At 34.4% G+C, this 57,671-nt stretch carries 47 protein-coding genes, 1 tRNA gene and 1 pseudogene (2 of these 49 cut by a window edge); 7 read left to right on the top strand and 42 right to left on the bottom strand.

What is annotated here, in order from left to right:
• The 19 genes from lon to accD form a co-directional block, all read right to left on the bottom strand.
• On the bottom strand, window positions 1-802 hold the beginning of the coding sequence (gene lon, locus A9G25_RS09145) for an endopeptidase La (RefSeq protein WP_065626666.1). 1,613 nt of this gene lie to the left of the window's left edge; 802 of the gene's 2,415 nt are visible here — the first part of the coding sequence; the start codon lies at window positions 800-802; its stop codon lies beyond the left edge, outside the window.
• Window positions 803-990: 188 nt separating this feature from the next.
• Complete coding sequence (clpX, locus tag A9G25_RS09140) at window positions 991-2,265, bottom strand: ATP-dependent protease ATP-binding subunit ClpX (RefSeq protein ID WP_065626665.1); 1,275 nt, start codon at window positions 2,263-2,265, stop codon at window positions 991-993.
• 10 nt (window positions 2,266-2,275) lie between these two features.
• Window positions 2,276-2,878 (bottom strand): ATP-dependent Clp endopeptidase proteolytic subunit ClpP, encoded by a 603-nt coding sequence (gene clpP / locus A9G25_RS09135; protein WP_034910250.1) that lies wholly within the window; start codon window positions 2,876-2,878, stop codon window positions 2,276-2,278.
• Window positions 2,879-2,971: 93 nt separating this feature from the next.
• Window positions 2,972-4,273, bottom strand: a complete 1,302-nt coding sequence (gene tig, locus A9G25_RS09130; RefSeq protein WP_065575084.1) for a trigger factor — start codon at window positions 4,271-4,273, stop codon at window positions 2,972-2,974.
• Window positions 4,274-4,379: 106 nt separating this feature from the next.
• Window positions 4,380-5,408, bottom strand: a complete 1,029-nt coding sequence (lpxD, locus tag A9G25_RS09125) for a UDP-3-O-(3-hydroxymyristoyl)glucosamine N-acyltransferase (protein ID WP_065626664.1) — start codon at window positions 5,406-5,408, stop codon at window positions 4,380-4,382.
• Complete coding sequence (locus tag A9G25_RS09120; protein ID WP_034910255.1) at window positions 5,408-5,896, bottom strand: OmpH family outer membrane protein; 489 nt, start codon at window positions 5,894-5,896, stop codon at window positions 5,408-5,410. Before A9G25_RS09120 ends, lpxD begins: the two co-directional genes overlap by 1 nt.
• Window positions 5,897-5,934: 38 nt before the next feature.
• The gene (bamA, locus tag A9G25_RS09115) at window positions 5,935-8,358 is read right to left on the bottom strand and encodes an outer membrane protein assembly factor BamA (RefSeq protein ID WP_065626663.1); all 2,424 of its coding nucleotides are present in this window, start codon (window positions 8,356-8,358) and stop codon (window positions 5,935-5,937) included.
• Between the two features lie 25 nt (window positions 8,359-8,383).
• Window positions 8,384-9,700, bottom strand: a complete 1,317-nt coding sequence (rseP, locus tag A9G25_RS09110; protein ID WP_255307109.1) for an RIP metalloprotease RseP — start codon at window positions 9,698-9,700, stop codon at window positions 8,384-8,386.
• Window positions 9,701-9,716: 16 nt separating this feature from the next.
• Window positions 9,717-10,559 carry a CDP-archaeol synthase gene (locus A9G25_RS09105; RefSeq protein WP_065626661.1) on the bottom strand — a complete coding sequence of 281 codons (843 nt, stop codon included), beginning with the start codon at window positions 10,557-10,559 and terminating at the stop codon, window positions 9,717-9,719.
• On the bottom strand, window positions 10,553-11,284 hold the full coding sequence (locus A9G25_RS09100) for an isoprenyl transferase (RefSeq protein WP_218057589.1): 732 nt from the start codon (window positions 11,282-11,284) through the stop codon (window positions 10,553-10,555). Before A9G25_RS09100 ends, A9G25_RS09105 begins: the two co-directional genes overlap by 7 nt.
• Window positions 11,285-11,336: 52 nt before the next feature.
• Complete coding sequence (gene crp / locus A9G25_RS09095; RefSeq protein WP_065575079.1) at window positions 11,337-11,966, bottom strand: cAMP-activated global transcriptional regulator CRP; 630 nt, start codon at window positions 11,964-11,966, stop codon at window positions 11,337-11,339.
• 85 nt (window positions 11,967-12,051) lie between these two features.
• On the bottom strand, window positions 12,052-12,258 hold the full coding sequence (locus A9G25_RS09090) for a YheU family protein (protein WP_065626659.1): 207 nt from the start codon (window positions 12,256-12,258) through the stop codon (window positions 12,052-12,054).
• Window positions 12,259-12,397: 139 nt separating this feature from the next.
• Window positions 12,398-13,438, bottom strand: a complete 1,041-nt coding sequence (locus A9G25_RS09085) for a hypothetical protein (RefSeq protein ID WP_065626658.1) — start codon at window positions 13,436-13,438, stop codon at window positions 12,398-12,400.
• A gap of 116 nt (window positions 13,439-13,554) precedes the next feature.
• Window positions 13,555-16,245 carry an inverse autotransporter beta domain-containing protein gene (locus tag A9G25_RS09080; protein WP_065626657.1) on the bottom strand — a complete coding sequence of 897 codons (2,691 nt, stop codon included), beginning with the start codon at window positions 16,243-16,245 and terminating at the stop codon, window positions 13,555-13,557.
• Between the two features lie 455 nt (window positions 16,246-16,700).
• Window positions 16,701-18,215 carry an amidophosphoribosyltransferase gene (purF, locus tag A9G25_RS09075; protein ID WP_065626656.1) on the bottom strand — a complete coding sequence of 505 codons (1,515 nt, stop codon included), beginning with the start codon at window positions 18,213-18,215 and terminating at the stop codon, window positions 16,701-16,703.
• Window positions 18,216-18,234: 19 nt separating this feature from the next.
• The gene (locus A9G25_RS09070) at window positions 18,235-18,720 is read right to left on the bottom strand and encodes a CvpA family protein (RefSeq protein ID WP_065626709.1); all 486 of its coding nucleotides are present in this window, start codon (window positions 18,718-18,720) and stop codon (window positions 18,235-18,237) included.
• Between the two features lie 67 nt (window positions 18,721-18,787).
• Window positions 18,788-19,363 carry an SPOR domain-containing protein gene (locus A9G25_RS09065; protein ID WP_065626655.1) on the bottom strand — a complete coding sequence of 192 codons (576 nt, stop codon included), beginning with the start codon at window positions 19,361-19,363 and terminating at the stop codon, window positions 18,788-18,790.
• 12 nt (window positions 19,364-19,375) lie between these two features.
• Entirely contained in the window at window positions 19,376-20,647 is a 1,272-nt protein-coding gene (gene folC, locus A9G25_RS09060; protein ID WP_065626654.1) for a bifunctional tetrahydrofolate synthase/dihydrofolate synthase, read from the bottom strand.
• Between the two features lie 6 nt (window positions 20,648-20,653).
• Window positions 20,654-21,544 carry an acetyl-CoA carboxylase, carboxyltransferase subunit beta gene (gene accD / locus A9G25_RS09055; RefSeq protein WP_065626653.1) on the bottom strand — a complete coding sequence of 297 codons (891 nt, stop codon included), beginning with the start codon at window positions 21,542-21,544 and terminating at the stop codon, window positions 20,654-20,656.
• A gap of 308 nt (window positions 21,545-21,852) precedes the next feature.
• Between accD and tmaR the strand changes: the two genes are divergently transcribed.
• Window positions 21,853-22,173: a PTS system regulator TmaR gene (tmaR, locus tag A9G25_RS09050; RefSeq protein WP_034910282.1), complete on the top strand. Its 321-nt coding sequence runs from the start codon at window positions 21,853-21,855 to the stop codon at window positions 22,171-22,173.
• Window positions 22,174-22,232: 59 nt separating this feature from the next.
• Here tmaR and yciH read toward each other — a convergent pair whose 3' ends face one another.
• From yciH to pcnB, 13 genes are all read right to left on the bottom strand, one after another.
• Window positions 22,233-22,553, bottom strand: a complete 321-nt coding sequence (gene yciH, locus A9G25_RS09045) for a stress response translation initiation inhibitor YciH (protein ID WP_065626652.1) — start codon at window positions 22,551-22,553, stop codon at window positions 22,233-22,235.
• Window positions 22,554-22,563: 10 nt separating this feature from the next.
• Complete coding sequence (pyrF, locus tag A9G25_RS09040) at window positions 22,564-23,268, bottom strand: orotidine-5'-phosphate decarboxylase (protein ID WP_065626651.1); 705 nt, start codon at window positions 23,266-23,268, stop codon at window positions 22,564-22,566.
• A gap of 29 nt (window positions 23,269-23,297) precedes the next feature.
• Window positions 23,298-24,473 (bottom strand): GDSL-type esterase/lipase family protein, encoded by a 1,176-nt coding sequence (locus A9G25_RS09035; RefSeq protein WP_065626650.1) that lies wholly within the window; start codon window positions 24,471-24,473, stop codon window positions 23,298-23,300.
• Window positions 24,466-25,710 carry an SGNH/GDSL hydrolase family protein gene (locus A9G25_RS09030; protein WP_176701107.1) on the bottom strand — a complete coding sequence of 415 codons (1,245 nt, stop codon included), beginning with the start codon at window positions 25,708-25,710 and terminating at the stop codon, window positions 24,466-24,468. Before A9G25_RS09030 ends, A9G25_RS09035 begins: the two co-directional genes overlap by 8 nt.
• A gap of 70 nt (window positions 25,711-25,780) precedes the next feature.
• On the bottom strand, window positions 25,781-27,181 hold the full coding sequence (locus A9G25_RS09025) for an MBOAT family O-acyltransferase (protein WP_065626648.1): 1,401 nt from the start codon (window positions 27,179-27,181) through the stop codon (window positions 25,781-25,783).
• A gap of 77 nt (window positions 27,182-27,258) precedes the next feature.
• Window positions 27,259-28,242 (bottom strand): DNA polymerase III subunit delta', encoded by a 984-nt coding sequence (gene holB / locus A9G25_RS09020; RefSeq protein ID WP_065626647.1) that lies wholly within the window; start codon window positions 28,240-28,242, stop codon window positions 27,259-27,261.
• Window positions 28,243-28,261: 19 nt separating this feature from the next.
• Entirely contained in the window at window positions 28,262-28,894 is a 633-nt protein-coding gene (gene tmk, locus A9G25_RS09015) for a dTMP kinase (protein ID WP_065626646.1), read from the bottom strand.
• A gap of 850 nt (window positions 28,895-29,744) precedes the next feature.
• Complete coding sequence (sppA, locus tag A9G25_RS09010) at window positions 29,745-31,577, bottom strand: signal peptide peptidase SppA (protein ID WP_065626645.1); 1,833 nt, start codon at window positions 31,575-31,577, stop codon at window positions 29,745-29,747.
• Window positions 31,578-31,607: 30 nt separating this feature from the next.
• The gene (apaH, locus tag A9G25_RS09005; RefSeq protein ID WP_065626644.1) at window positions 31,608-32,426 is read right to left on the bottom strand and encodes a bis(5'-nucleosyl)-tetraphosphatase (symmetrical) ApaH; all 819 of its coding nucleotides are present in this window, start codon (window positions 32,424-32,426) and stop codon (window positions 31,608-31,610) included.
• A 4-nt stretch (window positions 32,427-32,430) separates the two neighbouring features.
• Entirely contained in the window at window positions 32,431-33,228 is a 798-nt protein-coding gene (gene rsmA, locus A9G25_RS09000; protein ID WP_065626643.1) for a 16S rRNA (adenine(1518)-N(6)/adenine(1519)-N(6))-dimethyltransferase RsmA, read from the bottom strand.
• Entirely contained in the window at window positions 33,221-34,534 is a 1,314-nt protein-coding gene (gene surA / locus A9G25_RS08995) for a peptidylprolyl isomerase SurA (RefSeq protein ID WP_065626642.1), read from the bottom strand. The genes rsmA and surA overlap by 8 nt, the downstream gene beginning before the upstream one ends.
• Before the next feature lie 76 nt (window positions 34,535-34,610).
• Window positions 34,611-36,977, bottom strand: a complete 2,367-nt coding sequence (gene lptD / locus A9G25_RS08990) for an LPS assembly protein LptD (RefSeq protein ID WP_065626641.1) — start codon at window positions 36,975-36,977, stop codon at window positions 34,611-34,613.
• A gap of 75 nt (window positions 36,978-37,052) precedes the next feature.
• Window positions 37,053-38,417, bottom strand: a complete 1,365-nt coding sequence (pcnB, locus tag A9G25_RS08985) for a polynucleotide adenylyltransferase PcnB (protein WP_065626640.1) — start codon at window positions 38,415-38,417, stop codon at window positions 37,053-37,055.
• A 405-nt stretch (window positions 38,418-38,822) separates the two neighbouring features.
• Between pcnB and oxyR the strand changes: the two genes are divergently transcribed.
• A complete protein-coding gene (gene oxyR / locus A9G25_RS08980; protein WP_065626639.1) occupies window positions 38,823-39,749 on the top strand; it encodes a DNA-binding transcriptional regulator OxyR in 927 nt (308 codons plus the stop codon).
• 41 nt (window positions 39,750-39,790) lie between these two features.
• Window positions 39,791-40,435, top strand: a complete 645-nt coding sequence (gene fabR, locus A9G25_RS08975; protein WP_065626638.1) for an HTH-type transcriptional repressor FabR — start codon at window positions 39,791-39,793, stop codon at window positions 40,433-40,435.
• A 466-nt stretch (window positions 40,436-40,901) separates the two neighbouring features.
• On the opposite strand, the gene pntB is transcribed toward fabR, so the two are convergent.
• Window positions 40,902-42,293, bottom strand: a complete 1,392-nt coding sequence (gene pntB, locus A9G25_RS08970) for a Re/Si-specific NAD(P)(+) transhydrogenase subunit beta (RefSeq protein ID WP_065626637.1) — start codon at window positions 42,291-42,293, stop codon at window positions 40,902-40,904.
• A 15-nt stretch (window positions 42,294-42,308) separates the two neighbouring features.
• Window positions 42,309-43,841, bottom strand: coding sequence for a Re/Si-specific NAD(P)(+) transhydrogenase subunit alpha (gene pntA, locus A9G25_RS08965; protein ID WP_034913778.1), 1,533 nt, complete (start codon window positions 43,839-43,841; stop codon window positions 42,309-42,311).
• 317 nt (window positions 43,842-44,158) lie between these two features.
• On the opposite strand from pntA, the gene mukF reads away from it, so the two are divergent.
• The 3 genes from mukF to mukB are packed head-to-tail and all read left to right on the top strand — an operon-like array spanning window position 44,159 to window position 50,674.
• On the top strand, window positions 44,159-45,481 hold the full coding sequence (gene mukF, locus A9G25_RS08960; RefSeq protein ID WP_065626636.1) for a chromosome partition protein MukF: 1,323 nt from the start codon (window positions 44,159-44,161) through the stop codon (window positions 45,479-45,481).
• A 43-nt stretch (window positions 45,482-45,524) separates the two neighbouring features.
• On the top strand, window positions 45,525-46,253 hold the full coding sequence (gene mukE, locus A9G25_RS08955; RefSeq protein WP_080702356.1) for a chromosome partition protein MukE: 729 nt from the start codon (window positions 45,525-45,527) through the stop codon (window positions 46,251-46,253).
• Between the two features lie 2 nt (window positions 46,254-46,255).
• A complete protein-coding gene (gene mukB, locus A9G25_RS08950; RefSeq protein WP_065626635.1) occupies window positions 46,256-50,674 on the top strand; it encodes a chromosome partition protein MukB in 4,419 nt (1,472 codons plus the stop codon).
• 280 nt (window positions 50,675-50,954) lie between these two features.
• On the opposite strand, the gene A9G25_RS13210 is transcribed toward mukB, so the two are convergent.
• Window positions 50,955-51,077 carry a hypothetical protein gene (locus A9G25_RS13210; protein WP_255307107.1) on the bottom strand — a complete coding sequence of 41 codons (123 nt, stop codon included), beginning with the start codon at window positions 51,075-51,077 and terminating at the stop codon, window positions 50,955-50,957.
• 32 nt (window positions 51,078-51,109) lie between these two features.
• Window positions 51,110-51,196, bottom strand: a pseudogene (locus A9G25_RS13415) (ClbS/DfsB family four-helix bundle protein); the annotation flags it as partial.
• A gap of 235 nt (window positions 51,197-51,431) precedes the next feature.
• Here A9G25_RS13415 and A9G25_RS08935 point away from each other — a divergent pair.
• Window positions 51,432-52,555, top strand: a protein-coding gene (locus A9G25_RS08935) for an IS3 family transposase (protein ID WP_141675067.1) whose coding sequence is annotated in 2 segments (ribosomal slippage) — window positions 51,432-51,726 and window positions 51,726-52,555 — 1,125 coding nt in all. Because the reading frame shifts where the segments join, the coding sequence is not laid out codon by codon here.
• Here A9G25_RS08935 and A9G25_RS08930 read toward each other — a convergent pair.
• From A9G25_RS08930 to A9G25_RS08905, 6 genes are all read right to left on the bottom strand, one after another.
• Entirely contained in the window at window positions 52,514-53,572 is a 1,059-nt protein-coding gene (locus A9G25_RS08930; protein WP_065626633.1) for an integrase arm-type DNA-binding domain-containing protein, read from the bottom strand. The genes A9G25_RS08935 and A9G25_RS08930 overlap by 42 nt on opposite strands.
• A gap of 183 nt (window positions 53,573-53,755) precedes the next feature.
• Window positions 53,756-53,831: transfer RNA gene (locus A9G25_RS08925), tRNA-Ala, on the bottom strand.
• Window positions 53,832-53,956: 125 nt separating this feature from the next.
• Window positions 53,957-54,952, bottom strand: coding sequence for a protein translocase subunit SecF (gene secF / locus A9G25_RS08920; protein ID WP_065626708.1), 996 nt, complete (start codon window positions 54,950-54,952; stop codon window positions 53,957-53,959).
• A 15-nt stretch (window positions 54,953-54,967) separates the two neighbouring features.
• On the bottom strand, window positions 54,968-56,824 hold the full coding sequence (secD, locus tag A9G25_RS08915; protein ID WP_081297209.1) for a protein translocase subunit SecD: 1,857 nt from the start codon (window positions 56,822-56,824) through the stop codon (window positions 54,968-54,970).
• Between the two features lie 68 nt (window positions 56,825-56,892).
• On the bottom strand, window positions 56,893-57,225 hold the full coding sequence (gene yajC / locus A9G25_RS08910; protein WP_065626631.1) for a preprotein translocase subunit YajC: 333 nt from the start codon (window positions 57,223-57,225) through the stop codon (window positions 56,893-56,895).
• A gap of 186 nt (window positions 57,226-57,411) precedes the next feature.
• Window positions 57,412-57,671 carry the end of an NADH-quinone oxidoreductase subunit N gene (locus A9G25_RS08905; RefSeq protein ID WP_065626630.1) on the bottom strand. 1,477 nt of this gene lie beyond the right edge of the window, so the window shows 260 of its 1,737 coding nt (coding positions 1,478-1,737); its start codon lies off the right edge, out of view — the gene reads right to left on this strand; its stop codon occupies window positions 57,412-57,414.

The raw sequence follows: 57,671 nt of genomic DNA, 5'->3' as shown, positions 1-57,671 counted from the left end.
CTTTTGGCATTTTAGCTTTAGTAATTTTTTCTTTTAATTCTTCATATTCATCAGGTTTATTATCTATATCGCCTAACTCTTTATGAATAGCTTTAATTTGCTCATTGAGGTAATACTCCCTTTGAGCCTTTTCCATTTGTTGTTTAACTCGTTGTCGAATATTTTTTTCAACTTGTAGTAAATCAATTTCTGATTCCATCAATGAAATAAGCAATTCGAAACGCTTTATAAGATTAGCGGTTTCTAAAATCTCTTGTTTTTGTTCAACTTTCAAAAATAGAGTTGCAGCAATAGAGTCGGCTAAACGTGAAGGCTCTTTCAAAAAACGTATAGAATCAACAACTTCCTGAGTTATTTTTTTGTTTAGTTTTGAGTATTCATCAAAGTTAGATAAAGTTAAGCGTATCATAGCCTCACTTATATCCGCGGCTTTTTTTACTTCACTTAATGGTTTGACTTTTGCAATAAAAAAATCATAATCGTTGTTCTCAACAATGTCATTCATTTTAGCTCTTGCAATACCTTCAACAAGAACTTTTACTGTTCCATCTGGTAATTGAAGTAATTGTAAAACATTGGCCACAGTTCCGACATCATATAAATCATCTATATCGGGATCATCTTGAGAAGGATTTTTTTGGGTTACAAGAAAGACTTGCTTATCCATTTCCATTGCAGCTTCTAAGCAACGTATTGATTTACTTCTACCAACAAAGAGAGGAATTACCATATGTGGAAATACAACAACATCACGCAATGGTAAAATAGGCATAATCATTTGTTTAGTTCGTTTTATTTTCATTTTATTCTCTCTAGTAGTACAAATCTATTAGATAAATATTGGGGTCATTTTTAGATATTCAAGCCTATCTTTTTTGTTTTAACATACACTAATTCTAGAACATCTTGACAGTGTTTACGGAAATTCTGCTTTAATATTAATTTGAGGTATAGCTCTTGCCATCATATCTATGATGGCAAATATATATTTCAAGCCGAGATTTCAGCATCTTCACGATGGATTAATTTCGGTGCTAGAGATTGTTCAACTGTTTCTTTTTCAACAATTACTTTGTTAATAGTATCCATTGATGGTAAGTCATACATTGTATCTAATAATATATTTTCAACAATTGAACGCAAACCTCTCGCTCCTGTTTTTCTTTGCATCGCTTTTATAGCGATAGCATCCAAGGCTTCTCTCGTAAACTCAAGTTCAACACCATCTAACTCAAACAAAGTTTGAAATTGTTTAGTCAAGGCGTTTTTAGGTTCCGTCAGAATATTAATTAAAGCATTTTTATCTAATTCGGATAATGTTCCTATAACAGGTAATCTTCCGATAAACTCAGGAATTAAACCAAACTTAACTAAGTCTTCAGCCTCAATTTTAGCTAATAGCTCCGACTCAGAAAGTTTATTTTTAGTACTTGTTACCTCAGCACCAAAACCTATTCCTGTGTTAATTGATACACGATTTTCAATGACTTTATCCAAACCACTAAATGCACCACCGCAAATAAATAGAATTTTTGAAGTATCTACTTGCAAAAACTCCTGCTGAGGATGTTTACGTCCACCTTTTGGCGGAACAGAAGCGATAGTGCCTTCAATAATTTTCAATAAAGCCTGTTGAACTCCCTCACCAGAAACATCTCTAGTAATAGATGGGTTATCCGATTTTCGTGAAATTTTATCGATTTCATCAACGTAAATAATACCCCTCTGAGCTTTTTCAACATCATAATCACAATTCTGTAATAATTTTTGAATAATATTCTCTACATCTTCACCAACATAACCTGCTTCAGTTAATGTTGTTGCATCGGCCATAGCAAAAGGAACGTCTAAAAAACGAGCTAAAGTTTCAGCTAATAACGTTTTACCACTACCAGTAGGTCCTATAAGCAAAATATTACTTTTGCCTAATTCAACATCACTACGACTAGCATGGTTACGTAAGCGCTTGTAATGATTATAAACAGCGACAGACAAAACTTTTTTAGCTCTTTCTTGACCTATTACATATTCATCAAGATGCTCTCTAATTTCGTGTGGTGTTGGTAATGGTTTACTAATAAACTCTTCATGAGAAAGAAAACTTTTTTTCTCTTCTTTTAAAATATCATTACATAATCCTATACATTCATTACAAATATAAATAGATGCTGGACCAGCAATAAGTTTACGGACTTCATGCTCACTTTTACCACAAAAAGTACAATAGAGTAATTTTTTTGAACTTTCTTTATTCACGTTTACCACCTACCCAACATTAAGATCGTTTACTATATATGGCATCAACTAAACCATATTCAACTGCTTTATCCGCAGACATAAAATTATCACGGTCGGTATCTTTTTCAATCACACTAATATCTTGACCTGTGTGCATTGCTAAAATATTATTTAATCGGTTTTTTACCTGTAAAATCTCTTGTGCATGTATTTGGATATCAGAAGCCTGTCCTTGAAAACCACCTAATGGTTGGTGAATCATGACACGTGCATTTGGTAAGCAATAACGTTTACCTTTAGCTCCAGCTGTTAAAAGCAATGACCCCATTGAACAAGCCTGTCCCAAACAAATTGTACTAACATCTGGTTTTATAAATTGCATTGTATCATAAATAGCCATACCAGCTGTAACAACTCCACCAGGTGAATTGATATACAAATGGATATCTTTATCAGGATTCTCTGCTTCTAGAAACAACATTTGAGCAATAATAAGGTTTGCCATATTATCTTCAACTTGTCCCGTCAAAAATATAACTCGCTCTTTTAATAGCCGTGAGTAAATATCATAAGCTCGTTCACCCCGAGAGCTTTGTTCAACTACCATTGGAATAACACCCATATATGATTCTAAAGGCATTTTTATCTCCTAATTAACAAAATAGCCCAAACAGATAATACATATTTGGGCTTAAAAGTGAGCGGTTTTAAATTAAATGAAAAGGCTAATAGATTAAGCCATCTGCTGATTCATTAATTCAGAAAATGAATAATTTTTTTCTGTTACTTTCGCACTAGCTAACAACAGATCTACAACTTGATCTTCTAATGCAACAGCTCGAATATTCTCCATTGCTTTTTTATCTTTGTGATAATATTCTGAAACTTCCTTTGGATCTTCATATGCAGTCGCAATTTCATCAATTAATGCTTGAATGCGTGATTCGTCTGCAGTTAATTTATTACTTTCAATTATTTCACTAAATAATAAGCCTGTAGCAACACGTTTTTTAGCCTCAGCTTCAAATAATTCTTTCGGTAATTCCATACCTTGTTTGACATTACCACCAAAGCGAGATAAGGCTTGTTGACGTAACACATCAATTTCACGATCGATTAATGCCACTGGTATATCAATCTCATTATTTTTAACTAAACCATCAATAGCTTGTGTTTTTACTTTGTTACGAATTGTTGCGTTGAGTTCTCTTGTCATATTTTTACGAACTTCAGCTCGCAAACTTTCAACGGTACCATCTACAATACCAAAACGTTTAACAACATCTTCGGTTAGTTCAGGTAATTCAAGTTCTTCAACCTTCTTAAGTGTAGATGCGAATACGGCAGGTTTACCTTTTAGGTTTTCAGCATGATAGTCCTCAGGGAAAGTCACATTAATATCAAACTTATCACCTACTTTATGACCAATAATTGCATCTTCAAAACCTGGAATCATACGGCCTTGTCCTAATACTAATGCAAAATCATTAGCCTTACCACCTTCAAACTCGGCACCATCAACTTGACCGACAAAATCCAAAGTAACACGATATTGCTCTTCAGCCGCTTTTTCAACTTCTTTCCAAGTACCTTGTTGTTTGCGTAATGTTTCAATCATTGTTTCAACATCTGCATCAGCAACTTGTGCAACTGGTTTTTCAACTTCAATTTTATCTAAATTTTCAACTTTTATTTCTGGATAAACTTCAAATTCAACAGTAAATGTATAGTCTTCACCATTTTTATATTCTTGTGGAGTATAAGTCGGAGCTCCGGCTGGATTTAATTTTTCTTGAATAATAGCGTCAACAAAATTCCGTTGCATCAAATCGCCTAAAGCGTCTTGTAAAATAGAAGCACCATAACGTTGTTCAACAATTTTTAAAGGCACTTTTCCTTTACGAAAACCATCAATACGTACTTTTTTTGCTGTATTAATAAGCTCTTTATCAACTGCTTTTTTAATATCTTCAGCTTTAATTGTAATAGATAAACGTCGACCTAATCCTTGTGTTGTTTCTACCGAAACTTGCATGTTTATACCTCGAAATTATTGAATATTATTTGCTCATAATTATATAAAAACGATAATTGAGCTAAAAAATTAAAAAATAGGCATGCATTATACCGACCGTAATCGTCTACGTCGAGACATTTAATAGTTTCTTCTCAAGCGCTTTCAGGCGTTTATTCATTTCGTCAATATGTAAAACTAATGATGCCGTTTTTCGCCATACTTTGTTTTCTTGCAATGGGATACCTGATGAATAAACACCAGGCTGTGTAATTGGACGCATTACCATACCCATACCTGTTACTGTAACTTGATCACATATTTCCATATGTCCATTAATAACACTTGCACCACCGATTAAACAGTGTCGACCAATAGTTAAACTTCCAGCCATAATAACACCGCCAGCAACAGCCGTATGATCTCCAATTACATCGTTATGAGCAATCTGACATTGATTGTCAATAATAACACCATTTCCAATAATAGTATCATCAAGTGCACCGCGATCAATTGTCGTTGAGGCACCAATTTCAACGTTATTGCCAATAACGACTTTCCCTAATTGAGGAATTTTAACCCACTTCCCTTTATCATTAGCATAACCAAATCCATCTGCACCAATTACAGTCCCAGATTGAATCAGGCAATTTTCTCCAATAATACAATTATGATAAATAGAAACATTAGCCCATAATTTTGTACCTGCACCTATTGTTGTATTTTTTCCAACAAAACACCCTGCTCCAATGACACAATCATCTCCTAATATCACACCGCTTTCGATAACAGCATTAGCGCCAATAGAAACATTACTACCTAATTGAGCTGTCAAATCAATCACTGCTGATGTAGCTATATCCTTAGCTGGAGCTGGAGTAGTATCTAGGTATTGTGCTAATTTTGCATATGCAAGGTATGGATCTTTTACAATAAGGGCTGCACCATTCCAATGCTCAAGACTCTCTTCTGTCATTACCACAGCAGAAGCTTTGCATTCTAATAAATTCTTTTGTAATTTCTTATCAGATAAAAATGTAATTTGACCTGATATAGCACTATTCATTGATGCTATACCAGTGATGGCTAAATCACCATCACCATGTAACCTAGCATCAAGTTGCTTAGCTAATTGCTCTAAACGAAAGGAAAACATTATTTTTTAACCTTTTCCAACACTTTGTCTGAAATGTCAACCGCATCTGAAGCTGATAAGGTGGCTTCTGCTTTTAAAATAATATCGTATTTTTCTTTTGCGACTATATCTTTAATAGCTTCTTGGATTTTAATTAATAATTTCTCTGCTTCTTCTGTTTCACGCTTACGATAATCTGCAGAAAAAGCCTTAGCTTTATTTTCAAAATCAGAAATTGTTTTATTTAATTTCGTTTTTTCAGATGAAGATAATGTTAAACCATCTTTTTTTAATCGTGCAGCAGCTTCATTTGCTTTCTTTTCTTCAGCTTGTAATGATTTAGCTCTTGCTTCAAATTCACTATCCAATGCTTTACCAACCGATTCGCGTTGAGGCATGCGTTGTAATACTGACATAACATCGACTACACCAATTTTTACTTCAGCATTTACAAAGCCTGCAAAAAGTAACGCCGTACTAACACTAAGAAAATATATAATTTTTTTCACTTTAATCACCTATTTGTTTTCTATTTTATAACATGGAATTACCATGTAGAACCTATATTAAATTGAAACTGTTGAGTTGAATCGCCATCATATTTCTTAAACGGTTGAGCATAAGAAAAGACTAAAGGACCTAATGGAGACATCCATTGCACGGCAAGCCCAGCAGACATCCTAATATCCGATGGGGAACTATAATCAGGGATATTTTTTCCTTTTAAATTCCATTCAGTATCCCATACAGTACCTGCATCGAAAAATAGTGATGTTCTAATATTATCAGCATATTTTTCGCTAGCAAATGGCGTTGGAATAATTAGCTCTGTACTTGCAAAAGCTATAGCATTACCACCTACAGCATCTTTTGATTTTGTACATCCAGATGTATTATCTAAGCTATCACAAATTCCACTTTTATTAAGATATACCGCTTTAGGACCTACAGTATTTGATTTAAACCCACGTAGCACTGAAGCACCACCAGCATAGAAGTTTTCATAAAAAGGTAACTCTTTTCCACCTAAACCGCCACCGTAGCCTAATCGAGCACGAGTTAAAAAGATCCAGTTATGGTCATTGTCAATAGGATAATAGTAAGACGCATCTGAAACTAGTTTATAGAACCTATTTTCAAATAATGGTGCTGTGACTTTAGCATTAGCTGTTATTTTAAGTCCATCAGTAGGGAAAAATCCACGATCTAAAGAGTTATATGTCCAATAAGCATTTAACAATAAATCATTAGTATCAAATGAAATAGAACTTTTATTGTTCACTTTTTCACCCATAGAATTGAAATAACGCCACATTCCATATTGCGCTTGCATACCTGATAACTTATGGTTAGCAAATTCAGAACCAAAACGAACAAAATTATTTTCACTAATTGGGAATCCTAAATTAGCTGATGCGCCCCAAGTCTTACTTGAATATTCTGATTCATCATCTTTATCGTCATTTTTATAGGTATTATAATAAATACTACCCCCTAAACTTACACCATCAACGGTAAAATAAGGATCAACGATAGAAATAGATGCAGTTTTATCTGTATCAGTTGTGTTAACATCAAACGAGACACTGTTACCTGTTCCCAACCAGTTATCTTGAGAAATACCGGCATTGAAACTAACACCACTATCAGAACCAACACCAATACCAAATTTGATACTACCAGTATTACGTTCAGCAACTTTATAAATAATATCGACTTGATCATCAATACCAGGCACACGTTCAGTATTTGCTTCAACAGTATCAAAAAATCCAAGTCGGTTTAAACGTTCTTTACCCAATTCAACTAATCCATTACTTAACCAAGCCCCCTCCATTTGTCGAAGCTCACGGCGAATTACACTTTCGCTGGTTACAGTATTGCCAACTATTTTAATTTTACGAACATAAAAACGTTCACCCACATCAACAAGAACAACTAATTTAACCGTATGTGTGACATCATCCATTTCAGGCTGAATTGATACTCTAGGGTACGCATAACCGAAATTAGCAAGTAGACGCTTAACGCCATCTTCAATTTCAGTAATTTTTTTACCATTATAAAGTTCACCAACTTTTACTTTTTCATTAGCAATTTTGGAAATCTCGCCTTTATGACCAGCAAAATTACCCATAAATTCAAGTTGAGATAACTTATACTGTTCACCTTCATGAATATTAATTGTAACGTATATGCCTTTTTTGTCTGGCGTTAAACTAACTTGCGTTGACTCAATGTTAAAACGAGCATAACCACGATTTAAATAAAAACTTTGTAATTCATCTAAATCTGCTGCCAATTTTTGTTTTTGATATTTGCGATCTCCAAGCATATTCCACCAAGGTACTTCATCACGCAAAGTAAAACGCGAAATAAGTTCTTCAGATGAAAAAGCTTTAGCACCAACAATATTAATCTGATCAATTAGTGCCGATTTACCTTCAGCTACAACTAATTTTAAATCAACACGATTACGTGACAACGGAGTTACAACAGCTTTGATTTGAGCATTATATTTACCAACACTATAGTAAAAATCTTCTAAGCCTTTTTCTATACCAGAAAGCATAGTACGATCTAATGCTTCACCTTCACGGATACCCGAACTATCTAGATTTTTCTTCAGCATCTCATCTTTAACAGACTTATTACCAGAAAAAGTTATGCTAGCAATAGTAGGGCGTTCTTGAACATGAACAATTAACCTATCACCATCACGAGAAACGGTAATATTATCAAAGTTTCCACTGGAATATAGTGATTTGATGATACGGCCTAAATCAGCTTCATTAACATAATCACCGACTTGAATAGGCATTTCAAGTAATGCTGCTCCAACAGTAACACGTTGCAAACCTTCAAATTTGATGTCTTTTACTACAAAATCATCAACACAAAATGCATTGGAACTATATACTGCTGTAGTACTAAACAACAAAGATGCTATAAGTAATTTATTTATTTTCATCGTAAATGTTTATAACCTCATCCCATCACAATCGTAAAATATCATTAAATAGTGCAATTCCCATTATTACCATCAATAAAAAAAAGCCAATACGAGAAAATCGTTCTTGTACTTCATTTGATAAGGCTTTACCTTTTATCTTTTCAAATAATAAAAAAACAAGGTGCCCGCCATCTAACATAGGTAATGGAACAAGATTGATAACGCCCAAACTTATACTAATAAAAGCTAGAAAATATAAGTAAGAGGTAAAACCATAACTTGCTGTTTGCCCTGCGCTTTTTGCTATTGTTATTGGTCCAGACAAATGTTTTAGACCAATAACACCTGTTACTAATTGATAAAGCGAACGAATCGTTAACTTCGTGGTTAACACTGTTTGCGCCATACCTTTATTAAAACTCTCTAAAAAACCATACTGCATAACTCTTGCATCAGACTTGGGATACAAACCAGCGACACCTTTTCCATCTGCTCCAATAGTTGGCACGAGTTTAAGATAAATATCTATATTTTCTCGATTAACTTTTAACATCATTGCTTGAGCTGTTTTAATTGTATTGGAAAAATCATTCCAATCAACATATGAGTGATCATTATAACCAATAATTTTATCCCCAACACGCAAACCTGCTTTCTCAGCAGCCGAACCCGATACAATTTTACTCACAATTGGATAAAATTTCACCTTTTCAGGAACAAAACCAAATGCCGTAATTGTCGAATCCTTTTCTATATCAAAATGCCAATTACTGATATCTACATCTTTTTTAACTTCTTTCTGGTTATCATCACCAAAGTTATCGATATAAGAAAAAGACACATTAGCTTTTCCCATTGCCGCAATTAAGGCTAAATTTACATCATTCCATGTTTCTACTTTTAGATTATCAATAGTTTTCAATTCTGCACCAGCTGGAATTATTACTGTAGAAGCTGGTGTATTAGGTATAACTTCTTTTATTTTAACAGGGTAAACAACTACACCCATCAAAAAAATAACCCAATAAATAATTAAAGCTAATATAAAATTAGCAAACGGACCTGCAAAAATAATGGCAGTTCTTTGCCAAATTTTTTTTCTATCAAATGCAAAGTTTTCGTTATCGCTTGATAATGTTGTTGCTCTACCGTCGAGCATTTTAACATAACCACCAAGCGGAATCATAGCAATTACCAATTCGGTTCCGCTTAAAAATTTATGAGACCATATTTTTTTACCAAAACCAATTGAGAAACATTCAACTTGAACCTTGCACAAGCGAGCAACACAAAAATGTCCAAACTCATGAATAGTAACTAATATACTCATGGTAATAACAAACAATAACAGCGACCACAACAAAATCTATTACCTTTTATAATAAGTAAAAAGCTAATGTAGCAAAAACAGGAACGGCAGCAGTTAAGCTATCAATGCGATCTAAAATTCCACCATGACCAGGAATTAAGTGACCACTATCTTTAATATTTGCTTCACGCTTAAACATACTTTCAGTTAAATCACCTAAAACCGAAACTAAAATCGCTAACAAAGAGCTAATAAAAAATGTACTGAAAGTCATGTCAAACATGTTAAGCATGTAAGCAATTAAACTAATTGCAATTGCTACACTAATACCACCTATAAATCCTTCTATAGTTTTACCTGGGGATACTTTCGCGGCTAATTTTCGTTTACCAAATGATCGCCCAACAAAATAAGCTCCAGTATCTGTCGCCCATACTAGCACAAAGACATAAAGCAACCAAATTGCACCCGTATAAGAATTAGAATTGTAGTTAATTGCTCTTAATTCGACCATACTAATAAAAAACGGTGCTAGCGTAAAAAAAGCAAATAGTAACTTTATAAAGATTGAATTACACCAATACTTTGTAGTGGTTGGATAGCTACTTACTAAAAACAAAGCAGTTAACCACCATATGATTGATAAAAATAAAATTATACTATATAAATTCATTTTAAATTCAATAGAATCTGGAATCAAATAAAGTATGCCCAATAAAATAACTGTTGAAAAAGAAAAAATTAATTTTAAATATTTTTTTCTAATATGAAGAAACTGAGTCCACTCCCATGCGGCTAATCCACAAACCAGAATAATAGTGAAAGAAAACACGGGTAATGGAACAAAAAAAAGAACTGCTACCACAAGCGGAATAAGCACAACTGCAGCAAGTATGCGATGGATTAACATGAATGCTCCTTATTATGAATACCACCAAAGCGTCGTTCTCTGGCATTAAATGCATTGATTGCTTCATCAAATAAAGATTGATTAAAATCAGGCCATAGAGTATTGGTAAAATAGAGTTCAGAATAAGCAATTTGCCATAACAAAAAATTACTAATTCGATATTCTCCGCCAGTACGAATAACTAAATCCACTTCAGGAAATTCGCTCATACACATTGTTGAGCCAAAACGATCCTCAGTAATATCATCTAAACTGATTTCTCCATTAGTAACTTGCATAGCAATTTTTTTTGCTGACTGCAAAATATCCCAACGTCCGCCATAGTTAGCAGCAATATTTAGTACTAGTCCAGAATTGTTTTTCGTTAAATTTTGCGCATGAATAATCATATTTTGTAAATGTTCACTAAAGCGAGAAATATCACCAATAATATTCAAACGAACATTATTTTTATTTAAACTTTTTATCTCACGATTTAATGCATAAATAAAAAGGGAAATTAGGGCAGAAACTTCATTGTGTGGACGTTTCCAATTTTCACTACTAAAAGCATATAACGTAAGGACTTTTATCTTTATTTTTGCCGCATAAGCGACTATTTTTCGAACTGCTTTCAAGCCTGCTCGATGACCAATAGCTCGTAACTGGTTATGTTGCCGTGCCCAGCGACCATTACCATCCATAATTATAGCCACATGACTAGGAATAGATCTTTCTTGTGTCATGCAATATCTCATATTGTCGCAATCATTATATTAATTATATTATTTTGTCCAATTAACGCGTACCATAAACTACAATTGTTTTACCATGTGCAGAAATCAAGTGTTGATCTTCAAGCATTTTTAAAATTCGACCAACTGTTTCACGCGAACAACCTACAATTTGTCCTATTTCTTGACGCGTAATTTTGATTTGCATACCATCTGGGTGTGTCATTGCATCGGGTTGTTTGGCAAGATTTAGAAGTGTTTGTGCTATACGCCCTGCAACATCTAAAAATGCTAAATTACTAACTTTTTCAGATGTTACTTGTAATCGGCTAGCCATTTGACTGGCAAGGCGCATTAAAATATCAGGATTAACTTGAACGAGTTGCTTAAATTTTTTGTATGAAATTTCGGCTACTTCACAACTTGTTTTAGCTTTAACCCAAGCACTTCGCTCTGTGTCTTCTTCAAAAAGACCTAATTCACCTAAAAACTGATTTTGATTTAAATAAGACAAAATCATCTCGTTGCCTTCATCATCTTTAATCAATACCGCAACAGAGCCTTTCAAAATATAATAGAGGGTTTCTGCTTTTTCGCCTTGATGTATAAGGGTACTCTTAGCTGGATATCTATGAATATGGCAATGAGATAAAAACCATTCTAACGTTGTATCCGATTGTTGTTTACCAATCATTAATCCTACCTCTCCATTTTATTTACAACACTAACACTATAACAAAGTTACGCAATAAATCATATACAAACAATTATTTTAACTACTATTTAATTAGTTTAATATCAATTGTTTCATGTAATTGAGACCAAAAAAGTGCTACCGAACCATTCTCTAATTGAAGTTTAACATCATTAACTTTTTCTTGGAGTAATTTTTCTTGTAAACCGTAGTCAGTGCCTTCACGTAATACAAAATATTCAATTAGGTTATTTAATGTTTGTGGTTCAAGATTTTGCCAAGGAATAATCATATTTGATGATAGTAAATTAGATTTGTGCTTATTTTATAACAACACTTAAATAATATAAAGCATCATCAAGTTATGCATTTATTAAATAAAAAACCACTCCGAAGAGTGGTTTTCTACACTGATATAACCAAATTTAACATTAGTTAGTAGTAGCTGTAACTTTAAGGTTATAACCTTGACCACCAGCAGAGTAGTTCGGGGTACCTTTATTGTACATGGTATCACTATTAGTCGTAGCTAAGGTAATAGTATCACCACTTGCTATTTCTTCTGTATTTGCTGGCTTGTTGTCATATGAACCAGCTAGTGTCCACACAAAAGAATAACCAGTTAATTCAATTGCGCCAGAATCCATTACACCATTACCAATAGTACTATCAGTCCACGCGATAGCTTGGAATGTCTGACCATATTTAGGTTCAGGAGCTCCAGGTGAGGCATAGTTAATATCTTTGTTTGTAACACCACCTTCAACTAGGAAAATACCAACTTCACCATCATCAGTTGTAATTGGACCTTTACCAATACCTGTATTATCACCACCTGGGCCACGATCTTCATTTGCGTGCGCATCATCAGAAATTGGGTTATCTTTATCCTTTTCATTAGAAGGAGGGGTTTCTGGGTGTTCAGGATCTGCTGGTTTAGCGGTATTAGGAGTACCTGTTGCCCAAATATCATTTACTTCTAACCAGGTATTGGTATAAGGAATACCAAAGTCAGTTCTTTCTAAAAGTTTAAAACCAATTTTTTCTGCGCCTATGAAATCACTAGTTATTTTAAAAGATATACGAGCTATTGCATTACTATGGTCTTCAGTCACAGTTGACTTAACATCCATTGACTTCCAACCATCAGCTTTTCTTGCAAAAACTTGTAATGTGTCTTTGATTTTTCCAGTATCATTATCGCCATCTGCATCTTCTAGATTAAATTGAATAACGACATAGTCACCTACTTTAGCTACTCGATCACCGATTGGTGTACTACCATCTTCATTTTGAGATACTACAACAGTCAAAGTATGATCTGCTCTTGTACCATTTACAGCTTTCAATACTGGTGCGTTACCGTTAATCACCTTATTAGTAGTTGCCTCTAAAGCAGCAAATGCACTGCTTGCTGAATAACCAGCTAAAAACAAGCCTAATGCAACTTTTTTAATTGTAAAATTTTTCATGTTTAACTTCCTATTTTTCTCTATAAATTAACATGTTGTATTTATATAAATACACCATTTTGTTGGTGTTCCCTTCTTGATTATCGACTTACGTCGATAATCTAAACTTTTATCTGTTATAAAACGGTCACTTGCAATTTAAATCCTTGATCGCCAGCACACGCAGAGGTAGAAGAGGGCTGTGGTGTTAAATCTAAATGATCCGGTGCATCACCAGCCGCTGGTATGCTTGTGCCAGATGAAGCATAACTATAATTGTCAGCCGTTTTACCTCTTATTTTATAGTGGGCATCTCGTCCCAAAGCAACGTTAAACCACGGTCCATTAGGATGACTCCTAGCGTCATTTGGTAATGAAGTCTCATTATTAGGACAAGCACTTGCATTTGAACCAACTAATGACCAAATTACATATGGATTAACAATTTGGGTACCATTTTCAGAGGTAAACGCTTTAACAAGATATTCATTACCAACACGCCATTCGTTTGGCCCTGCAGGGTCAAATTCAAGTACAGAACCTGAACTTTTAGCAACTAATGTTCCAGAATCATTCCAAACTTCTATATAACCCGATCTACCACCAGAGAAATCAACAGAGGTTTTATTGAATGACGTACCAAAACCATACTGATCTAACGAAATTGAAAAATCAATCAGTCCTTCAATATTTGAAGCTACATCTATTGCATAACTATCACCGATTACTTCTAAACCAGCCGCAGTTGAGGCACGGGATGATATTTTTTGACCTTTTGCAACTTTTTCAAATGATTTTACAATAACACAAGGTTTTTGCTCTGGACATTCATTTACATTACCTGATGTACCATTGATTAAAGCAATTTTTTCGCCATTACTAGTTGCAGTCCACAATCCGGCAAATTCGTTAAATGTTACGGGTATATTATCCATTAGTTCACTATCACTAAAACCATCTACATCTTGAAACGAGTTGATTGAACCATTATTTACCTTCGGTTTAACGAGAGTAGCTAATACGGTCAAACTACTTGAGCCATTTGCAGGCTGAGCCGCCAAAGTTGTTTTGTTACCTGAACTATCTACTGCCCATACTCCAATTTTACGCATTGTCGGATTTGGTAATACTTCAAAACTTACAGCATTCGATGTTGCAGATCTTCCGCGGCTATCAGAGACAGATACTGATAAAGAATATTTGCCATTTGTACTAACTGGGCGACGCTGACCATTTTGATCAACATAGCTAGGAGCAACAATTTGCCAATTATTTACATCGGCTGGTGGATTAAGCCATGAAGAAGCGGTGCATCCACCTGTAGCAATACATAAAAAACCACCACCAGCGTCAATTTCAAGCATATCACCAGACCATACTAAACTTGATAAGTTCTTAGCATTATGAACACTGATAGTTAACGGATAAGCTTGCCCTTCGATTAACTGAGTTTGCTCAAGCCCTAAATCGACCGATATTTTCTTTTCTTTATATTCAAGAACGATATAGTTATTACGATCAACTAAATCATAACGGCTACCTTTTAAAGAACGAGCAGATTGAACCATATCTGGATCCAACTGATCTTTTAACGGTGTACCTATACGATAGTTCATTGTTAATTCAGCTTTAGTTGCCTTTTTATTATCTTGACCTCGTTTATGCTCAGCCTTAATAGTGAAAAGTGGAACTGGTGTATAATCAAGACCGACAGTAATTGCTCGCGGATCTTTTTGTAAATTATCTTTACCAAATAAAGCGACTTTATCACCATAGTATTGTTCATACATGAGTGATCCGCCCAAATGTGGATATTGTGGTAAATATCCTTGGAATCGAACATCAAAGCCTCTTGCTGCGCGTTCTAAATAATCATCAAAATCTTTAGAATCTTTCCAGTCTGATAATGGATGATAATAGTTAGCAGCAAATTTCATATAATCAGTCCAAGCTTCGGCACCAATACCTAAACGATTGTGTGCACGCTGGAAATCATGGTCAAAAAATACGTTATAACCAAGTAACCATTTTTTATCAGCAACATCCCAACGCTGACCAATACCAAAGTTACCTATTCGACGGTTGTGCTCATATTCCTGAAATGATATTTGACTAAATATTAATGTATCTTCTGTGTCATACCATGGGCTAAATAACTTCAAATTGACATTGTTAAATTCGCCTTTATCACTTAAATCAAATTGTAATTGAGCAGTACCAAAACGGCCTAAAAAATCCTGTACAGCACTACGTACTGGATCAACAACTTGGTTTTTAACCCCATTTCGTACATAACTTTCTGCGTAATCTTTACCCTTGCTTTGTAAATGTTGGGATAGACCACCATTGTCTGGCGAAGTTATTTGTTTCCAGTCTTGACTAGCTAAAGTTTGTAATGTTGAAGCTATTTGAGTTGATAGTGCGTCTTTATCCTTTTTTACATCGTAATTATCATCTGATCCCAATTGAGGTAAATTGGCGTGTTCATCTTTTTTATCATCGTTTAATTTAATTGCAGGTAACAATGGTGAATTCTCAGGCAGAACTATACGCTCACCAATCTCAACAACATCTTTTTTATCAAAACGCCCCGCATTCATTGCTCGTAATTCTGAAATAGAGATACTACTTAAAAGTGCAATTTGATAAAGACTACGTTGCTGGTTGTTAAGCATCTCACGAGCTTTCGTACCATCTTTTAACTCAATTATTCTATTACTATCTATAGGTCCTTGCGATAATTGAGCATCAGTAGCAAAAGCAGATTGCCATCCTAATGTAGTTACTACAAATACAGAGATAATCGTTAAATTAAGATTCTTTCTCATCTTAATATTCCTTATATTTCACCGATAAAGTGCATAATATGAAATCTATTGCCAATATCAATTTCTAATTTTAAATAGCAATGTAATTATTTCTTATTAATTTTTACTATTTAAATTTTTACAACTGATTTTTAATTTTTGCAATTCTATTACAAATATGTCATTTATCAAAATAATTTATTACTTTTTTGTTATGTTTTTTATTATGTTTTTTGTTGAATTTTTATTTATCATTATTATTCAATTTGTTAAGTAAAGATTTATTAAGTTTTGTAAAGTTTTGTAAATTTAATGGTAAATGTAGCTCTTGTTGAGTAGTGGGGAATTGCTATTTCTTTTGAAATTAAAGAATTTATTGTAGCTAAATAGCTAAATAAATTACAAAATTATTCTCTAAATAAATAAAAAGACCTAATTTATAATTTTATGTCTTTATATTATATTTTCACAATTTATTAACCTTCATTATAAATCTCTAGGTTTTCTGACTCTTTAATGTCTGAAGATTTTTTAGTTTCATTTCTTTTTTGTTCTAATGATGACAAATAGCTATCATCAATTCCTTCGGTAACATATTTTCCATCAAAAACAGAACACTCTAAATGATGAATGTTGGAGTTTTGTTCTGTAATTGAATTAATTAAATCAGATAAATCTTGAAATATAACCTTATCTGCACCAATATTTTTTGCTATTTCATCAACTGTTCGGTTATAAGCAATAAGTTCACGAGCAACTGGCATATCTATCCCATAAACATTTGGATTCCTGATTTCTGGCGCAGCAGACGCTAAATAGACTTTTTTAGCTCCAACAGAACGCACCATTTCGAGAATTTCTTTTGAGGTTGTTCCTCGTACAATCGAATCATCAACTAATAAGACATTTTTACCTTCAAATTCAATACGGTTAGCGTTAAGTTTTCTTCTTACAGACAATTTACGTGCGCTTTGCCCTGGCATAATAAAGGTGCGTCCAACATAGCGATTTTTAACAAACCCTTGCCGGTAAGGTTTATTTAAAATACGTGCGATTTCAAGAGCGGCATCACAAGATGTTTCGGGAATAGGGATGACAACATCAATATCAACATCTTTCCACTCTCTTGCTATTTTAGCCCCCAATTTTTTCCCCATTTGAATACGTGATTGATAAACTGAGACACCATTCATTAAAGAATCAGGTCTTGCAAAATAAACATATTCAAAAATACATGGATAATATTGAGGGTTATCCGAACATTGCTGTGAATACAATTGTCCTTCTTGAGTAATATAAATTGCCTCTCCTGGTTCGACATCACGCATAAACTCAAAATCGAGAATATCTAATGCTACACTTTCAGAGGCAACCATGTATTCAATTTTCTGATTCTCAAGTACCCGTTTACCAATGACTAATGGCCGTATTCCATAAGGATCACGAAAAGCAACAAGTCCATGACCAATAATCATTGCAACACAAGCATATGCGCCTTTAATTATGTTATGAACATTATGTATTGCTGTAAAAATATTGTCGGCAGTTAGTGGATAGGTGGGAAACTTGTCAAGTTCATTAGCAAGAATATTGAGTAGCACCTCTGAGTCGGAATTGGTATTAATATGACGCCTTGCAAGTTCGAATACTTTATTACGCAACTGATCAGTATTGGTTAAATTTCCATTATGAGCAAGCGCAATACCATAAGGTGAATTGACATAAAAAGGTTGCGCTTCGGATGGGCTTGAGCTACCTGCGGTAGGATAACGAATATGTCCTATGCCCAAATTACCTTGCAATCGTTGCATATGATGCTCTTGAAACACATCTTTGACTAAACCATTCGCTTTGCGTAAACGAAATCGATTTTGATTATCGATAGTCACAATACCTGCAGCATCTTGTCCTCGATGCTGCAAAACAGTCAATGCATCATAAATAGATTGATTAACAGAACTATTCCCAACAATACCAACAACACCACACATACTATGGTTACCTCCAAATTTATTGTACTAAAAACGAAGAAGACTGTTGTATAAAATCGAAAAACCAGCGAATAATAAAACTAAAATGCGGAATTAGCTGCGATTGAATCCAGTAAGGTGATTGTGATATCGGCGTAAAAGTATCAACTAAAAAGAGAATAGCGGCAACAACTAAAACTCCTCGTAATACACCAAAACAGATACCTAATAAACGATCAGTACCAGATAATCCTGTTTTTTTTAATAATTGTCCAATAGCATAAGACACAATCGAACAAACCAATAAGGTAGCAATAAATAAAATAACAATTGCTACAGCAATACGTATAACATCACTATCAAAATAAGTTAAATAATCAGTAATATAAATATAAAATTGGCTGGAAATAAAAAAAGCTAATATCCAGCTAACTAATGATAACGCTTCTCGTACAAAACCTCGAACAACGCTAATTAATGCAGAAAAAGCAATTACACTAATAATCGTAAAATCAGCCCAGTTCATCATAATAACTCACAACTTTTTATTAAAAATAATTATTCTTTACAACTTAAAACAAGTAACACAACGGTCAATTAGTAATAATAATACCTTCTAATTTTGTTAGGTTATTTAAATTAATAATGACTTGTTCAGCTTGTTCTTTTTTAGCATAAGGGCCAACCTGTAACTTAATTAACTGATTAGGTTCTGGGTTATCAGGTATTGTTCTAACGCTATAATTATTTAATCGTAATAATGCAATTAACTCTTCTATTTTTTGTTTATTTTTTAATGCCGTAAGTTGGATCATATAAGTTTTAGATTCTTGCTGTGACATTGAAGGTTTAATTATATTTGTTGAATCGTCAGTATCATCAACAATATCAGATGAAGCTGATGAATTTAGATCTTGATCTGATCCAGATAGATAAGGAACCTCTGATATATTATGGGTAAAATTGTCATCAACATCATCAGATGGTACTACTACTTGATTTTGCTGCGTAACCACTTCAGGTTGCAAAATTGGGGTTGTTGTCGTTCGTAAGTTGGATTTATCCGTTATAATCCATGGGACTGTTGCTGCAATAATAAGCAATAATGTAGCAAAACCTACAAGGCAATTTCTTACTCTATTGGGATTATTTTCTTGATTGTCTGGCATGACTAATTCCACCTAATGCTCAATTTCAGTTAACACATCCGATACGGTGTGAAATGAGCCACATACCACGATGATATCATCTTCTTTAGCATCTTGCATTGCCTTTTGATAGGCCTTAGATACAGTATCAAATGTTGATACATTAAACTCACCTTCATTAAATAAGTGCTGTTTTAATACTTCAGCACTACAACCACGTTCCCCATAAAGTGAAGCACAATACCATCTATCACCTTTTAAGATGGATAAGGTACTTTTAATATCTTTATCCTTAAGCATACCAACAACAAATCTAACTTTGCCTACTTGCAAATATTCTGCTTTTAGTTTTTCTAATTGCTGTGCTAAATAAGTTGCTGCATGTGGGTTATGTGCTACATCAAGGATAACCAGTGGTGATGTTTGAATAATTTGAAAACGTCCAATTAAGTTCGATTTTGCCAATCCTTTAGTTATTTCATCTTGTGTTATTTTAAGTGATGAATAAGTTATAGCTGCAATTGCAGTTGCTGCATTAGCTAAAGGAACATTAGCAATAGGTAAATTTTTATACTGTTTAAATTTTGACTCAAAAGTCCATGAATCTTTATTAAGTTGTTGATAATACCAATCACTATTCACTCTATAGATAGAGCAATTCACAGCTTTTGCCACATTTAAGATAGATTCTGGCACATCTGGCTCACCAACAATAGCTATACTTTTAGGTTTAAAAATACCTGCTTTTTCACGTCCGATACTTTCACGGGTATCACCTAAATAATCAACATGATCAATACCAATAGTTGTAATAATTGCCACGTCAGCATCAACAATATTGGTTGCATCAAGCCTTCCACCAAGACCTACTTCTAATATAACAACATCTAATTTTGCTTGTTTGAATTGATAAAATGCAGCAAGCGTTGCATATTCAAAATAGGTAAGCGATATATCACCTCTGGCTTGTTCTATTTCTACAAAGGCTTTTACGGTTTGTTGTTCACTTGATTCTTGATTATTAATACGTACCCGTTCAGTAAAACGTAATAAATGGGGAGAGCTATAAACACCAACTTTTAAATTCGCTTCAAGTAATATCATTTCAAGCGTTCGACAAGTTGTTCCTTTGCCATTAGTGCCAGCAACGGTAAAAATATAAGGCGCTGGTTGTAATAAATCTAGGCGCTGAGCTACAGCTTTTACTCGTTCTAAACCTAAATCAATGGTTATAGGATGTAGTTGTTCTAAATAATAAAGCCATGTCTTTAGAGTTGACATGGCATTCAGTTGGTTAATTGTCATACTCAATTAAACTGTCTCGTTAAGAGTAACTTCATTAAACGGATCAGGTAGTTTCATTAATTTTGTTATTAAACTGGCAATTTTAGAACGCATATCTTTGCGATGAATGATCATATCAATTGCCCCTTTTTCAAGTAAAAATTCACTACGTTGAAACCCTTCTGGTAATGTTTCACGAACAGTTTGTTGAATCACTCGTGGGCCTGCAAAACCAATTAATGCTTTAGGTTCAGCAATATTAATATCACCCAACATTGCCAGACTTGCCGATACACCTCCCATGGTAGGATCGGTCATTACTGAAATATATGGTAAACCTTCATCTTGCATTTTAGCAAGAATAGCGCTCGTTTTTGCCATTTGCATTAATGAAAATAGCGCCTCTTGCATTCGAGCACCACCACTTGTTGAAAAGCAAATTAAAGGACAATTATCCTCAATGGCTTGCTCTGCGGCGCGCGTGAATAATGCACCAACAACAGAAGACATTGAACCACCAATGAACGCAAATTCAAAACAAGCAACAACTACTGGTACACCAAGCAATGTTCCCTTCATGACAACCATTGCTTCTTTTTCGTGAGTTTCTTTTTGAGCTGCTGTTAATCGATCTTTATATTTTTTCGTATCTTTAAATTTTAAGATATCTTTAGGCATAAGATCTGCACCAATTTCGATATCTGAACCTTCGTCTAAAAAACGGTATAAACGCACTCGGGCAGGGATATGCATATGGTGGTCACATTTTGGACAGACCTCTAAATTAAGATCAAGTTCAGCTTGATAAATGACTTGCTCACAGTTAGTGCATTTTGTCCAAACGCCACCAGGAATATTCGCCTTTTTATGATCTGACGATATATTATTTTTACTAAGAATTTTTTCAATCCAGCTCATTATGATTCTCTCATTCTGGCACTTTTTACAAATTTGAAGATATTGTACAATACTTTGCACTAATTCTTAATAGCTGTTTTTATTTTTATGTTATTTCACAACTAACTTTATAGAATAAAACAATATTTTGATGAAGATTTAGAAATAACATTTGCTTAAAATCGAATTTAAAATAGCTAACACTCAACAGATAACTAATCTACTGAAATATCATTTTGTTTAAAAATATAATTAATATGATCTTAAAAAATTATTGGTATATAATTGGTAGAAGTTTATTTTCCATTTTTTGAGATAAGGGGTTATAGATGGACAAGGAAAAATCAACCGCACCATCGTTTCAAGATGTATTAGAATACATTCGTTTATCGCGCCGTTTGAATAAATTAAAACGTGAAATATCAGATAACGAGAAGAAAATTCGTGACAACCAAAAAAGAGTACTGCTACTTGAAAACTTGAGCGAATATATTAAACCAGATATGACTTATGAAGAGCTTCAAGCAATTATTGCGAACATGAAAAGCGATTACGATGATCGTGTTGATGATTACATTATTAAAAATGCTGAAATTTCAAAAGAACGTCGAGAGATCAGTAAAAAAATGCGTAGTTATCGTTCTAATTAAAACTATTGTGCTGTAATTAGCGTCCATTTTTATTGTGGGCGCTAATTTTATAAACTAAATCAGCCACCTGCTAGCTTTACTTTAAATCCTTTATCTTCTAGCAATGACTTTAATAAATCACGTTTATCACCTTGTATTTCAATAACACCATCTTTAACTGCTCCCCCACAACCACAACGTTTTTTTAATTCTGCTGCTAACTGTAATAATTGAGTATGATCGATATCAAATCCAGTAATAACACAAACACCTTTACCTTTACGGCCTGATGTTTGTCGTTGAATTCGAATAATACCATCCCCCTTAGGGTGTGAGATAAGTGTTTGGGTCGGTTTAATTCGACCTTTATCGGTCGAGTAAACAAGTGGATTATCAGACATAATAATATTATTAACTCTTACTTGTATCTAGTGTTGCTAAAATTGTTTGTAAAGCTTTAGCAGGATCTTCTGCTTGGGTAATTGGGCGTCCAATGACTAAATAATCAGAACCTGCAGCTTGAGCTCGCTGAGGCGTCATAATACGCCTTTGGTCATCAGAATTAGTACCCACTGGTCTAATACCTGGTGTCACCAATTTAAAATCACTGCCCAAACGGGGTTTAAAACTTTGTACTTCTTTTGCTGAACATACTACACCATCAAGCCCGCAGTTTTTAGCAAGTATTGCTAATCTGGTTGCTTGCTCTAAAGGTGATACGTTAATACCAATTTCTTGTAGATCAGCTAACTCCATGCTAGTTAATACTGTTACCGCAATCAAAATAGGGGCATCTTTACCATATGAATAAAGTGTATCTTTAGCAGCTGTCATCATGCGTGAACCACCGCTAGCATGAACATTGGTCATCCACACACCAAGGTCAGCAGTTGCAGCAATTGCTTTTGCGACAGTATTTGGAATATCATGGAATTTAAGATCTAAAAAAACATCAAAACCTTTTTTCATAATTTGCTTGATAAAGTCAGGTCCTGCATGTGTAAAAAGCTCTTTACCAATTTTAATGCGACAATCTTTGGGATCTACACGATCAATAAAATTCCATGCCGATTTAACATCTGGAAAATCAACTGCAACAATAATTGGTGATGCCATAACTCATTTATTCCTTCTAATCAAAATTCTTAGCTATTCTTTCTAACAAATTCATTCAAATCAGCATAAAAAATACGAGCGCTTTCTTTATAACCTCGTAAAGTTTGATGCACTAAATCTGGGCGTGCTAACCCCCGTTTTCGCCACTGCTTAATAGAATACTTTCCCCCCATTGCCACTTGCCAATCCCAAAATAATGTTTTTTCAGATTTAGCAACTTGTTTTTGAATATCCATTATCTTTGCAAAAGACTTAGGCATATTTGTTTCATTTGCCATAGTATCAGGCGGTGTCATTATCAAGATCGTAGCATTGGGTAATGTTTTACGAATCAGTCTAATATTATTCACTAAATTTTTTCGATATTGATTAGCATCTAGTGCTCCATCAAAACTTTCATTTGTCCCGTATTCTAAAATAATTAAATCACTTTGCGATATAGACAATTCTTTAAACCAATCTTTCCCCCACTTTTGCCAAATTGTCTGTTTAGCTCCATTAGTGGCAATAGATGAAACAATAACACCTGGTTGTTGATAACGAGTCAACCAAATTCCACCAAGCTCTATATCTTTTTGACCTTTTATAACCAATGGCATTTTAGAAACAACCGAAGCTGTTTGCCAACTATTTGATTTTGGAGTATTGCTTAAATTAATTTTATGATTATTAGCATCATAAAGCGCTAATGAATTTGTGTTATTTTTAAGTGTTTTAAAGGTTAACTTAACTTGCCAATCTTTATTATTAGATCCTCTCGGCGTAATTCGGATAGTGGCAAAATCTTTATTTGGTTTAGCAATAAAACCACCCATAGGAAAATCCAAGTTACTTAAAGTTCGGCTACTTAACACATTCCAATTTTTAGAACTCCACGTAACAGCTGCATGGCTTTGTCCTTTTATAGCTACAGGCGTTATCCAGCCAATACCAGCATTACCATACTTTTGTTGCATTAATGTTCTTAACTCACCGGTAAAAAAATCAGCGGCTGAATGCGAATCACCAAATTGAGTAATATTGATCACTTGATCCGTTTTTTTATTATCCTCTAACGATTTTAAACGCATTGCAAATTGTTTAGCATTAGGATCACCAAAATCAACAATAGTAGATACCGTGGTGGTTTTACTTTCAGCTACACTACAACCAACGGTAATTGTTACTGCAATTACGGTTATAATATACTTTAAAGATTTAATCATTAAAGGTATCCTCTAATTCTTTATAAATTATTTGTTCCATAATTGCTTTTGCCAAAATTTTTTGACCAGTTGGTGTAAAATGAACCCCATCATCAACTCTTACTTTAATTTTGGCTTTATCGGTTTCTATGAAATTATTGAACTTTTCGTATGTGCAACCCAATAATTCGTTTGTTGTTAAGAAATGTTGTTGAGTTTTTTCTAGTTCAGATTTATATAAATTATTTAGATAAAGCATTCCATTGTTTAATTTGGGTTTACGCATACAAGGCGCAGCAAGCCAAAGTACTTGAACATCATTTTCTATAGCACTATTTAAAATAGATGCAATACGCAAACGGTAGTGCTCTTCCCATAATTCAGATTTAAATTTAGCGTATTTGGCATAACCTTTAACAGGAAAATCCCAAGGATCATTAGCTCCAAGAAAAACGACCAATAATTTTATTGAAGGATCAGCAATTAGATTATCATTAATTGTTTTTGGCCAATCGAAGGCACTTGGATAAGCAAGTCCTGTACTCTGTTTGCTCAAATCAATACTTTCTATTTTATACTGCTTAAACAACATTTTTTTTACATATGGTGCAACGCCTTGCATTAAAGAATCGCCGGCAAAAAATACCTTATCATTACTTGTTAGAACAATCGGTAGCGGTTCTTGGATTAATTCAATATCCTTATGTACTTCATCATTCTTATCTTGTAGTATAGATTCTATTTCTGGCTTATTTTGATTAGTAGTATCAGAGTGTATTTTTAAATTATAATCTGGACCTATATCTTCATTTTTTAGATTTTTGTTTGTAATTATTTCTTCGATTTTTTTATTTTGTTTTATCTCTTCAAGTTCATCCGTTGCTAACTTGGATATTTTATTTTCAGTAACTGGTAACGCAACATCAATCGGTTGAATAAGTGAAGTTGATGTTTGTGTGGTTGTATATTCTTGATCATTTTGTTCATCAATGTATTTTTTTTCAAGATCTTGTGGTGAAATTTCTTGAGAAGCAATCGTATTACCATCAAATAAATCAGTATGGTATGCTTGCTGGCAATAAATCAATATAGATTTATAATAAATCGCAATTAATGCAATAGCGGTAACAGACAATATAACTAATATATAACGAGCTGATAAAGAGCTGCCAGTAAAAACAAGAGGTGCGTTTGTTTTTTTGTGAAGATTTTTTTTAATTACACTTTTATTCAGCGATTTATGACGTTGCCGTTTCAAACTAGATTTTGGTTTTTTATTATTTTTTGAGAACGATTTTTTATATATCATCATAATTAAATTAATATAATTAAAAATTAGCGTAAATAAAGTTTGGCATACCTGATGGTGCAATATAAATAACCAACCACAGAATTAAAATAAAAATCAATGGTAAAGATGAATGCGGTATTTTGGTTAACTGTATAATAAACCAATCAGTAAAAGTTTTACACATCGGGTAAGTAAAGTAAATGAAACAAATCACTAAAAATGCCCCTGCATGATGTGGTTCTATCAAAAAGTTATGCATTAATGCCGTCATATAATCTACTGCATCAGGTAAACTGTCACTATTAAAAAATAACCATGTGAAACAGACATAATGCCATGTTAATACCCGTGCAACCCATGGCGAACGTGTAGCTATCCAACCTTGTCCAAAATAACGATCGCCAATGTTAAGTGCCACAATACCAATGCCGTGACATGCCCCCCAAATAATAAAATTAATGCCAGCACCATGCCATAATCCAGATAGTAACATTGCCAACATGACATTGATTTGAGTCCGAATAAATCCTAGACGACTGCCTCCTAAAGGAATATAAATATAGTCGCGGATCCAACGAGATAAACTAATATGCCAGCGTGCCCAAAACTCTCTCAAATTTAATGCTAAATAAGGGAGATTAAAGTTAATTGGTAAGCGAAATCCTAGCAATAGGGCTATACCTGTAACTAAATCAGTATACCCTGAAAAATTTAAATAAATTTGCATTGCATAAGCATAAAGACCTACTAGCAAATCAATTACACTAAATTCTAACGGGTTAGCAAATATTGGTTTAACCCAATATTCATTGATTAAACCACCTAAGCAGTAAACCTTGATTACTGACAAGATAAGCAGCGTAAATGCACGAAATGGCTCTAAAATTTTACGAGGCTGACCGATGCTAATTTGAGGTAAAAATTCTTTAGCTCGGTTAATAGGGCCTGCAATAATACTTGGGAAAAAAGACAAAAATAAGGCAAAATCCCAAAAATTAGCGACGGGCAACTCTTTCTTTTTTACCGAGACTAAATAACTTACCGAATGGAAAGTATAAAATGAGATGCCTATTGGAATTAATACGGTTATTACAGGTAGTAAAACTGGTAAATTTAATAAATTAAGCAGATCCTGCAACTCATAACGAAAAAAATCAAAATATTTAAACAACGCCAGATTAATTATTGATAAGGATAATCCTAAAATTAACCATCGTTTTGAATGGCGTTCAGATGTGGCAATCAGCACTGAGAACAAATAGATTGCACAAGTATAAATAAAAAGGATAAGTGAAAATTGCCAGCTATAACTGCCAACAATAAGATAACTTGCTACTAAGAGTAGAATATTTTGTATTTTGGGTGATAAACGACATCCCCAATACAAAGCAAAGAAAGCGATAAAGAGTAAACCAAACTCTATAGATAAATAACTCACTGCAATCCTTATTACTTAACAGTATACTTTTCTGAAAATTTTTGACGAAACCCTTTAATAAAATACTTTACTTTTTGCTAGCTAATCAACTCGGATTGGGCAAGTACATTATAAACAATCAGTTCTTTATTCAATCCAGTAACAGTTAACAACTGATTTCTTGCCTGCAACCATAAATTATAGAGCTCAGAAATTTTTTCATTGCTTTTAGTAGCGAGCAGTCGAACTAATGGGACTTGATCACGATTAACAATAAAACGTCCCACTTTTTGCTTCGCTTTAAGCGCATCACTTAATAAAGCACAAAACCAAATAACTCTTTCAATAAATTCTTCATGATCAAAGGTTTTAGCCAGTTGCCAATAATTGTTTTGTGGCACAACTTCTAATAAATAATCACAAAATGCTTTTCGTTGTTGCCACTTTTCAGGTACTAATAGTGCAACTGCTTTTAGAGGTGCATTTTCGCTCAATAATAACGCTGAGGCAAGCTCATTATCACTGTATTGCTGATTGCGTTGACTTTTTAACCATTCAATGGATTGTTCCAATTTAGGAATAGGTAAAAAATAAGAAAAACAGCGACTATGAATTGTTGGAAGCAATTTGCTGTTATGTTCATCACTTAAAATAAAATATGTGTTTTCTGGTGGTTCTTCTAACGTTTTTAACAATGCATTGGCGGCAGCTTCGGTCATTAAAGCTGCGTTTTTTATCCAAATGACTTTATTTCCTCCTTGCTGGGATTTTTCGTAAACTTTGTTTGATATTTTACGGATTTGATCAATACCTATTGACTGTTTAGATTGTTCATTGGTTATTACATAATAATCAGGGTGATGGTGAGACAAAAATAATTGACAACTATGACAGTTTAAGCACGGCTCTAATTGTTGTGAAAATTGGCATAATAAACGGCTTGCAAGTTTTGAAACAAACTCATCTTCACCACTACCTTGGACATAATTAATTAATAAAGCATGATGAGCACGTTTGTTCATAATTCCAGAAGCTAATTGCTGATAAGGCAACGAAAGCCAAGGGTAGTCATTTAAGATCATTCAATATCAACCTGTTTAATTAACCATATATAGCTAACCATGTAGCTAAAATTTGTTCAATTTGCCCATTCACATTGTCGATTGATTTTCCTGCATCAACTGTAATAATGGTTTTATCTTGTTTAGCAAGTTCTAAATAACTTTGACGAGTTCGTTCAAAAAACGGCAATGACTGTTGCTCGATACGATCGAGTTTACCTCGAGATCTTGCTCGCATTAATCCTATTTCAGGATCAATATCCAAATATAAAGTAAGATCAGGTTTAAAATCACCTAACACTTGTTCTTTCAATGTCATCATAAAAACTTTATCTAACTGGCGCCCACCACCTTGATAAGCTTGCGTTGATAAGTCATGACGATCACCAATAACCCATTTACCTGCATGAAGTGCTGGTTTAATTACATTATCAATCAGCTGAATACGTGCGGCATATAACATCAATAATTCGGCTTTATCAGTCAAAGGCTCATTATCTAAACCATTTTTAATAATATTGCGTAATGCTTCAGCAATCGCTGTTCCACCTGGTTCTCGAGTAAACTGCAAATCGCCAATATTGTGTTGATTCAAAATACGAGCAACGATATTAACAGCTGTGGTCTTACCTGCCCCTTCAAGTCCTTCGACGACAATAAATTTGCCTATCATACTAAATTCCTAATCTATTTATAATAAGCCTGTGTTTAATATTGCGCTATTGTACGCTATTTTTACTGATTATTTTAGTTTGAAGTATTAATACTTTTTTCAATTTTACAATTAATACCTTTATTATTAAATTTTAAATATTTTTTTGATGTTAATGAAGCAATAAGATGAACAGCAAAAATCATTCAGGTATAGTATTTAATTTAATTTATTTAAGTTTTTTATTTGCGTTTTCCTGAATTAAAACATGAAATGCAATTTTAAACTCGGTGGAGTAAAGAAAGTAGATAGGTAATTTATACTAGCTAGTGAAATACACGGGGATAAATAAGATATATATTTAATTGTAGGAATTACTTGCGTTTTTTGTGGCTATTTGAGAAAAGTCTCATTGGATATAAAACGCTAAAACAGGCAACAAATTTTAACCTAAGTTATGAGCTAATTGTAAGGTATTTACACAACTATTCACTTTTTAGGTTATATTTTTGTAAAAAATATTCAGGATTTTATACTGTTTTATGATTAATTGAAAATTCGCAGTATCTCATTTGTTAAAATTTATAATAATCATCGTATCAATCAAAAATATACTAAACCAACTTATCTTCAAATGAATTGGAAGGCAAAAAACGTATTTATCCTTTAATCAAAATACCGGATAATAAGCAAATATTGAGTAATTTGAAAGAGAGAAAAACAAATTTTAAGCAATTTTTGCCTTAAGTAGTTTAGAGGATTATTTTAATCGTGCAGTATAAACAACTCACGTTTTCCCACAAATTATAAATTAGAGTGAGAAAGAAATTATTATCTGCCACAACTGTGGCAGATAATAAGCAAAAGTATATTAACGAACATCAGCACAATTTAAGCAATAAATATAGCGATTTTGTGGATCATTAAACTTATTCCATAAAGAAACATGCTGTTGAAGTTGTTTTGCTTCAGGAAGTTGTTCAAAAAATATTTCTGCCGTTGATTTAGGGAGCATGGCTATCATATCTGAATAAAATGCATTAAACCAATTTCCTTTTGGTTTTTGCCAGTCAATTTCATAATCAGTTAAATTAGCTAATGTTGCTGCTGTTTCAATAGCATCATCAAAGTCACCTAATTTATCAACAAGTCCAATCTTACTTGCTTCTGAACCAAGCCAAACTTGACCTTGTCCAATTTTATCGACTTGTTCGGTTGTCATATTTCGTGCTTTTGCTACTAACGAAATAAATGTTTGATAGCCATTATCAATATTTAATTGAATTAGTTGGTTCATTTCGGTTGGTAGATCTTGCGTAAAGTTATTACTTGCTAATGAAGAGGTAGTTACACCATCGCTATAAACACCAATATGAGATAAAGATTTTTCGAATGTTGGAATAATACCGAAGATACCAATAGAACCGGTAATTGTATTTGGGCTTGCAACTATGTAATCTGATGCGGTTGATATCCAGTATCCACCCGATGCAGCCATTCCGCCCATGGAGATAACAACAGGAATTTGGTAATCACGTAATGCTTCTAATTCACTACGAATTGCTTCTGACGCATCCACACTCCCTCCTGGGCTATTTACTCGCAATACTATTGCTTGTGTGTTATGTTTATTTAAGTTTTTACGGATTTTTCTCAATTGTTCAACAATGTCTTGGCTACCAGCGATATTACTACTATTTTCACCATCGGTAATAGTACCATTTACAAATACAACCGCAATTAATGGTTTGTTGCTTCCATTATCACTATCTAAATTTGTATCTTTTGACTTAAGTTGATAGTCATAAATGCTGATTTGATGTTGCTGATTAAGCTCAGATTCAAATTGGTAATTAGATGCAATTTCATCGACCAATCCATTAGACATAGCATATTGAGCCATATTACCATTAACTGCTTTTAAATTGGTCAACATAGTTTCTGGCGCTGGAACCAATTGGGTATCGGCCTTTTTCCGTTGTGTTGAAATGTCTTGAAGATAATTGTTCCACATAAGTGTTAGCCAACGTGTTGTATTGCTTTTTGCTTCTTCTGACATATCATCACGAATAAATGGTTCGATGGCTGACTTATAAGTTCCCACTCTAAAAACATGAGTGTTAATTTTTAGATTATCAAGTAAGGTTTTATAGTATAGGTTGTTAGCTGCTAACCCATATACATTAACTGAACCAAGTGGTGTTAAATATATTTTATCAGCATAGCTAGCTAAATAATATTGGCTTTGATTAAAATTGGAACCATAAGCATAAATTGGTTTATTCGCCTTACTAAATTTGGTTAAATATTTACCAATATATTGTAGCGAACTCATATCAGCGCCAACAAAATGATCTAATTTAATAACCATGCTTGTAATCTTTGGATCTGCTGTTGCTTGAGCTATTTTTTGAGTTAGCTCAAATAAACTATTTTCACGAGAGGTATTTACTTTTTTACCATAAATTTTGCTTTGTAAAGCATAAATTTCATCACCGTATAATGTATTGTCAACAATTACTCCTTCAATATCCAACACCAATGTTCCATATTGTGGAATAATTTCTTGTTTTTGTGTTTCTTGGACTAATGCGATGACGCTAAAGATTAAAATAATAATAATTAGAAATATTAGATTAAGAAATATTTCCCTTATTAAGTTAATCACTTTCCATATTGATTTAATGGCAGATAAAGCAGACATAATAAATGATCCTTTTCATAGATAGTTTATCTAATTTTTTGCTTCAATATTTTTCTTTTTGAAGTATTTTTTATCTTCAAATCTTAAGCACGTTAATTTTCCACCCCAACAGCATCCTGTATCAAGTGCATAAACATTATCTGGTGTACCCTTTCCATTTAATGCCGCCCAATGGCCAAAAGCAATTCCATACTCGTTTGGAATTTTGCTTGGTAATAAAAACCACGGTTTAAGTTTCGAAGGTGCTTGCTCAGGTGATTTTTTGTAATAAAAATCTAATCGACCATCTTCATAACAAAAACGCATACGAGTTAATGCATTAGCAATATAACGCAATCTATCTAATCCTTGTAGTTCAGGAAACCATTCATCCGGAAAGTTGCCATACATTTTATCAAGGAATAGGATATAGGAATCACTAGATAGCATAACATTCAGATCATAAGCACATTTTTTTAGTGTTTCGATATCCCATTGTGGTGAAATACCAGCGTGGGTCATAATTAACTTTAATGATTCGTCAATTTGGACCAATGGCTGTCTACGCAGCCATTCCATTAATTCACCAAAATCTTGTGCACGAATAATCTCATCAAGATTATCCTTCTTTTTAGAAGGTGTAACATTGGCATAAACTGATAATAAATGTAGATCATGATTACCTAATACTAATCGAATTTGGTTAGCATTATGTTTAACAAATCTTAAAACTTCTAATGATTTTGGACCTCTAGCAACTAGATCTCCTGTTAGCCATAAAATATCCGATGATGAGAATTTTGTTTTTTCAAGTAAACGCATAAACTCATCATAACAACCATGAATATCACCAATAAGTAAGTTTGCCATCCTGTTAAATCCATGAGTTTGCAAGTTGACAGTATTGTTGTACTGTTAAGTTTTCGGCACGTAAATTAGGATCAATATTTAATTCATTTAATTGTTCAACCGTAAACAGATTACTTAAGCTGTTACGGATAGTTTTACGCCGTTGGTTAAATGCCTCTGTAGTTACGCGAGAAAGTATTTTTATATCATTAACAAGATAAGGTTTTTCTTTATAAGGTACTAATTTAACTACAGCAGAGTCAACTTTTGGGGCTGGTTTAAATGATGTTGGTGGTACTTCAAGAACAGGAATGATCTGACAATAATATTGAGCCATAACGCTCAATCTACCGTAATGTTTACTGTTAGGCGATGCAACTAATCGAGTTACCACTTCTTTTTGTAGCATAAAATGCATGTCAGTGATGATATTTACATGTTCAAATAAATGAAACATTAACGGTGTCGAGATATTATAAGGTAAGTTACCAAATACTCTTAATGATTTACCTAGTTGATCGGCTAACTGATTAAAGTCAAAGATTAGGGCATCTTGTTCAATAACCGTTAATTTATTATTTAAAAATGGATTTTCAATTAATCTACTAGCTAGATCTCTATCTATCTCTATAACTGTCAAATGATCAATATGTTTACTGATAGGTATTGTTAATGCCGCAAGCCCAGGACCAATTTCGACTAGTGCTTGATCTTTTTTAGGCTGTATAGCTGAAACAATACTTTCGATAATGTAATCATCATGTAAAAAATTTTGCCCGAATCTTTTACGGGCAAAATGCCCTTGGTGAACACGGTTATTCATGTTTATCTTCGCCTGTAATTTTAATATAAGCGTCACCTTTTATTTCTTGAATCCATACTTGGGCTTCTTCGGAAAATTTACGATTAAAAATAAGTCGATAAGCTTGATCTTTATTCATTGCATTTGTTCCATCAGATTGTCTTTTATCAATTAATTGAATTAAGTGCCAACCATAAGCCGATTTTATTGGTTGGCTAATTTCTCCTTTTTTTAACTGAATCAGAGCCGTTCTAAAGCCATTATCATAAATTTCAGGACGGTTCCAACCTAAGTTTCCCCCTTTACTTGCTGAACCTGTATCTTCAGAGTTAGCTTTAGCTGCTGCTTCAAAAGTTGTGGCTCCACTAGTAATTAATTTACGGATATCACTTAACTTTTGTTTTGCAATTTTGTCGGTGACCAATACATTTGTTTTAATCAGTATATGGCGTGCATTTACCTCTTCAATTGTGAAGGTTCTTGGTGCTTCTGAACGAGTATCATCAACTTTTAGAATATGTAGACCGACCCCAGAACGGATAGGTCCAATAATACTACCTTTTGTAGCTCTTACTAATCGTTCTTCAAAAATAGTAGGTAATTCATTAAGTTTACGCCAACCCATGCTACCACCTTTTAATGCAAAATCATCGTTTGAATATGAAGTGGCTAATTTAGCAAAACTTTCCCCTTTTTGAGCTCGATTAATGATATCTCGTGCTTTATTTGTTGCATTATCAATTTGTTGTTTTGATGCTTTTTCTGGAACAGAAATCAAAATATGGCTTATTTTTACATCAATATTATTGGTTGGTTGACGAGCAATATTTTTTGCTAAATTTTCTATTTCTTTTTCTGAAATTTTGACCCTTGATCTAACTTCATGCATTCGAGTCTTATCTATTAGCATATCATTGTGAATTCTTTCACGATAGGCACCATAACTTATTCTCATCATCGAAAGCCTACTTCTAAGTTGGTCGACACTCATACCATTTTCTGCTGCAATTCTATTAATAGCATCAGTTACCTCGTCATCACTAACTGTAATTTTAGCTTTAGCTGCTTTCTGTAAAATTAGATTTTCAATAATTAAACGTTCAATAATTTGTTGTCTAAGTATTTTATCATTAGGTAGATTTTTAGGATCTGAGCTAGCTTTAATCGTTTTTAACATATCATTAACATCACTTTCTAAAATGACATTGTTATTAACAACCGCTGCAACTTGTTCTACAACTTTCGGAGCAGCATTGGCAGATAACGGAGTTATAATTCCTAAAGTTATGCTTAGATTTAATGCTATAAATAGTTTTAATAATTTCATATTCACTTAACTCATTTTTTTCAGCGTAGACAGCTTGTAATAAATTTATTGGTAATCTTATAGTTACAAAAATATTTTATTCAAATGTTGTATTATACGGTAGTTTTCCGAAATTAAGCATTTTAGCTTTGGTATCTCGGTTGTTACCCAATCCTTTTAATTCGAAGTTAATCGATAGTTTATTTTCATACTTACTTTTGCGAGAAGTATTGTCCCAGTCCGTCAATTTTCTACCATATTGTACTGTTGTTCCCCAACAACAATCACTATAATTCAATCCGATAAAACCATCTGTAGTTTGTTCTAATTTAACGTCATAATAATATGAACCAACAGCACTGAATGTTTGCGATAATGGCCAAGCGGTCATCATTCCGGCCTGTGAAATATCTTGTCTATAGCCTCTATAAAATGGATTCTTATCGACAGTATCAATATAGTTACGGTTTGCATATCGGTATGATAATTGAATTAACTTATCGCCAATTGGCCGGTATTCAAATATTGCATTGGCTAATGAAATTGTATCAATTCGAGTATCATACTGAACGCCACTTCTAAAGATTATATCATTACTTATACGCCAAAAGTTATCCGATGCCCAAGTAATACTGCCTGTATCGGAGTTTTCATCTAAATCATTATTGTGTTCACTCGTTTTTGATTTAGTAAAATAAGTAATTTGCCCAATAGATAAGTTAAATTTTTCAACCTTGCTATTATCATAAAATCGTGTTGTTACACCAGTTGATATTTTATTGGTTGAAGCAATCCTATCTAAACCACTATATGGTTGATCTCTAAATAGACCAATATAATCTGACTGTAATATAGTGGAATCATAGTCGCTAATATTAGATTGGTTTCGATATGGAATATAGATATATTTGACACGAGGCTCTAAGGTTTGCGTATAGCCATTACTAAAAGGTACATCACGCTCAAAGACAACTTTACCATCAATGCTAAACTTAGGCAAATAACGATTTACTTTTTTATCTAAATATTTATATTGTTCAATATTGTTATTAATATTATCTTGATTATAATGAGTTACCATAATCCCAGTTTCAGTGGTTAATGATGACCAAGAATTGGATAAAGTATAATTAATCGTTGGTTCAAAATGTGCTCGCCATGCTTTAGGTTTACTTTTTCCAGACGTCAAGAAATGAGATACTTGAGAGAATACTCTAAATTTGAATGGCCCAAAATCATTATTATAATAACTCATATCTAATTGTGGTTGAGTCTGATAAAGTGAATTTTTTAATTCTGAATGGAATGGTTGAAAGTGTCGATAGCCTAACATAATATCCCAATTTTCATCATTATAGGCAATTTTATAATGTTGTGTTAAATATCCTGCAGTTTGGGAGGCGTATTTAGAATTTAAGTTTGTAAGATACTGATTGTCACTGACTCGAGTTGTATCTGCATAAAAGCGCCAATTATAGTTAATTAATTCATCATTTTTCCAATGAAATAACCAACGGTGACGATTGTCGTCATAATTGTTACCATTAAAATGATTGTCTCTATCTTCATTATATTTAGTATCGTGTTGAAGCCAGTCAAATGCAAGTGTACCTAAACCTATTTCGTTTAAATAACGAAATTCTGTTTGCAATTGTAGACCACGTTTTTCCAAGACTCTTGGTGTAAAGGTTGCATCATAATTTGGTGCAATATTCCAATAAACAGGTATTGAAAAATCAATGCCATCAATACTATCATAGCCGAAATTCGGCATTAATAATCCTGAACGGCGTTTATTGCCAGTTGGTAATTGTAAATAAGGCGAGTATAGAACAGGCACTTTACCAATACTAAATACAGCGTTCCAGACTTCTAGAAATTGCTCCTCGTTGTCATGAATAACGGTCGTTCCTTTAATATCCCATGTGCTGTCATTAATAGGACAAGATGTAAAACTACCTTTTTTTAAAATAACATAACGATTTTTTTCAAGTTGCATCTTATCTGCATTGCCGCGACCAAGCCTATTGACAAGATGGTACTCACTTGGGCTCATGTCTGCATCATTGCTATTTAGATTCATTGATGCTTTATCGCCTTTCATTTTTATTAAATTATCTTGATAAGTAATATCACCTTCTAATGTTACTATTCTATTATTACTATCTTGAGTATCAATTATTATTTTATCTGCTTGAACCGTTCGGTTGCCTTGTTCTATTAATACTTCACCTTTATATATGGCGATATTAGGGTAGATTGCTTCAAGTTGATTAGCTTCAGCATTTACGGGTAAAGTATCTATATTTCCATTAACTAAAGGACGATCAAACCTAGGAACGTCTATAAGACATTGAGGGTTATTGCTTACAACGGTTTTAGGTAAATCTAAAGCATAACTAGAGCTATTATACAAAAAAAGAGTAACGGCTATAGCAATAAGAGAAGGCGTTAAATTTTTCATCAATGATTATAAAGCTATTTTGATTATTTTAATTACAGCATTATAGCGGTTATTTATAAAAGTGCGAATTAAAAATTAACGTTTCCCTATGCGTTTATTTATTTTATTAAGCTGTTTTACCATTGCTATTCTTTTTTCGACTGAAGTATTTTGAAACTCATCCCACCATCTAGCTAGCTGCAAGAGCTCTCCTTTTTCGATTGAGGCTCGCATTTCTAAAAGGTCATAAGCAGCCCTAAACTTAGGATGTTCTAAAATGGCAAACGCTCGTTTACCATTCCGTTTTTTCATACGTAGCTGTAAACGCCAAATATCGCCCATTATGGTCGTTAAGCGTCTAGGTATAGCAATACTTTTACATTGTTCACTTAGTACTTCGTTAATAGCCATCGAAAACGAATCATGAAATGGTAAACCACTTTCGATACACGTTGCTTGTGTTTGTTCAATTATTGGATACCAGAAAAAAACTGCGAACAAAAATGCTGGATTAATTCGCTTGTTGTTGGCGATGCGATAATCAGTATTTTTTAAAACTTGTTCGATGATTTTCTCTAAATAACTGTTTGAATTGTTAGCAAATAGATGTTCAATAACAGGAAACAGTTGTTCAAATAGACAATACTCTCTTAGTAACTTATAAGTTTTGTAACCATTTCCAGTTTGTAATAATTTAAGAGACTCATCAAAAAGTCGTGCTGAAGGTACGTTTCTTAATAATGATGCAAACTGTTTAATTGGCTTAGCAGTGGCTAGTTCAATTTTCATGTTCAGTTTTGCAGCAAAACGGACTGTCCTTAGCATTCTAACTGGATCTTCTCGATAACGTGTTTGCGGATCGCCAATTAATCGAATAATACCTTTTTGTAAATCTTCTAATCCTCCGCAATAATCACGTAAAGTAAAATCATTTACATTATAGTAAAGTGCATTCATAGTGAAATCCCGACGGATAGCATCTTGCTCAATGGTTCCGTAGACATTATCACGTAATAGCATACCTGACTGCGAGCGTTTAGATATATTGGTTTGTTCTTTTTGAGAGTCGTGGTCACTGCGGAATGTTGCAACTTCAATAATTTCTTTTCCAAACATAATATGAGCAAGACGAAATCGTCTTCCTACTAAGCGACAGTTACGGAAAATTTTCTGAATTTGTTCTGGTGTAGCATTAGTTGTGATATCAAAATCCTTTGGTGTTTTACCTAAGATAAGATCTCTGATACATCCCCCAACTAGATAGGCTTCGTACCCTTGTTTATTTAATCGATAAAGAACTTTTAATGCGTTTTCACTAATCTCTTTACGAGATATATTATGTTCATTACGAGGAATGGACACATAGCTAACTTTTTGTTTGCTTTCATTGTGAAAAAACTTTCGATAAAAGCGTGAAACTTGTTTAAAAATGGTGCACCTCAAAAAGTTTTTTTGCTTCATAATAATATAGCGCGCAATTATATAGTAATTGCTAATAAGTTTCCATTTTTCTTGGAATTGGTATTTTTTCGTTCAATAAAATTGTATTTTTCTAGATGACTTAAATATTCTATTTGATTTTTTAAACATAATTATCAACAATAGTATCTTGTATAGTAATATTAACAACATCTAATAAAAAAAATAAACTTTGTTTTACTCTGATTAGTGCATTTAATTAGCTAATTAAGATGGAATAAAACTGTACTCAGAACTTCTTTTTACTTATTTGTATCACAAAATATAATTAATAACGCTTTATAATTTAATAAATTATAAAGCGCTTTTAATGTTATTTGTTATAACTATTACATAATAGAAGTTATTTGAGTATATACCATTAACTGATAACTTATTGGGGACATTATGAACATTCGTGATTTGGAATATTTTGTTTCGTTAGCTGAATTTCGCCATTTCCGTAAAGCTGCTGATGCTTGCAATGTGAGTCAACCAACTCTCAGTGGTCAAATTAGAAAATTAGAAGATGAATTAGGCGTAATGTTATTAGAGCGCACAAGTCGCAAAGTACTATTTACTCAAACTGGTATGATGCTAGTTGAACAAGCCAAAGAGATTTTGCGTAATATCCAAATTTTAAAGGAAATGGCTAGCCGTCAAGGTGAAGAAATGTCTGGACCAATGCATATAGGCCTGATCCCTACTATAGCGCCTTATCTTTTACCTCATGTCATTACAGTTTTACATGACTTTTTCCCTCAGTTGGAACTTTACTTGCACGAAGCGCAAACCGCCAATATCGTTGCTCAACTCGAAAGTGGCAAGCTTGATTGCGCAATCATTGCACAAGTAAAAGAAACAGCACAATTTATTGAATTGCCTTTATTTGATGAACCCATGTTTTTAACTGTTCCTGCTACTGATGAGTTAGCTAGCAAAAATACAGTTAAACTTTCCAGCTTAAAAGGTAAAAAATTCTTAATGTTAGAAGATGGTCACTGTTTACGAGATCATGCAATGGGATATTGTTTTCAAGTTGGAGTTGATGAAGATAAACAATTTAAAGCTACTAGTCTTGAAACGCTTCGGAGTATGATTTCTGCTGGTCGCGGTATTACTTTGTTTCCGGAACTTGCCATACCTAACGAGCGAATTCGTGATAATATTTGCTATATTCCTTGTACTGATCCTGTACCTGTACGCAGTATTGCTCTTATTTATCGTCCAGGTTCACCATTACGTTCCCGTTATGAAACAATAGCTAAAACAATACGGGATCATATGCCTAAAGTATTTGCTGAAAAAGAACGATTATTAATCAAATCAATTTAGGAGTAGGTATTAAATCGAAAATATTATAACTGAGCTATCAAATGAAAAATATTAAGACAGGTGGTGTTCGTGCTCAACAAAAAGAAAGAACTCGCCGCACTTTAATTGAAACAGCATTTAATCAACTTAATGCTGAGCAAGGTTTTACAAGTTTAAGTTTACGAGAAGTAGCGCGTGAAGCTGGGATCGCTGCTACTTCATTTTATCGCCATTTTCGTGATATGGATGAGTTGGGTTTAGCCATGGTTGATGAAAGCGGTTTAACTCTTCGTCAATTATTGCGACAAGCACGTAAGCGTATTGAAAAAGGTGGTAGTGTATTACGAACATCGGTGACCACATTTATTGAATTTATTGATAAGAATCCGAAGGTCTTTTTATTACTTCTTCGTGAAAAAGCGGGGACATCAGCCGCTTTTCGATCTGCTATTGCCCGTGAAATCCAACACTTTATTGTCGAGCTTGTGGATTATCTTGATAATGCTAACCAAATGCCTCACCATTATAACGAAGCTCAAGCAGAAGCAATGGTCACTATTGCATTTAATGCTGGTGCAGAAGCGATTGATTTTGATTTAGTGCAGCGTGAAAAATTAATTGAAGATCTTATTTTTCAACTACGAATGGTATCTCGGGGAGCTTATTACCTATACCATAAAGAACAAATCAAAAAAGATAGTCATTAATCGTTATAACTCCAACTCTAATCTCGAAATTCTAATTTGATCGTAATATTAAAGTTTTATGCTATTTAGTAATTAGTGATTTTCAATAAAAATATCTACTAGTTACTGATCTTTACTCTTTATTGTGTTGTTTATTATTTATACTATAACATTAAAAAAAGAGAAACATTGTTGAATAGGAATTAATTTAATCATGAGGTGTAAACAACTCGTCGTTTTCCTACACCTGATGCAATGCATTTTAGTTTCATGCAAATTTGTAAATCAGACGCCATAGATATTTTAGAACAAGAGGCTAAAGGAGGAGAAATCATTTGTAAAGATGGTGGAAATCGCATAAGGACTGAGATACACCGTGAAATAACGGATCGAATAATCGATTTTTTAACTAAAGCGAATTTAAATTAAGTGTCTATTTTAGAAATATACTGCGACAGAAGCCGCAGTATATTTAATGAATTAATCATTAAAGGTTTTGTAGTACTTTTTCAACACTGTCTTTAGCATCACCAAATAGCATATAGCTATTTTCTTTAAAGAATAGCGGGTTTTGTACACCTGCATAACCAGTATTCATTGAGCGTTTAGAAATGATAACAGTCTTTGCTTTCCAAACTTCAAGAACAGGCATGCCTGCTATTGGGCTATTTGGATCTTCTTCTGCCGCTGGGTTGACTGTATCGTTAGCTCCAATTACCCAAACCACATCAGTATCAGGGAAGTCGTCGTTGATTTCATCCATTTCTAATACAATATCATAAGGGACTTTTGCTTCGGCTAATAATACATTCATATGCCCAGGTAAACGTCCTGCAACAGGGTGAATACCAAATCTCACCTCAATATCCATTGCACGTAGTTTTTCTGTAATATTACTTACAGCACCTTGCGCTTGAGCAACTGCCATACCATATCCAGGAACAATAATAACTGAGCGAGCTTCTTTTAAAGTTTGTGCAACTTCGGCTGGTTGCATTTCACGGTATTCACCTTGTTCTTCTTCTGATGAACTAGCTGAGCTACCATCGCTACCGAAACCACCAGCAATAACACTAATGAATGAGCGGTTCATCGCTTTACACATAATATATGAAAGAATTGCGCCTGATGAACCAACTAACGCACCAGTTACAATTAGTAGATCGTTGCCTAACATAAAGCCTGCTGCTGCTGCTGCCCAACCTGAATAAGAATTTAGCATTGAAATAACAACAGGCATGTCAGCACCACCAATTGAAGCAACAAGATGGAAACCAAACACGAATGCAATAATTGCCATGATCAATAAACTAATTGTTGCACCAGCACCACTTTTTACTTCAACAAAAGTAAACATTAAAATGATAGAAACAACAATTGCTGCTAGATTCCAATAATGTTTATTTGGAATTGATAATGGTTTTGAGCTAATGCGTCCATTTAATTTACCAAATGCGACAACAGAGCCAGAGAAGGTTACTGCGCCAATAAAGACACCAACAAAAATCTCTACTAAATGTACAGTTAACTCTCCACCTTGAAAATTTTGAATGTGTGGATCTAAATAACTGTTTAAACCAACTAGAACAGCAGCCATTCCAACAAAGCTATGAAGTAGTGCAACAAGTTCTGGCATTTGAGTCATTTCAACTTTTTTAGCCAAATATAAACCAATTACAGCACCAATAATCATTGCAATAACTATCCAGTGTAATCCGCCTTTAATACTTGCAACTGCTGCAATAAGTGCGATGACCATACCAATCATACCGTAAATATTACCAGATTTGGCAGATTCTTGGTTGGAAAGACCTCGTAAGCTAAAGATAAAAAGTAATGCAGCAATAACATAGGCTGCTTGAATGATTCCATTACTCATAATGTATGCTCTCCTTTACTTGCCACGTTGGAACATTTTCAGCATTCTTTGAGTAACAAAGAATCCACCAAAAATATTGATACTAGCAATCAAAATAGCAACAAAAGCAATTGCCGTAGTTAAGCCATTATCATCACTGACTTGCAGAATTGCTCCGACCAATATAATTCCAGAAATTGCATTAGTTACCGACATTAGTGGTGTATGCAAAGAATGTGTAACATTCCATACAACGTAGTAACCAACAACGCAAGATAATGCAAATACAGTAAAATGCCCTAAAAAGCTTTCAGGAACGGAGTTTGCAAGCCAGAAGAACGCAATGAGAACTAAAGCTAAAATACCATATTTTTTGCGAGGATCCATTGGCTTTGGTTCTGGTTTAACAATTGGCTCTGCTGCTTTTTTCTGAGGTTGAGCAGATACTTGAATCGGTGGTGCAGGCCAAGTGATTTCTTTATCTTTAACCACAGTTACACCACGAATTACAACATCTTCAAAATTGATATCAATATTACCGTCTTTTTCTTTAGCAAGTAGTTTTAATAGGTTAACAATGTTTGTACCATAAAGCTGTGATGCTTGTGCTGGCATACGATTAGCTAAATCAGTATAACCAACAATTTTAACATTGTTATCTGTTTCGAAAATTTCACCTGGTTTAGTTAATTCACAGTTACCACCAGTTAACGCAGCCAAATCAACAATAACACTACCAGGTTTCATTGACTCAACCATTTCTTTCGAAATGAGTTTTGGAGCTGGTTTACCTGGAATTAGTGCTGTTGTTATGATGATATCAACATCTTTAGCTTGCTCTGCAAACAGTGCCATTTCAGCTTCAATAAAGGCCGCTGACATCTGTTTAGCATAGCCGTCGCCAGAGCCTGCTTCTTCTTCAAAATCTAACTCTAAAAAGTCAGCTCCCATGCTGTTAATTTGTTCGGCAACTTCAGGGCGGGTGTCAAAAGCACGAACAATTGCCCCCAAACTCACCGCTGCGCCAATGGCGGCAAGGCCAGCAACACCTGCGCCAATAACTAATATTTTAGCTGGAGGCACTTTACCAGCAGCAGTAACTTGACCTGTAAAGAATCGACCAAATTGATTTGCTGCTTCAATAACTGAACGATAACCAGCAATATTAGACATTGAGCTTAATGCATCTAGAGATTGCGCACGTGAAATACGTGGTACACAATCCATAGCCATTACAGTAATATTTTTGGCGGCTAATTTTTCTAATAATTCTGTATGTTGAGCTGGATAAATATAGCTAATAAGGGTTGAACCCTCTTTCATTAAAGAAATTTCATCATCGCTTGGCGCATGAAACTTCAAAATTAAATCATTTTGCCAAATATCTTGAGTGTTTTGAATTGTGGCTCCAGCATCAATAAAAGCTTGGTCTTCATAATGAGCTGCATGTCCAGCGCCTTGTTCTACGGAAACTGTAAAGCCCAGTTTTAACAGTTGTCCAACAGTTAAAGGAGTCGCTGCAACTCTAGCTTCATTGGCTAACCGTTCTTTAGGTATACCGATATGCATTTCGTTACGTCCTTATGTTAGTTTATTGTATGTAAGTTGATTTTAGCATAAATAGGGTTATGTGCGAGTAGGGAATCTATTTTTTATTCAAGAAATAAGATTTTTAAATTATTTGAGTAATATTTATTAATTAATATTATTATAAGGCTATACCGAAATAGCTATAATTTAAATAAAACAGTTTTAATGCTTTCATTGAATTCCATTACAAATTTACTCTATATTGTTATATAATTGGCGTTATTTTTGTTTCTACCTTGAGATATAAAACTTTGAGGTATGATTCGATTTTTCTCTCCTTAAATTAAGGATTTTTTATGATTGATTTTTCCCAATCAGTGCCAGAACTGGTCTCTTGGGCAAAAAAGAATGATTTTTCGATCGCTTTGCCTGTGGAAAGATTAGCTTTTTTATTGGCTATTGCCGTATTAAATAGCGAACGTTTTGACGGTGAAATGACGGAATCTGAATTAATTGATGCTTTTAGGCATGTTTCGCAAATTTTCGAGCAGAGTGAAGACACTATTACGGTGCGAGCCAATAATGCTATCAATGATTTGGTACGCCAACGTTTGATCACACGTTTTACTAGTGAAATGACAGACGGTTTTTCGATTTATCGTTTAACTCCGTTAGGTATAGGTATTTCTGATTATTATATTCGCCAACGTGAATTCTCAACGCTGCGTTTATCCATTCAGTTATCTATTGTTGCGCAAGAGTTAAAACGAGCTGCAGATGCAGCCGTCGAAGGTGGTGATGATTTACATTGGCATCGAAATGTCTTTGCGCCATTAAAATATTCAGTCGCTGAAATTTTTGACAGTATCGATATCACACAACGAGTGATGGATGAACAACAAGCTGATGTTAAACAAAATATTTCTGCCCTATTAAGTCAAGATTGGCAAGCAGCAATTAGCAGTTGTGAAGGATTACTGACTGAAACATCACAAACATTGCGAGAGTTACAAGATACTTTGGCTGCTGCTGGCGATAAATTACAAGCCAGTTTACTTTTAATACAAGATGCGACGCTTGATAATCCAGAACTTGATAAAATCAACAATATCGTTATAGATCTACAAGGTAAATTAGATCGAATTATTGGTTGGGGGCAAAAAGCGATTGACCTTTGGATTGGTTATGATCGCCATGTTCATAAATTTATTCGTACTGCTATTGATTTAGATAAAAATCGTGTGTTTTCGCAACGCTTACGAAAATCGATTCAAGGATACTTTGATTTGCCTTGGTCTCTCACTTTTGCTAATGCCGAACGCTTACTAGATATGCGTGATGAAGAAGTGGCACTACATGATGCTGAGGTAACTGGGGAATTACCGTCGGAACTTGAATTTGAAATGATTGAAGAGATTCAAGAACATATTATTGCTCATATTGAACAAAATTTAATGGTATTCAAACAAGAAAATAAACCACTTGATATGGGCACTACCATTCATAACTATTTGGCTCAGTTCCCGCGCGAACAACATTTTGATATAGCAAGATTATTTATTGATCAGGCCATTCGTCTCGGTATTGCTGAAGATGATTCGCTTGGAATTCCTGCCGAATGGAAACCTATTAACGATTATGGAGCTAAGGTACAAGCACATGTCATCAACAGATACTAACGATTTCGAAACACAACAAACCACACATCATCTTGATGAAGTTATGGGGCGCATAGTCGCTAGTTCTCAGGCGTCTATCGATAAATATATGCCCGTTAAGTTGGCTCAAGCAATTGCTAATCCGATCTTTCCTGAACTGGATAGTTTACTACGTTCTGGTCGTCATATTGGTATTGATGAACTTGATCATCATGCTTTTCTAATGGATTTCCAACTTGAACTTGAACAATTTTATCAACGTTATAATGTTGAACTAATTCGTGCGCCTGAAGGATTTTTCTATCTTCGTCCTCGCTCAACAACATTGATTCCTCGTTCAGTATTATCGGAGCTTGATATGCTTGTTGGCAAAGTACTTTGTTATTTGTATTTAAGTCCCGAGAGATTAGCGCATGAGGGGATTTTTACCTTACAAGAATTGTTTGATGAACTGGTTTCATTAGCAGATGAAAGTAAGTTACTCAGATTAGTAAACCAACGTTCAACAGGTTCAGATTTAGATCGCCAAAAACTATTTGATAAAGTGAAAACAGCGCTAAATCGCCTGCGTCGACTAGGTATGATTTTTTTTATTGTTGGTAATGACAGTAGCCGTTTTCGCATTAACGAATCAATTTTCCGTTTTGGTGCAGATGTACGAAGTAGTGATGACGCACAAGAAGCGCAATTACGCCTAATTCGAGATGGCGAAGCAATTAAAATCGAATCAGCACTTATTTTAGATGATAATAATGAAGAACAAGATGAAGATGTTAATGAGGAGACTGAATAATCATGATTGGACACGGTAAATTTCACTCATTAACGCTAATTAACTGGAATGGTTTTTTTGCACGAACTTTTGAGCTTGACCAATTAGTTACGACATTATCTGGTGGTAATGGTGCTGGTAAATCAACTACCATGGCGGCATTTGTAACTGCATTAATACCTGACTTAACTTTATTACACTTTAGAAATACAACCGAAGCTGGAGCCACATCAGGCTCACGAGATAAAGGCTTGCATGGTAAATTAAAACCAGGCGTCTGTTATTCTATGCTGGACGTAATTAACTCACGGAACCAAAGGATTATTTGTGGTGTACGTTTGCAACAAGTAGCAGGACGGGACAAAAAAGTCGATATCAAGCCTTTTTTATTGCAAGGATTATCTATCAGTGTAAGCCCAACAGAGTTGGTTACGGAGCGTTTAAATGATAAACAAGCGCGAATCTTATCGTTACCAGAGTTAAAAGATAAAGCCGAATCAATGGAAGGCATTATCTTTAAACAATTTAACTCAATTACTGATTATCATTCGGTTATGTTTGATTTTGGTATTTTACCAAAACGCTTACGCTCTCCATCCGATAGAAGCAAATACTACCGTTTGATTGAGGCCTCACTTTATGGTGGTATCTCAAGTGCTATTACTCGTTCCTTACGTGATTATTTATTACCAGAAAATAGTGGTGTGCGAAAAGCTTTTCAAGATATGGAAGCCGCATTACGCGAGAATCGGATGACGTTAGAAGCCATTCGAGTAACACAATCGGATCGTGACTTATTTAAGCACTTAATTACTGAGTCAACTAATTATGTGGCAGCTGATTATATGCGCCATAATAATGAACGCCGAGTTCATATAGAATCAGTACTTGGCCTGCGTCGTGATATGTTTAAAACGCAAGATCTGCTTATAAGCAATCAATACCGCCAAGTTGAAATGGCAAAAGAGCTTAAAGAATACCAAGATGCGCAAAATGATTTGGAAACCGATTTACAGGCTGCTAATGATCACCTCAATTTAGCGCAAACTGCGTTACGTCAACAGGAAAAAATTGACCGTTATCAAGCAGATTTAGATGATTTAAACTTAAAGTTAGAAGAACAAAACGAAGTGGTACTTGAAGCGAATGAACAGTACCAAACCTATCGTGAGCAAGTAGAACAAACAGAACAAGAAGTTGACGAAATCAAGACTCAATTAGCTGATTACCAACAGGCTCTTGATGTTCAACAAACACGTGCAATTCAATACCAACAGGCCTTACAGGCGTTAAAAAATGCTCAGTCATTATGCCAGTTACCAAAATTAGGTATTAGTAATATTGAAAATCACTATGAATTGTTTGAAGAAAAGCAAAAAGAGATTACGGAACAAGTTCTTGAACTCGAGCAAAAATTAAGTGTATCTGATGCGGCAATTAATCAGTTTGACCGTGCTTATCAATTAGTGATTAAATTAGTTGGCGATGTTACCCGAAGTTACGCTTTTGCGGCAGCTAAAGAAGCATTAAGACAATGGCCATCACAATGTTACCAAGCAGAACAAGCCGAGCATTTACAGCTACAACTAGATGAGCTTGAACAACGATTTTTTGAACAAAAAGAAGCAGAATCGTTATTAAAACAATTTAGTAAACGTATTGAACGCCAAGTTAATTACGATGAACTAGATGATTTAAAACAAGAACTTGAATTGCAATTAGACGAAACAGCCGAACGAGCTAATGAATCTAGCGAAAAACGTATCGAATTTAGGCAAGAGCTTGAACAAATTCAATCAAAAATAGCTGATTATCGTCAAAAAGCTCCACTATGGTTGAAAGCACAAGATGCATTAATCGCTTTACAAGAACAAACTAGCGAACAGTTTAATAACAGTCAAGATGTCACTCAACATATGCAAAAACTGCTAGAAAAAGAGCGAATACTTGTTACTGAGCGAGACCAAATTAGTTTTAGACGCAACCAATTAGATGTTCAAATTGAGCAACTAAATCAACCTAGTGGTGTCGATGATGGTCGTTTGTCTTCGTTAGCAGAACGATTTAATGGTGTATTACTTTCTGAAATTTATGAAGATGTAACAATTGATGATGCACCTTACTTTTCTGCATTATATGGTCCATCAAGACAAGCTATTGTTGTACCAGATTTATCATTAGTTAAACAGCAATTAGAAAACCTTACCGCAAGTGATGAAGATTACCCTGAAGATATCTATTTTATCGAAGGTGATCCTTCATCATTTGATGATAGTGTTTTTGATTGTGAGGAAATGAATAAAGCGGTACTTGTCAAAACGGGCGATCGTCAATGGCGATTCTCAAGCTTTCCTAAAGTACCACTATTTGGTCGTGCTGCTCGTGAGATTCACCTTGAAAAATTATCTGCCGAACGTGATGAATTACATGAGCGCTATGCAACTATCTCATTTGATTTACAAAAATTACAACGAATTGAACAAAATGTTGGGCAATTTATTGGTCAACATTTAGGGGTTGCTTTTGATATCGATCCTGAAGCTGAAGCGCAAAAATTAACGACAAGACGCACTGAAATTGAACGACAATTATCGTCTCAGGAAAGTATTGATAAACAAAATCAGCAACAAGTTACTAATTGCAAAGAACAATTAGCAATCATAAATCGCTTGGTTGCGCAAATGCATTTATTGGCTGATGATGATCTTGCCGATAAGGTTGACGATTTACGTGAACAAGTTGCACAAGCACAAGAATCTGCGCAATATGTTAGCCGTAATCGCAATACCGTTTCAGAACTTGAACCAATTTTAGCTGTTTTACAAAGTGATCCTGAGCAAAATGAGGCTTTACGAGAACACTACAATACAATTAAAGCACAACAACAGACAATCCGCCAACAAGTTTTTGCCTTAACTGAAGTAATGCAACGTCGTGCCCACTTTAGCTATGAAGACTCGGCAGGTATGTTAAATGAAAATAGTGATTTAAATGAAAAATTACGTTCTCGATTAGAAGTTGTCGAAATTCAAAGAACTGAAGCACGCAGTCAGATGCAACAGTATCAAGACAAATACAATCAATATAATCAAACGCTAGCTTCGCTTAAAAGTGCATTTGAAACTAAGCGCGATATGTTGCATGAGCTACAAAAAGAAATTGAACAAATTGGGGTAAAAGCCGATGCGATCACTGAAGAACGTGCTCGATTACGTCGTGATGAAATCCATCAAAAATTAAATAACAATCGTCAACATTGTACATCGCTTGAAAAGCAACTCATTATGTGCGAAAGCGAAATGACACAATTGCAAAAACGGCTAACTCAAACACTGCGAGATTATAAGCAACTACGCGAACAGGTAGTACAAGCCAAAGCGGGGTGGTGTTTAGTCTTAAGGCTTGTTAAAGAAAATAGTGTTGAACGGCGTTTACATCGTCGTGAACTTGCCTATTTAAGTGCAGATGAATTACGCTCAATGTCAGATAAAGCATTGGGCTCCTTACGTTTAGCTGTTAATGACAATGAACATTTACGGGATGTATTAAGACTATCAGAAGATCCAAAACGCCCAGAACGTAAAATCCAATTCTATATCGCTGTTTATGCACATTTGCGTGAACGAATTCGCCAAGATATTGTTAAAACTGACGATCCAATTGAAGCCATTGAACAGATGGAAATTGAATTGTCACGCTTAACAGAAGAGCTCACTTCGCGTGAACAGCAACTGGCAATTAGCTCGAAGAGTGTATCGAATATTATCCGTAAAACCATACAGCGCGAACAAAATCGTATTCGTATGCTTAACCAAGGATTACAAGCAGTGGCATTTGGTCAAGTTAATGGCGTGCGTTTAAATGTCAATGTTCGTGAAGCTCATTCAACTCTTTTAGCTGCACTTGCCGATGAGCAAAATGAACATCAAGATCTATTTAGTAATAATCGTATTACCTTCTCAGAAGCGTTAGCCAAACTCTATCAACGTTTAAATCCACATATTGATATGGGACAACGAACTGCTCAAAATATTGGTGAAGAACTGCTAGATTATCGAAATTATCTTGAAATGGATGTTGAGGTGAATCGAGGTGCAGATGGTTGGTTACGTGCTGAAAGCGGTGCATTATCAACGGGTGAGGCAATTGGTACAGGTATGTCAATTTTACTTATGGTGATTCAAAGTTGGGAAGAAGAATCCAAGCGACTTCGTAATAAAGATATTTTACCATGTCGTCTGCTATTCTTAGACGAAGCAGCTCGACTAGATGCCAAATCAATTGCAACACTATTTGAACTTTGTGAACGATTAGAAATGCAATTAATCATTGCTGCTCCAGAAAACATCAGTCCTGAAAAAGGAACAACCTATAAACTAGTACGTAAAGTTATTAATAACCAAGAACATGTGCATGTGGTTGGTTTGAAAGGCTTTGCTTAATTCGTGTTTTGCCGACATTGTCGGCAAAACTTTACAGTTTTTGTGAAAAAGTTTCAGGTAACTATACGTTTCAGTATAAATATCTTAAAAAATAGATAAGAAATCAAAAAATCGATTATCATTGTTCAATTGAAAAGTTGGATGCACTTACCGCTCATAAAAAGGGATATTACGTATTGTTGACTAAACTCAAAATATTACTTATTGCCGTTTTTGCTTGATGACTGTTTTTCCAACAAGTTGAACCTATTAATAATGCACTTTTGTTAAGGATTTCATCTCAACTAGCATTACGCAATTTATCGAAAGAATTGAAGTTCATCTCTTCAAGTCTTTCAATAATTTTGGCACCCACGAATTTAAGCTCCATCAATTGCTGTCGTTCTGTTTCTGTAAAGGCCATATTATTCTTCTTAGATTTTATTGAATATAATTTTAAACTAATGCATTTAGTTTTTTCCACTTTTTTATTTTTGATCTAAACGATTTAAAAGGCGCCACAGAATTGATATGGATAAATCGAGTAACAGTTCAAGATTCAGGATAAGGTTTAGTCCAATTACGACTATCTTTTATAAAAAAAGTGTCTTCGCTCAAAGATTGAACCCAATCATTCCAAATGGTGATTTGTTGATTAAATTCTTAAATTAATGCCTGTAATGATAGGTATTGATATGTTTGGATCGGCTACACTAATTAGTACCAGTTTTATAAGGTCATTGTTATGATAAACTAAAAATAAGAGAAGGTAACAACAATGGCAATCGATTCATCACGAAGAGCAAAACGTAGCTTTACTAACGAGTTCAAAAAACAAATGGTCATGCTATATCAAAATGGTAAAAAACGTGCGGATATCGTCGCAGAGTATGACCTCACCAAATCAGCATTAGATAATTGGATAATGCAGTACCAAACTACCGGCTCATTCATCGCAAAAGATAATCGTCGAACTGAAGAGAACGAACTTATCGCGCTACGCAAAGAGAATAAACGTTTGTTAATGGAGAATGATATCCTAAAGCAAGCGGCGTTGATAATGGGAAGAAAATCGAGTTAATTTTACATAATAAGCATCGATACAGCTTACGTGCATTATGTCGATGTTTAAATGTAACCCGAAATCGTTTCTATTATCAACGGCAATTAACGCAGCAATCACAAGATATATCACTGAGTGAAATAGTGGGTAAAATTTTTAATACTAATTATCGTGCTTATGGTACAAGGCGTCTGCAAGCAGAGCTGAGAAAGCAAGGCATAACCGTATCTCGACGCCGAATAGGTCGAATCATGGCGAAAAATGGCTGGGTTTCGAAATACACCTGTAAAAAATATTGTATTCATACAGAAAAAAGCAATGAATCGCCGGTGGGGAATGAACTTAATCGAGAATTTGATATAGGTCAACCACGAAAGATATTGGTGACCGATTTAACCTATGTAAGGGTTAAACAACGTTGGCACTACCTTTGTGTAATTGTTGATATCAGTAATCGAGAAATAGTAGGACGAAGTGCTGGAAGGTATAAAACAGCAGCACTGGTGATGCAAGCTATGAGTCAAATTCCAATGAACTTACAGACGATTGAGTTGTTTCATTCTGATAGAGGAAAAGAGTTTGATAATCATTTGATTGATGAATGTTTAACATCATTTGGAATTAAACGGTCGTTAAGTCGCAAAGGCGGTCCCTCTGATAACGCAATTGTAGAAAGCACATTTAAAGCAGTGAAAACAGAATTTGTGTCAAATACTATTTTTGATTCACTGGCGCAACTTAAATTGGAATTTAATCACTATGTGGATTGGTTTAATTATAATCGACTTCATTCAACATTAAATTACCAGTCGCCGATTGAATACAAAAGAAATCGATGACCTTATCTTTTTGGTACTAAAAAGTGTGGACATACCAATTGCCATGTTAGCAGTACTACTATTCATCGGGGTTGTATAAGGCGGTTTCATACTTGGGAATATATGCTCTCTATGCCCACTTATAGGCTTCATAATTGATAATATAGCCATAGCCTGCTTATTGAGCGTAATAGTGTGTTCTCGCCTCATTTTCATTTTTTCGGCAGGGATAACCCATAAACTATTATCAAAATCTATCTCCTGCCATTTTGCCCCTACGGCCTCATTTGGGCGTGTCATCGTTAATAGTTGCCACTCAATCAAACAGCGCGTTTGTAATTCGATTCTGGCCATAGCAAGGGCTTGCATAAATTGGGGGAGCTCTTGCGCATTTATTGTTGGCATTTGTCCTTTTACAGGGCTTTCGAAAGCATCCTTTATCTTGGCTGCTGGGTTAGCATCAATCAAGCCAATATTAACCGCATAGAACATGATTTCATTTATTCGTTGGCAAAGTCTTTTAATGGTTTCTAGCTTTCCATTCGCTCTTAACGGTTCCATTGCTTGAATAAAATCTTTAGCTTTAAGTTTAAAAATAGATTTATCACCAATGTAAGGGAATAGGTGTAATTCTAAAGATTCCCATGTCCTTTTTAGCGTACTCTCAGCTAACCCTTTACCGCTTTTGACCTTAAACCAATCAGCAGCTACCTTTTTAAAGGTACTAGTAATTTCATCATGCTTGCGTTGTTCTTGTTCTGCTTTATGCTCTTGAGGATCTACACCTTGCTTTATTAATTCTCGCGCTTCATCTCGTTGTTTTCGCGCTTGCTGTAGTGAAACCTCAGGATAACTACCGAAACTAATTAATGCGCCTTTTTTGGTATACGGGCGCGTATACTTAAAACGCCAGATTTTAGAATTATTCGATTTAACTAAGAGATACATACCGCCGCCATCAAATAAAGAGTAATCTTTATCTCTTGGTTTGGCTGCTTTTATTTGGGTGTCTGTTAATGGATGTGTTTTCCTTGCCATAATTATTTTAGGTATACGATATATAAGTATATTGCGTCTGTATACCTAAGCATATACCTAAAAATTATGGTTGTAAATGTACCTTACTGATACTTAATGGGCAATAAAATAGACTTTAAGGCTTGTTATTACTGGATTTGGTGTACTTTGTAGGGTTTAAAAGAATATTACTGATTATTGAATTGGTGGAGCCAAGGGGGATCGAACCCCTGACCTCAACGCTGCCAGCGTTGCGCTCTCCCAGCTGAGCTATGGCCCCAAATGAAAAGGATAAAGCTGTGGCTAATAATATGCAACTAAACGATAAGTGTCAATTAGTTTGGTACTATTTGTTTGAAAAACAGTCTAATAAAACTCTGCCAATTAATGGCAGAGTTCACATAATTAACGCAATATTGAAGGTTGATCTGCCCCTTCTGCTTCAATTTTAGGGGGCATAAAGTGTTCACGTTTTACGCCCAATTTCAGTGACATATACGCAGCCACATAAATTGATGAGATTGTACCAAGCACAATACCAACACCTAATGTTTCAGAGAAACCTTTTAACATTGAACCACCGAAAATATACAGAATAACGACCACTGCAAGGGTTGTACCTGACGTCATCAAAGTACGGTGCAATGTTTGTGTTAACGAAATGTTGATAACATCGTAAGGATTTGCTCGTCGAATCTTTCTAAAATTCTCACGAATTCGGTCGAAAACTACAATGGTATCATTGAGCGAGTAACCAATTATCGATAACATCGCAGCAATGATAGTTAAATCTAATTCACGCTCAAATAACGATAGATAACCTGCGGTGATAATAACATCATGTGCTAAGGCAACAACCGCACCAGTACCAAATCGCCATTCAAAACGAAAGGCGATATAGATTAGAATACACACTAATGCGGCACAGATTGCCAAAATACCATCTTGGGCAAGTTCAGAGCCTACTGTTGGTCCTACAAATTCAATACGTTTGATTTGAGCATCGCCATCAATATCTTTATGTATTAAATTGGAAATTTTTGTACCTAGTGCATTATCAATAGCAGATGACGTACTACCATCTTCTTGTTTAGCTGAAGGTAATCGAATAATGATATCTTTACTGCTACCATAATATTGCACTATCGGCTCGTGGTAACCAGCGTCGCGTAAACTATTACGAAGGTCATCAAGGTTAACCACCTTTGTTACCGTGAGTTCTACTGTCGTACCGCCAGTGAAGTCTTGTCCTAGGTTAAATCCTTTAACAAAAATAACCACAAAAGATGCGACTACCAATAACATTGAAATCACAAAAGCAATAAAGCCAAATTTTAAAAAGTCGAGGACTCTGCGACCATGATTTAAATCTCTAACATCATGATTTTCTTTTTTATTAATAACCACAATAAACCTCTAAATTGATAACTTATTAACACGGCGTCCGCCATAAATAAGATTGGCTAATGCACGAGTACCAACAATCGATGTAAACATTGATGTTACAATACCGATGCCTAATGTAATGGCAAAGCCTTTAATTGAGCCTGTACCAACAGCATAAAGAATAACAGCTGTAATTAATGTAGTTAGGTTGGCGTCAAAAATACTGCTCCAAGCACCTGCATACCCTTCATTAATTGCATGCTGAACACTACGTCCATTGCTGAGTTCTTCTTTTATTCGTTCATTAATCAGTACATTGGCATCAACAGCCATACCAACGGTTAACACAATACCCGCAATACCTGGCATGCTTAGCGTTGCTCCAGGAAGTAAAGACATTGCACCAACAATTAAAATTAAGTTAGCAACTAATGCAAGACTAGCAAATACTCCAAATAGACGATACATCACTAACATAAAGATGACAGAAATCGCTAAACCCCATGCGCAAGATTCTAACCCTTGAGTTATATTTTCTTGCCCCATTGATGGTCCAACTGTGCGCTCTTCAATAATTTGGATCGGAGCAATTAAAGCCCCTGCACGTAATAGTAATGATAAATTTTTAGCTTCATCAATATTACCAATACCCGTTACCTGAAAACGGTCACTAAAAATACCTTGAATTGTTGCTACGTTAATAACACGTTCTTGTTTTTCAAGAATTGGTTTGTCGTTTTCATCACGTTTACCAGTATCTTTGTATTCAACAAACAAGGTTGCCATCGCTTTATGAAGATTTTTTTGGGTAAAATCAAACATTCTTTTACCCCCCGAGCCATCAAGAGTGATTGCAACTTCGGGTTGGCCATATTGATTAGCACGATATGAAGAATCAGTTATATGATCCCCTGTTAATACAATACGCTTATAAAGTAGTACTGGGCGGCCATTCTCCATATATTTAATTTCTGAGCCATAAGGAACACGCATATCACCCTTTAAGATAGCTGGCAAGTTAGGAGAGCTTTCTTCATTAACTTGTCTAAATTCAAGTGTTGCTGTTGCTCCCAAAATACGTTTAGCTAATGCTGTGTCTTGTATACCTGGTAATTCAACAACTATACGATCTGCACCTTGGCGTTGAACAATTGGTTCAGCTACACCCAACTGATTAACACGATTTCGTAAAATTGTAGTGTTTTGTTGTACAGCATCATTGTTTGCTTGTTGTAACCGTTGTTCACTAACATTAATTACAATAGCATTATCACTTTGAGAAACAACTTTGAAATCTTGTATACCGTTGATCTTAGTGATAGCTTTATTGCGATCTTCAGTATTGTCAAATTGTATTGAAATTTGTTGATTACTATCTTTACTGATCGTTTTATAATTTAATTTGCTATTAGTAAATTCAGTTTTTATGTTTTCAATAGATTGTTCAGTGAGTTTACTTAATGCGGTTGTCATATCAACTTCCATTAAGAAGTGAACACCACCGCGTAAATCGAGACCAAGCTTCATTGGTTCTGCACCTAACACCGTAAGCCAAGTTGGTGTTGCTGGAGCTAAATTTAATGCAACGATATACTGCTCACCTAATGCTTCTGATATAAATTCTTTTGCTTTAAGCTGTGTATCGTTATCACCAAGACGAATTAAAATGGACTTATTTTCGTAAACCAGTGATTTTGGTTCGATATGATTATCAGTTAAAAGTTTTTTGATTTTATCTTGCGTAGCAACGTTAATTTCAGCTGTATCTGATCCTGAAATTTGTATAGCAGGATCTTCACCATAAATATTTGGAAGTGCATAAAGAAGGCCGAGGCAAATTACAACGACCAACATAATGTACTTCCACAAAGGATAACGGTTTAACACGACATATTCTCTTGTGGTATTAGGTAATTAATACAATGAACAATAATAGCTAATAAATACTATCTCTATTATAGTGATTTCATTGTCCCTTTTGGTAAGACTGATGTAATAAAGTCACGTTTGATCACAACTTCAGTCGTATCATTTAATTCTAACGCAATGTAACCATTTTCGTTAACTTTTGATACACGACCAATAAGTCCACCATTAGTTAACACTTCATCACCTTTTGAAATAGAAGCCATCAGATCACGATGAGCTTTGGCACGTTTTTGCTGAGGTCGCATAATCATAAAGTAGAAAAATAGCCCAAAAACTACTAACATGATTAGTAAAAAATAAGGATTGCTTTCAGGGGCTTGCCCATCAATAGCATAAGCATTAGAGATTAAAAAGTCCATATTGGTCCTCTTGATTAAAATAAATTTTAAAGGTCGGAATTATAACATAATAAATTAAGCTATTATTAACTATTTCTTGTCAAAAAGTTTCAGGTAACTATGCGTTCTAGTATAAAAACGAATCATTCAATACTACCTAGGCTGATATAATTCCGCCAATAAAACGATGTGGCAGATAAATGTTAATTAGGTGGCCAAATATTGCGCCATACTAACTAAATTAAATAGCCATTTAGGGTATATTCCACAAAGCATCGTCAGTAAAGCACATAACACAATGATTAATTCACTTATTCTAATATCAGTCCATTTTAATTTAATTGAAGATTTGCTTGATATTAGATCATCACGACAAACTGGTCTTATATAAAGGTTGATAATTAAGCGAGCATAGAAGTAAAGGCCTAATGCACTGCCAATAACAACGGCAGCGACTAGCCACCATA

The sequence above is a fragment of the Gilliamella sp. Bif1-4 genome (assembly GCF_001690535.1).
Taxonomy (GTDB): Bacteria; Pseudomonadota; Gammaproteobacteria; order Enterobacterales; family Orbaceae; genus Gilliamella; species Gilliamella bombi.
Note: the sequence above shows the minus strand (reverse complement) of the source record. Positions and strands in the feature narration are given on the sequence as shown.

Coding starts and splice junctions, on each gene's coding strand:
- A9G25_RS09105 (WP_065626661.1), bottom strand. CDS start 10,559: ATGTTAATCCATCGCATACTTGCTGCAGTTGTGCTTATTCCGCTTGTG.
- A9G25_RS09090 (WP_065626659.1), bottom strand. CDS start 12,258: ATGATTATTCCTTGGCAAAATCTTGAACCACAAACATTAAATAACCTA.
- A9G25_RS09065 (WP_065626655.1), bottom strand. CDS start 19,363: ATGCCAGACAATCAAGAAAATAATCCCAATAGAGTAAGAAATTGCCTT.
- bamA (WP_065626663.1), bottom strand. CDS start 8,358: ATGAAAATAAATAAATTACTTATAGCATCTTTGTTGTTTAGTACTACA.
- lptD (WP_065626641.1), bottom strand. CDS start 36,977: ATGAAAAATTTAACGCCTTCTCTTATTGCTATAGCCGTTACTCTTTTT.
- A9G25_RS09035 (WP_065626650.1), bottom strand. CDS start 24,473: ATGATTAAATCTTTAAAGTATATTATAACCGTAATTGCAGTAACAATT.
- A9G25_RS09070 (WP_065626709.1), bottom strand. CDS start 18,720: ATGAACTGGGCTGATTTTACGATTATTAGTGTAATTGCTTTTTCTGCA.
- crp (WP_065575079.1), bottom strand. CDS start 11,966: ATGATTGGTAAACAACAATCGGATACAACGTTAGAATGGTTTTTATCT.
- accD (WP_065626653.1), bottom strand. CDS start 21,544: ATGAGCTGGATTGAAAAAATTCTTAGTAAAAATAATATATCGTCAGAT.
- mukB (WP_065626635.1), top strand. CDS start 46,256: ATGATTGGACACGGTAAATTTCACTCATTAACGCTAATTAACTGGAAT.
- clpP (WP_034910250.1), bottom strand. CDS start 2,878: ATGCCTTTAGAATCATATATGGGTGTTATTCCAATGGTAGTTGAACAA.
- apaH (WP_065626644.1), bottom strand. CDS start 32,426: ATGGCAAACTTACTTATTGGTGATATTCATGGTTGTTATGATGAGTTT.
- pcnB (WP_065626640.1), bottom strand. CDS start 38,417: ATGAAGCAAAAAAACTTTTTGAGGTGCACCATTTTTAAACAAGTTTCA.
- mukF (WP_065626636.1), top strand. CDS start 44,159: ATGATTGATTTTTCCCAATCAGTGCCAGAACTGGTCTCTTGGGCAAAA.
- oxyR (WP_065626639.1), top strand. CDS start 38,823: ATGAACATTCGTGATTTGGAATATTTTGTTTCGTTAGCTGAATTTCGC.
- surA (WP_065626642.1), bottom strand. CDS start 34,534: ATGAAATTATTAAAACTATTTATAGCATTAAATCTAAGCATAACTTTA.
- folC (WP_065626654.1), bottom strand. CDS start 20,647: ATGACAATTAACCAACTGAATGCCATGTCAACTCTAAAGACATGGCTT.
- sppA (WP_065626645.1), bottom strand. CDS start 31,577: ATGTCTGCTTTATCTGCCATTAAATCAATATGGAAAGTGATTAACTTA.
- A9G25_RS09100 (WP_218057589.1), bottom strand. CDS start 11,284: ATGACACAAGAAAGATCTATTCCTAGTCATGTGGCTATAATTATGGAT.
- purF (WP_065626656.1), bottom strand. CDS start 18,215: ATGTGTGGTGTTGTTGGTATTGTTGGGAATAGTTCTGTTAATCAATCT.
- mukE (WP_080702356.1), top strand. CDS start 45,525: ATGGGGCGCATAGTCGCTAGTTCTCAGGCGTCTATCGATAAATATATG.
- tmk (WP_065626646.1), bottom strand. CDS start 28,894: ATGATAGGCAAATTTATTGTCGTCGAAGGACTTGAAGGGGCAGGTAAG.
- fabR (WP_065626638.1), top strand. CDS start 39,791: ATGAAAAATATTAAGACAGGTGGTGTTCGTGCTCAACAAAAAGAAAGA.
- tig (WP_065575084.1), bottom strand. CDS start 4,273: ATGCAAGTTTCGGTAGAAACAACACAAGGATTAGGTCGACGTTTATCT.
- yciH (WP_065626652.1), bottom strand. CDS start 22,553: ATGTCTGATAATCCACTTGTTTACTCGACCGATAAAGGTCGAATTAAA.
- tmaR (WP_034910282.1), top strand. CDS start 21,853: ATGGACAAGGAAAAATCAACCGCACCATCGTTTCAAGATGTATTAGAA.
- pntB (WP_065626637.1), bottom strand. CDS start 42,293: ATGAGTAATGGAATCATTCAAGCAGCCTATGTTATTGCTGCATTACTT.
- yajC (WP_065626631.1), bottom strand. CDS start 57,225: ATGGACTTTTTAATCTCTAATGCTTATGCTATTGATGGGCAAGCCCCT.
- A9G25_RS13210 (WP_255307107.1), bottom strand. CDS start 51,077: ATGGCCTTTACAGAAACAGAACGACAGCAATTGATGGAGCTTAAATTC.
- A9G25_RS09080 (WP_065626657.1), bottom strand. CDS start 16,245: ATGAGAAAGAATCTTAATTTAACGATTATCTCTGTATTTGTAGTAACT.
- A9G25_RS09085 (WP_065626658.1), bottom strand. CDS start 13,438: ATGAAAAATTTTACAATTAAAAAAGTTGCATTAGGCTTGTTTTTAGCT.
- lpxD (WP_065626664.1), bottom strand. CDS start 5,408: ATGTTTTCCTTTCGTTTAGAGCAATTAGCTAAGCAACTTGATGCTAGG.
- holB (WP_065626647.1), bottom strand. CDS start 28,242: ATGATCTTAAATGACTACCCTTGGCTTTCGTTGCCTTATCAGCAATTA.
- A9G25_RS08930 (WP_065626633.1), bottom strand. CDS start 53,572: ATGGCAAGGAAAACACATCCATTAACAGACACCCAAATAAAAGCAGCC.
- rsmA (WP_065626643.1), bottom strand. CDS start 33,228: ATGAATAACCGTGTTCACCAAGGGCATTTTGCCCGTAAAAGATTCGGG.
- pntA (WP_034913778.1), bottom strand. CDS start 43,841: ATGCATATCGGTATACCTAAAGAACGGTTAGCCAATGAAGCTAGAGTT.
- pyrF (WP_065626651.1), bottom strand. CDS start 23,268: ATGGCATCACCAATTATTGTTGCAGTTGATTTTCCAGATGTTAAATCG.